The sequence below is a fragment of the Noviherbaspirillum sp. FW303-A3 genome (assembly GCF_058788695.1).
Genome location: NZ_JBYTAZ010000001.1, coordinates 225502 through 283172, shown reverse-complemented (window position 1 = coordinate 283172; position 57671 = coordinate 225502). Strand labels below are relative to the sequence as shown.

General features: G+C 60.6%; 46 protein-coding genes and 3 tRNA genes (2 of these 49 only partly in view). 33 read left to right on the top strand and 16 right to left on the bottom strand.

The annotated features are described in order from the left end of the window. Together alr and radA are read left to right on the top strand one after the other, a co-directional pair. A protein-coding gene (gene alr, locus AC3WOY_RS01325) for an alanine racemase (protein WP_492420544.1) crosses the window boundary here: on the top strand, window positions 1-368 show its end. 709 nt of this gene lie to the left of the window's left edge; the window shows 368 of its 1077 coding nt (coding positions 710-1077); its start codon lies off the left edge, out of view; it ends in the stop codon at window positions 366-368. Window positions 369-394: 26 nt separating this feature from the next. Next, complete coding sequence (gene radA / locus AC3WOY_RS01320) at window positions 395-1768, top strand: DNA repair protein RadA (protein ID WP_492420543.1); 1374 nt, start codon at window positions 395-397, stop codon at window positions 1766-1768. Here the strand turns inward: radA and hpnE are convergent. The 3 genes from hpnE to hpnC are packed head-to-tail and all read right to left on the bottom strand — an operon-like array spanning window position 1743 to window position 4793. After that, window positions 1743-3113 carry a hydroxysqualene dehydroxylase HpnE gene (gene hpnE / locus AC3WOY_RS01315; protein ID WP_492429129.1) on the bottom strand — a complete coding sequence of 457 codons (1371 nt, stop codon included), beginning with the start codon at window positions 3111-3113 and terminating at the stop codon, window positions 1743-1745. The two genes, radA and hpnE, sit on opposite strands and share 26 nt — an antisense overlap. Next, window positions 3080-3913 (bottom strand): presqualene diphosphate synthase HpnD, encoded by an 834-nt coding sequence (hpnD, locus tag AC3WOY_RS01310; protein WP_492420541.1) that lies wholly within the window; start codon window positions 3911-3913, stop codon window positions 3080-3082. Before hpnD ends, hpnE begins: the two co-directional genes overlap by 34 nt. A gap of 37 nt (window positions 3914-3950) precedes the next feature. Next, window positions 3951-4793, bottom strand: coding sequence for a squalene synthase HpnC (gene hpnC / locus AC3WOY_RS01305; protein ID WP_492420539.1), 843 nt, complete (start codon window positions 4791-4793; stop codon window positions 3951-3953). A 143-nt stretch (window positions 4794-4936) separates the two neighbouring features. Here hpnC and AC3WOY_RS01300 point away from each other — a divergent pair, with 143 nt between their 5' ends. The 11 genes from AC3WOY_RS01300 (at window position 4937) to AC3WOY_RS01250 (ending at window position 18615) form a co-directional block, all read left to right on the top strand. Beyond that, a complete protein-coding gene (locus AC3WOY_RS01300) occupies window positions 4937-6124 on the top strand; it encodes an efflux RND transporter periplasmic adaptor subunit (RefSeq protein ID WP_492420537.1) in 1188 nt (395 codons plus the stop codon). Then, window positions 6121-9225, top strand: coding sequence for an efflux RND transporter permease subunit (locus AC3WOY_RS01295; RefSeq protein WP_492420535.1), 3105 nt, complete (start codon window positions 6121-6123; stop codon window positions 9223-9225). The genes AC3WOY_RS01300 and AC3WOY_RS01295 overlap by 4 nt, the downstream gene beginning before the upstream one ends. A gap of 234 nt (window positions 9226-9459) precedes the next feature. Then, window positions 9460-9546, top strand: a tRNA-Leu gene (locus AC3WOY_RS01290). 29 nt (window positions 9547-9575) lie between these two features. After that, window positions 9576-10919: a trigger factor gene (gene tig, locus AC3WOY_RS01285; protein ID WP_492420533.1), complete on the top strand. Its 1344-nt coding sequence runs from the start codon at window positions 9576-9578 to the stop codon at window positions 10917-10919. A gap of 32 nt (window positions 10920-10951) precedes the next feature. Continuing rightward, window positions 10952-11578, top strand: a complete 627-nt coding sequence (gene clpP, locus AC3WOY_RS01280) for an ATP-dependent Clp endopeptidase proteolytic subunit ClpP (RefSeq protein ID WP_492420531.1) — start codon at window positions 10952-10954, stop codon at window positions 11576-11578. 161 nt (window positions 11579-11739) lie between these two features. After that, the gene (gene clpX / locus AC3WOY_RS01275; RefSeq protein WP_420473344.1) at window positions 11740-13008 is read left to right on the top strand and encodes an ATP-dependent Clp protease ATP-binding subunit ClpX; all 1269 of its coding nucleotides are present in this window, start codon (window positions 11740-11742) and stop codon (window positions 13006-13008) included. Window positions 13009-13256: 248 nt separating this feature from the next. Next, window positions 13257-15671 (top strand): endopeptidase La, encoded by a 2415-nt coding sequence (lon, locus tag AC3WOY_RS01270; RefSeq protein ID WP_492420529.1) that lies wholly within the window; start codon window positions 13257-13259, stop codon window positions 15669-15671. A 126-nt stretch (window positions 15672-15797) separates the two neighbouring features. Beyond that, a complete protein-coding gene (locus AC3WOY_RS01265; RefSeq protein WP_492420527.1) occupies window positions 15798-16202 on the top strand; it encodes an HU family DNA-binding protein in 405 nt (134 codons plus the stop codon). 99 nt (window positions 16203-16301) lie between these two features. Next, a tRNA-Val gene (locus tag AC3WOY_RS01260) sits at window positions 16302-16377 on the top strand. A 30-nt stretch (window positions 16378-16407) separates the two neighbouring features. Continuing rightward, window positions 16408-16484 (top strand) — tRNA-Asp (locus tag AC3WOY_RS01255). Window positions 16485-16683: 199 nt separating this feature from the next. Further along, window positions 16684-18615, top strand: coding sequence for a SurA N-terminal domain-containing protein (locus AC3WOY_RS01250; protein WP_492420525.1), 1932 nt, complete (start codon window positions 16684-16686; stop codon window positions 18613-18615). 61 nt (window positions 18616-18676) lie between these two features. Here the strand turns inward: AC3WOY_RS01250 and AC3WOY_RS01245 are convergent, their stop codons facing one another. Further along, window positions 18677-19327 (bottom strand): arylesterase, encoded by a 651-nt coding sequence (locus AC3WOY_RS01245; protein ID WP_492420523.1) that lies wholly within the window; start codon window positions 19325-19327, stop codon window positions 18677-18679. On the opposite strand from AC3WOY_RS01245, the gene AC3WOY_RS01240 reads away from it, so the two are divergent. Then, window positions 19326-20009 carry an ABC transporter ATP-binding protein gene (locus AC3WOY_RS01240; protein WP_492420521.1) on the top strand — a complete coding sequence of 228 codons (684 nt, stop codon included), beginning with the start codon at window positions 19326-19328 and terminating at the stop codon, window positions 20007-20009. The two genes, AC3WOY_RS01245 and AC3WOY_RS01240, sit on opposite strands and share 2 nt — an antisense overlap. A 2-nt stretch (window positions 20010-20011) precedes the next feature. Here AC3WOY_RS01240 and AC3WOY_RS01235 read toward each other — a convergent pair whose 3' ends face one another. Further along, entirely contained in the window at window positions 20012-20929 is a 918-nt protein-coding gene (locus AC3WOY_RS01235) for a DMT family transporter (protein ID WP_492420519.1), read from the bottom strand. Beyond that, window positions 20904-22436: an NAD(P)H-hydrate dehydratase gene (locus AC3WOY_RS01230; protein WP_492420517.1), complete on the bottom strand. Its 1533-nt coding sequence runs from the start codon at window positions 22434-22436 to the stop codon at window positions 20904-20906. The genes AC3WOY_RS01235 and AC3WOY_RS01230 overlap by 26 nt, the downstream gene beginning before the upstream one ends. A 168-nt stretch (window positions 22437-22604) precedes the next feature. On the opposite strand from AC3WOY_RS01230, the gene AC3WOY_RS01225 reads away from it, so the two are divergent. Continuing rightward, the gene (locus tag AC3WOY_RS01225; protein ID WP_492420516.1) at window positions 22605-22868 is read left to right on the top strand and encodes a DUF2249 domain-containing protein; all 264 of its coding nucleotides are present in this window, start codon (window positions 22605-22607) and stop codon (window positions 22866-22868) included. Window positions 22869-22870: 2 nt separating this feature from the next. Here AC3WOY_RS01225 and AC3WOY_RS01220 read toward each other — a convergent pair whose 3' ends face one another. The 4 genes from AC3WOY_RS01220 to AC3WOY_RS01205 all read right to left on the bottom strand — a co-directional run bounded on the left by AC3WOY_RS01220 (window position 22871) and on the right by AC3WOY_RS01205 (window position 27437). Further along, entirely contained in the window at window positions 22871-23983 is a 1113-nt protein-coding gene (locus AC3WOY_RS01220) for an NAD(P)/FAD-dependent oxidoreductase (RefSeq protein ID WP_492420514.1), read from the bottom strand. Continuing rightward, the gene (locus tag AC3WOY_RS01215) at window positions 23976-25229 is read right to left on the bottom strand and encodes a D-amino acid dehydrogenase (RefSeq protein WP_492420513.1); all 1254 of its coding nucleotides are present in this window, start codon (window positions 25227-25229) and stop codon (window positions 23976-23978) included. The genes AC3WOY_RS01220 and AC3WOY_RS01215 overlap by 8 nt, the downstream gene beginning before the upstream one ends. 180 nt (window positions 25230-25409) lie before the next feature. Next, complete coding sequence (locus AC3WOY_RS01210) at window positions 25410-26114, bottom strand: ParB-like protein (RefSeq protein ID WP_492420511.1); 705 nt, start codon at window positions 26112-26114, stop codon at window positions 25410-25412. A 3-nt stretch (window positions 26115-26117) separates the two neighbouring features. Continuing rightward, window positions 26118-27437, bottom strand: coding sequence for an amidase (locus AC3WOY_RS01205; protein WP_492420510.1), 1320 nt, complete (start codon window positions 27435-27437; stop codon window positions 26118-26120). A gap of 191 nt (window positions 27438-27628) precedes the next feature. On the opposite strand from AC3WOY_RS01205, the gene purL reads away from it, so the two are divergent. The 6 genes from purL to AC3WOY_RS01175 all read left to right on the top strand — a co-directional run bounded on the left by purL (window position 27629) and on the right by AC3WOY_RS01175 (window position 36133). Continuing rightward, on the top strand, window positions 27629-31648 hold the full coding sequence (gene purL, locus AC3WOY_RS01200) for a phosphoribosylformylglycinamidine synthase (protein ID WP_492420508.1): 4020 nt from the start codon (window positions 27629-27631) through the stop codon (window positions 31646-31648). Window positions 31649-31871: 223 nt separating this feature from the next. Continuing rightward, window positions 31872-32084: a hypothetical protein gene (locus tag AC3WOY_RS01195; protein WP_492420507.1), complete on the top strand. Its 213-nt coding sequence runs from the start codon at window positions 31872-31874 to the stop codon at window positions 32082-32084. A gap of 8 nt (window positions 32085-32092) precedes the next feature. Continuing rightward, on the top strand, window positions 32093-32215 hold the full coding sequence (locus AC3WOY_RS01190; RefSeq protein WP_492420505.1) for a hypothetical protein: 123 nt from the start codon (window positions 32093-32095) through the stop codon (window positions 32213-32215). A 21-nt stretch (window positions 32216-32236) separates the two neighbouring features. Beyond that, window positions 32237-33469 carry a polysaccharide pyruvyl transferase family protein gene (locus tag AC3WOY_RS01185; protein ID WP_492420503.1) on the top strand — a complete coding sequence of 411 codons (1233 nt, stop codon included), beginning with the start codon at window positions 32237-32239 and terminating at the stop codon, window positions 33467-33469. Between the two features lie 283 nt (window positions 33470-33752). Continuing rightward, complete coding sequence (locus AC3WOY_RS01180; protein WP_492420501.1) at window positions 33753-35105, top strand: cytochrome ubiquinol oxidase subunit I; 1353 nt, start codon at window positions 33753-33755, stop codon at window positions 35103-35105. 11 nt (window positions 35106-35116) lie between these two features. Further along, entirely contained in the window at window positions 35117-36133 is a 1017-nt protein-coding gene (locus AC3WOY_RS01175) for a cytochrome d ubiquinol oxidase subunit II (RefSeq protein ID WP_492420499.1), read from the top strand. A gap of 60 nt (window positions 36134-36193) precedes the next feature. Here AC3WOY_RS01175 and AC3WOY_RS01170 read toward each other — a convergent pair whose 3' ends face one another. Then, window positions 36194-36415, bottom strand: coding sequence for a hypothetical protein (locus tag AC3WOY_RS01170; protein ID WP_492420497.1), 222 nt, complete (start codon window positions 36413-36415; stop codon window positions 36194-36196). Between the two features lie 142 nt (window positions 36416-36557). Here AC3WOY_RS01170 and AC3WOY_RS01165 point away from each other — a divergent pair, with 142 nt between their 5' ends. After that, window positions 36558-37238 carry a hypothetical protein gene (locus tag AC3WOY_RS01165; protein WP_492420495.1) on the top strand — a complete coding sequence of 227 codons (681 nt, stop codon included), beginning with the start codon at window positions 36558-36560 and terminating at the stop codon, window positions 37236-37238. On the opposite strand, the gene AC3WOY_RS01160 is transcribed toward AC3WOY_RS01165, so the two are convergent. The 3 genes from AC3WOY_RS01160 to AC3WOY_RS01150 all read right to left on the bottom strand — a co-directional run bounded on the left by AC3WOY_RS01160 (window position 37228) and on the right by AC3WOY_RS01150 (window position 40475). Then, window positions 37228-38112, bottom strand: a complete 885-nt coding sequence (locus AC3WOY_RS01160) for an alpha/beta fold hydrolase (protein ID WP_492420494.1) — start codon at window positions 38110-38112, stop codon at window positions 37228-37230. The two genes, AC3WOY_RS01165 and AC3WOY_RS01160, sit on opposite strands and share 11 nt — an antisense overlap. Window positions 38113-38245: 133 nt before the next feature. Beyond that, window positions 38246-39283, bottom strand: coding sequence for a DUF3616 domain-containing protein (locus tag AC3WOY_RS01155; protein ID WP_492420492.1), 1038 nt, complete (start codon window positions 39281-39283; stop codon window positions 38246-38248). 283 nt (window positions 39284-39566) lie between these two features. Further along, window positions 39567-40475 carry a PRC-barrel domain-containing protein gene (locus AC3WOY_RS01150; RefSeq protein ID WP_492420490.1) on the bottom strand — a complete coding sequence of 303 codons (909 nt, stop codon included), beginning with the start codon at window positions 40473-40475 and terminating at the stop codon, window positions 39567-39569. 575 nt (window positions 40476-41050) lie between these two features. Here AC3WOY_RS01150 and moaA point away from each other — a divergent pair. The 4 genes from moaA (at window position 41051) to AC3WOY_RS01130 (ending at window position 45449) form a co-directional block, all read left to right on the top strand. Next, entirely contained in the window at window positions 41051-42025 is a 975-nt protein-coding gene (gene moaA, locus AC3WOY_RS01145) for a GTP 3',8-cyclase MoaA (RefSeq protein WP_492420489.1), read from the top strand. A 10-nt stretch (window positions 42026-42035) separates the two neighbouring features. Next, window positions 42036-42701: a carbonic anhydrase gene (locus tag AC3WOY_RS01140; protein ID WP_492420487.1), complete on the top strand. Its 666-nt coding sequence runs from the start codon at window positions 42036-42038 to the stop codon at window positions 42699-42701. 113 nt (window positions 42702-42814) lie between these two features. After that, window positions 42815-44758: a type IV pili methyl-accepting chemotaxis transducer N-terminal domain-containing protein gene (locus AC3WOY_RS01135; RefSeq protein ID WP_492420485.1), complete on the top strand. Its 1944-nt coding sequence runs from the start codon at window positions 42815-42817 to the stop codon at window positions 44756-44758. Window positions 44759-44768: 10 nt separating this feature from the next. Next, the gene (locus tag AC3WOY_RS01130) at window positions 44769-45449 is read left to right on the top strand and encodes a response regulator (protein ID WP_492420484.1); all 681 of its coding nucleotides are present in this window, start codon (window positions 44769-44771) and stop codon (window positions 45447-45449) included. A gap of 61 nt (window positions 45450-45510) precedes the next feature. Here the strand turns inward: AC3WOY_RS01130 and AC3WOY_RS01125 are convergent, their stop codons facing one another. Together AC3WOY_RS01125 and AC3WOY_RS01120 are read right to left on the bottom strand one after the other, a co-directional pair. Next, entirely contained in the window at window positions 45511-45777 is a 267-nt protein-coding gene (locus AC3WOY_RS01125; RefSeq protein WP_492420482.1) for a heavy-metal-associated domain-containing protein, read from the bottom strand. 198 nt (window positions 45778-45975) lie between these two features. Further along, the gene (locus tag AC3WOY_RS01120) at window positions 45976-46824 is read right to left on the bottom strand and encodes a universal stress protein (RefSeq protein ID WP_492420480.1); all 849 of its coding nucleotides are present in this window, start codon (window positions 46822-46824) and stop codon (window positions 45976-45978) included. 391 nt (window positions 46825-47215) lie between these two features. On the opposite strand from AC3WOY_RS01120, the gene AC3WOY_RS01115 reads away from it, so the two are divergent. The 7 genes from AC3WOY_RS01115 to ccoN form a co-directional block, all read left to right on the top strand. Further along, window positions 47216-49897 (top strand): bifunctional acetate--CoA ligase family protein/GNAT family N-acetyltransferase, encoded by a 2682-nt coding sequence (locus tag AC3WOY_RS01115; RefSeq protein WP_492420478.1) that lies wholly within the window; start codon window positions 47216-47218, stop codon window positions 49895-49897. Between the two features lie 85 nt (window positions 49898-49982). Continuing rightward, window positions 49983-51179, top strand: coding sequence for an NnrS family protein (locus tag AC3WOY_RS01110; protein ID WP_492420476.1), 1197 nt, complete (start codon window positions 49983-49985; stop codon window positions 51177-51179). 148 nt (window positions 51180-51327) lie between these two features. Further along, window positions 51328-52758, top strand: a complete 1431-nt coding sequence (hemN, locus tag AC3WOY_RS01105; RefSeq protein WP_492420474.1) for an oxygen-independent coproporphyrinogen III oxidase — start codon at window positions 51328-51330, stop codon at window positions 52756-52758. A gap of 133 nt (window positions 52759-52891) precedes the next feature. Further along, window positions 52892-53653 (top strand): sulfite exporter TauE/SafE family protein, encoded by a 762-nt coding sequence (locus AC3WOY_RS01100; RefSeq protein WP_492420472.1) that lies wholly within the window; start codon window positions 52892-52894, stop codon window positions 53651-53653. Continuing rightward, entirely contained in the window at window positions 53653-56139 is a 2487-nt protein-coding gene (locus tag AC3WOY_RS01095) for a heavy metal translocating P-type ATPase (RefSeq protein WP_492420470.1), read from the top strand. Before AC3WOY_RS01100 ends, AC3WOY_RS01095 begins: the two co-directional genes overlap by 1 nt. Before the next feature lie 9 nt (window positions 56140-56148). Continuing rightward, the gene (gene ccoS / locus AC3WOY_RS01090) at window positions 56149-56346 is read left to right on the top strand and encodes a cbb3-type cytochrome oxidase assembly protein CcoS (RefSeq protein ID WP_492420468.1); all 198 of its coding nucleotides are present in this window, start codon (window positions 56149-56151) and stop codon (window positions 56344-56346) included. A 158-nt stretch (window positions 56347-56504) separates the two neighbouring features. After that, on the top strand, window positions 56505-57671 hold the 5' portion of the coding sequence (gene ccoN, locus AC3WOY_RS01085) for a cytochrome-c oxidase, cbb3-type subunit I (RefSeq protein ID WP_492420466.1). The gene runs 258 nt beyond the window's last position; only the first 1167 of its 1425 coding nucleotides appear in the window; its start codon is at window positions 56505-56507; its stop codon lies beyond the right edge, outside the window.

Genomic DNA, 57671 nt, shown 5'->3' with positions numbered 1-57671 from the left:
TCACAAGCGAGATCATCGGCATTCAACATATTAATAAAGATGAGGCGGTCGGCTACGGCAGCCGCTTCGTTGCCCAAAAGCCAACGACCATCGGCGTCGTAGCCTGCGGCTACGCGGACGGTTATCCGCGTCACGCGCCGAGCGGCACACCGATCATTGTGGATGGACACAGGACGGTTCTCGCCGGACGCGTATCCATGGACATGATCACCGTCGACCTGACCGGCATTCCTGGTGCGCATGTCGGCAGCAAGGTTGAGTTGTGGGGTAACGCGCTTCCCATCGATGAAGTCGCCGTTGCCGCTGGCACCATTGGATACGAGCTCATGTGCGCGTTGGCGCCGCGCGTACGCGTGATTGAAGAATAACCTGCACGCACCATTTCATCTTTCCCATGGCAAAAAAAGAGAAAACCAATTACACCTGCACCGAGTGCGGCGGCGTGGTCAATAAATGGGCCGGGCAATGCCCGTCCTGCGGACAGTGGAACACCCTGGTGGAAACCGTCGTCGAGTCCGGCGGCAACCGCTTTTCCGGTCAATACCAGGGATTGGCGCAGACAGCGCCCGTCCTCAGCCTTGCCGACATCGAGGCCATCGATGTGCCGCGCTTCGGCACCGGCATCGACGAATTCGACCGCGTATTGGGGGGCGGCCTGGTGGCTGGCGGCGTCGTACTGATCGGCGGCGATCCCGGCATCGGCAAGTCAACCCTGCTGCTGCAGGCGCTCGCCAACATGTCGAAACTGAAAAAGGCCCTGTACGTCAGCGGCGAAGAGTCCGGCGCACAGATCGCGCTGCGTGCGAAGCGCCTGGCGATCGATGCCAGGGAGTTGCAGCTGCAGGCCGAGATCCAGCTTGAAAAGATCCTCAACACCCTGGCCGAGCACAAGCCGCAGATCGCCGTCATCGACTCCATCCAGACCATCTATTCCGACGCCCTGACGTCCGCGCCGGGCTCCGTCGCGCAGGTACGGGAATGCGCGGCGCAACTGACGCGGGTCGCCAAGCAATCCGGCATTACCATCATCATGGTCGGGCACGTCACGAAAGAGGGCGCGCTGGCCGGTCCGCGCGTGCTGGAGCACATCGTCGACACCGTGCTGTATTTCGAAGGCGACACGCACTCCAGCTTCCGCCTCGTGCGCGCCTTCAAGAACCGCTTCGGCGCAGTCAACGAGCTGGGCGTGTTCGCGATGACGGAGAAGGGCCTCAAGGGCGTGTCCAATCCGTCGGCGCTGTTCCTGTCGCAGCACGACAGCCAGGTGCCCGGCTCCTGCGTGATGGTGACGCAGGAAGGCACGCGTCCCCTGCTGGTCGAGATCCAGGCCTTGGTCGATACTTCGCATGTGCCCAATGCCCGCCGGCTCTCGGTCGGCCTGGAGCAGAACCGTCTTGCCATGCTGCTGGCTGTCCTGCATCGCCATGCATCCATTGCCGTGTTCGATCAGGATGTCTTCATCAATGCGGTCGGCGGCGTGAAGATCACCGAGCCTGCGGCCGACCTTGCCGTGCTGCTGGCCATTCATTCATCGATGCGCAACAAGCCCTTGCCACGCGGACTGGTGGTGTTTGGCGAGGTCGGCCTGGCAGGCGAAATCCGTCCCGCGCCGCGCGGACAGGAACGCTTGCGTGAAGCCGCAAAGCTGGGCTTCTCGATTGCATTGATCCCGAAGTCCAATGCCCCCAAGCAAAAGGTTGAGGGATTGAACGTGATCGGCGTCGAGCGCATCGACGAAGCGCTTACCCGGCTTCGCGAACTCGACTGAGGGTATCTGTAATGAGGCGTGCTGCCAGCACGCCGCTTCTTGTCGCCGATTCCAGTGTGGCGGGGTAATCGCACGCCGTGTAATCTCCGGCGAGCGCCAGCCTGGCGATGCCGATGTCGTTCGCAGGACGCACAAGGGCCGGCTGGCAGGAAAAGGTCGCGCGTTTTTCGGTGATTACCTTGCTCCACAGCGGATTTTTCATTTCCGGCCGCCGGAAGGCGTTGGCGAGTTGCGTTGCCACTGAAGCGGCAAGGGCATCGTGGCCGGATGCGATCGCTTCGCGCGAGGCGCTGACGACCACTGCCAGCAATCCGGCGCGTTCGGGATCGAGCAGGCCGCGGTCGAAGACGAACTGGCCGCATTCGCCCTGGTCCGTTTGCTCCACCAGCGCGAAGAGCGCGTTGTCAAGCCGAAGCTCGCGGGAATATTGCAGATAGCAGGTCGTGATCGGTTCATATTCGAACGCGGACAGGGCAGGGATGTCTGCCAGTCCTTCAAGCAATGTCGCTGCAGTGGCAGGTGGTGTCGCCACGACGACCGCATCAAAGGCATCACCGGTATCGACAGCTCCTTGTCCTTCCACAAGCCAGCGTTCCCCTGTACGCGCGATCCGCTTCACAAACGCACCGCATCGCACCGCGCCACCATGCTGTTCGATAAAGGCGCCGGCACGTTGCGGGAAGAGGGCGGTGAGGTCAACCTTCGGAATGAGCATGTCGGAGGCGGAACGGCGGGCACCCAGGCTGTCGCGCAGCACGTTAAGGAACACCTGCGCAGAGGCACGTTCGGGAGGTGTGTTCAGTGCTGCGATGCAGAGTGGCCGCCACATCAGCTGTGTCAGCCGGTCGGTCTGGTCGAAGCGGTCCAGAAGTTCGGTGACGCTGCAATCATGGTCCAGCTTCCAGTCCATCCACCGCGCTGTTGTCGAAAAGCGGGCGAGCGCCATCTTGTCCGCGCCATCGAGCCCCTTTGCGCGCAGCAGTCCGGCTAGCATGTGCAAGGGCGCCGGCAGGCGCGGCGCGACGAACTGCATGCCGCTTCCGTCCGGGTAGCGCATCTGCAGCGGCAGGCGCATCAAGACGTCATCCAGCGCAATGCCGGCGGATCGCATGAGGCGCATCGATTCGGTATAGGCACCGAGCAGGATATGCTGCCCGTTATCGAGCAGCCGGCCGTCCATGTCCACGGCGCGTGCGCGGCCGCCCAGCGTGCGTGCTGCCTCGAAGAGCGTGACTTGCGCGCCGGTCCGGGCGAGTTCGACGCCGGCGGCACAACCGGCCCAGCCACCGCCGATGACCGCGATCCGGCGCATCATCCCCGTACGTAAGTCTTCCACGCCAGCCAGAGTTTGCGGATCGGCGTGAGGGAGATTTTCTGGTTGAGTACCTGGAATCGGTCGCGCTCGATCTCTTCCAGCAGGGCGCTATAGATCGACGCCATGATCAGGCCGGGACGTTGCGCTCGGCGGTCTTCCTTCGGCAACAGCGCGAAGGCTTCTGCATAGGCGGTCCGGGCACGGTCCGCCTGGAAGCGCATGAGCTTCTCGAAATTCTCGGTGTGCCGGGTATTCAGGATATCTGCCGCCGTCACATTGAACTGCTGTAATTCATTGACGGGAAGGTAGATGCGGCCCTTGCGCGCATCTTCGCCGACGTCGCGAATGATATTGGTGAGCTGGAACGCAAGCCCGAGCTTTTCTGCGTACTGCAGCGTTTCCGGCCGGGTCGCGCCGAAGATGCTTGCGGACAGGATGCCGACCACGCTCGCCACATGCCAGCAGTAACGCTGCAAACCCTTGTAGTCCAGGTAGCGCGTCTGGTCCAGGTCCATTTCCATGCCATCGATGATCGCTTGCAGGTGCTTGCCCTCGAGGGAATAGGCTGGGACGTGCGGATGCAAGGCCTGGGTCACCGGATGCGACGGCGAGCCGTCGAGCATCGCCTTGATCTCCTTGCGCCACCACATCAGCTTGTTGCGGGCGATCGCAGGATCGGTGCACTCGTCCACCGTATCGTCGACTTCCCGGCAGAAGGCATACAGGGCGGTAATGGCACGCCGCCTTTCCACAGGAAGAAAGAGGAAGCTGTAGTAAAAGCTGGAGCCGCTCTGGACGGCTTTTTGTTGGCAGTATTCGTCCGGAGACATGAAATCTTGGGCGTTGGATCGATGAGAAGCCGTAATGCTAGCCGACATGCGGCATGCGCGACAAACGGATTTTCATGACAACGGCACGCCATGCCATGCAAAGCCAGTCGAGCGGCCCCAGCGTCGGCCTGTGCCTGAATACATCGTAGTCGGCTGCCTCGATACGATCGAGGATGCGTAATCCGCCCTGGACAACGAGACGCAGTTCCCAGCCGATGCGTCCGGGCAGGCGCGTCGCCAGCGATGCGCCGGACAGCATCATGGCCCGGGCGCGGTTCACTTCAAAACGCATCAGGCTGCGCCAGGCATCATCGACGCGGCCTTCCGCAATGTGCGCCTCCGTCACCCCGAATCGCCCCATGTCGGACAGTGGGAGGTAGATGCGCGCCTTCTTCCAGTCGACGGCAACGTCCTGCCAGAAGTTGATAAGTTGGAGTGCGGAACAGATCGCATCCGAATCTTCGAGGTTGCGGGGTGAGGCTGTTCCGTATAAAAAGAGCATTAAGTGCCCTACAGGATTCGCCGACCGGCGGCAGTAATCGAGCAAGTCCTCTAATTTTGCGTAGCGCGTGGTGACGACGTCCTGCTTGAATGCGGAAATCAGGTCGCGCAGCGGATGCAGCGGCAGCCCGTACTGTTTTGTGATCGATGCGATGTTCTCAAATATTTCGCCGTCGACGTCGTCGCCTGCATCGATCCGGTCGAGTGCTTCCTCATAGCGGGAAAGGGCAGTCAGTCGCGCTTCGGGCGCAGCATCGCCCTCGTCGGCAAGGTCATCGGCGCTGCGGGCGAATGCATAAATTGCTTCGACGGCAGGGCGCAATCTGGCCGGCAGCAGGAGGGATGCAACTGGAAAGTTCTCGTAATGTTCGACCGGCATGGTTCTGTTGTTAATAAAAAGAAAGCCGTAGGCAAACGGCGCGCAGCGTGCGTATAATTACTAACCGGTCAGTCATTAAATTGTTGGCATTTCAGAAATGCCCATGGTGTGCATTTTTCAGCCCGAATAGTAAAGGAAAAAACGTGGCTCCGATCATTCGCCGTCCCCGCAAACCCTTGTCCCACCTTCGTGCCACTGCCGCACTATCGGCCGCCGTTGTCCTGGCACTGGCTGGATGTTCGAAACCTGTTGAAAAGCAAGCGGACATCCGCCCCGTTCGCGCTGTTGTCCTCGCGGCTGACAATGTTGACGTCATGGCAGAGTTTCCCGGTGAAGTACGGGCTCGCGTGGAGTCCCGGCTGGGATTCCGGATTCCTGGAAAGATCGTTACGCGCAAGGTGGATGTCGGTGCCGAGGTCAAGCGCGGCCAACTCCTGATGCAACTCGACCCGCAGGACTTGAAGCTCGCACAGGCGCAGGCCAATGCAGGCCTGAAGGCTGCCGAAAGCAACCGCGATCTGGCGAAAGCCGAGTTGAAACGCTACCAGGACCTGCGCGAAAAGAACTTCGTCAGCCAGGCAATCCTCGACAGCAAGGAAACCGCCTTCAAGGCAGCGCAGGCGAGCTATGACCAGGCGCTGGCCGGCTACAGGAACCAGTCCAACCAGGCCGGTTACGCAAGCCTCGTATCGGACGTCGACGGTGTCGTCACCGGCATCGATGCGGAGGTCGGCCAGGTCGTGGGCGCAGGCACCCCGGTACTGCGGATCGCGCAAGCAGGCGAAAAGGAAATCGTGATTGCCATCCCGGAAGACAAGGTCGATATCCTGCGCAAAGTGACCGACGTGAAAGTGCGTACCTGGGCAAATCCGAATAACGTCATTCCCGGCACGCTGCGCGAACTGTCGCCGGTTGCCGATCCTGCAACCCGCACCTATGCCGCTAAAATATCCATCCCCGACGCGTCGGCGCACATCAAGCTTGGCATGACGGGATACGTGACCTTCTCGGCAAAGTCGCCGAATGCCATGCTCAAGCTGCCGCTGACCGCGCTGTTCAACGACAAGGGGGCGACCTCGGTCTGGGTGGTGGAAAATGGCAGCGTGAAACTGGTCCCGGTGCAGGTTGGAGGCTCCTCCGGCAACGAGATACTGGTGGCAGGCGGTCTTGCGCCCGGTCAGACCATCGTCACCGCCGGCGTCAACCAGCTCAAGCCTGGGCAGAAGGTAAAGATACTCGCGGCGGAGTCGGCGGCAAAGCCGGATAACCCGGTTGCTGCCGACACATCGAAGGCGAGCGCAGTCGCCGCCACCGCGGGAGACGCGAAATGAGATCGGGATTCAACCTATCCCGCTGGGCACTCGAACACATTCCCCTCACGCGTTACTTGATCGTTGCACTGCTGATCGGCGGCGTCCTCAGCTACGGACGGCTCGGCCAGGACGAAGATCCGCCGTTCACCTTCCGCGGCATGGTCGTCCGCGCATTCTGGCCCGGCGCCACGTCGCTGCAGATGGCGGAGCAGGTGACCGACAAGCTGGAAAAGAAACTGCAGGAAACCCCGTACATCGACAAGATCCGCAGCTATTCGAAGCCGGGCGAAACCCTCATCATTCTGCAACTTCGCGAATCGACGCCGCCCAAGGAAACGCCGGGCGCCTGGTACCAGGTGCGCAAGAAAATCGGCGACATGCGCGGCACCTTGCCAGCTGGCGTTGTCGGTCCGTTCTTCAATGACGAGTTCGGCGATACCTATGGCTCGATCATTGCGCTGTCGGGCGATGGCTTCAACTATGCCGAAGTGAAGGATTATGCGGATTTCGTGCGCCAGCAATTGCTGAAGGTGCCCTCGGTCTCCAAGGTTGAACTCTTCGGCGTGCAGGACGAAAAGATCAACATCGAGTTCTCGCACAAGAAGTTCGCGCAGCTTAGCATCCCTTTCGAATCCGTGGTGCAGCAGCTGAACACGCAGAACGCCCTGGAGGCAACGGGCGTCCTGGTGACGCCGACGGATAACCTGCAGGTCCGTGTGACCGGAGCAATGTATACCGTCAAGGACCTGGAAGACCTCGAGCTGCGCGCCGGGAATGCCTTGTTCCGCCTCGGCGACTTCGCCACCATCAAGCGCGAGTACAAGGATCCCCCCCAGGACAAGATGCGTTTCAACGGCAAGGAGGTGATCGGCCTTGGCATCTCGATGGAGAAGGGTGGCGACATCATCCAGATGGGACGCGACCTGGATGCTACGGTAAGCGGAATCAAGGACAAGCTCCCGGTCGGCATCGAGCTGGAACGGGTGGCCGATCAGCCCAAGGCCGTGTCTTCGTCGGTCAATGAATTCCTGCGCACGCTGGCCGAAGCCGTGCTGATCGTCCTTGCCGTCAGTTTTGTTGCGCTCGGCCTGCACACCAAACCCTTCCGGCTGGACGTCCGGCCAGGACTCGTTGTCGCATTCACCATTCCGCTGGTGCTCGCAGTAACCTTCCTGTTCATGCGTGTCTTCAGCATCGACCTGCATAAGATTTCGCTGGGGGCGCTGATCATTGCGCTCGGGCTGCTTGTCGACGACGCGATCATCGCCGTCGAAATGATGGTGCGCAAGATGGAAGAGGGCTTCTCGCGCTTCGATGCGGCGACGTTCGCCTATACTTCGACCGCGATGCCGATGCTGACCGGCACGCTGATCACCGCGGCGGGCTTCCTGCCGATCGGCCTGGCAAAATCCGCTGCCGGCGAATACACGTTCTCGATGTTTTCGGTCAATGCGCTCGCGCTCGTGATCTCCTGGTTCGTCGCGGTGCTCTTCACGCCTTACATCGGCTATGTGCTGCTCAAGGTAAAACCGGCGGCGAATGCGGACGGTCACCACGAGCTGTTTGACGGTCCGTTCTACAAGCGATTCCGCGCCGTCGTGAACTGGTGCGTGGAATGGCGCAAGACCACGATTCTGCTGACGCTGGCCTCATTTGCGCTCGGCGTGTTCGGCTTCCGTTTCATCGAACAGCAATTCTTCCCTGATTCCAGCAGGCCGGAATTGATGGTTGAGTTGTGGATGCCGGAAGGAAGTTCCTTTACGGCGACCGAGGCGCAGGCCAAGAAATTCGAAGCCTTCATCAGTAAGCAGGAAGGCGTGGAAAGTGTGACAACCTATGTCGGCACCGGCAGCCCGCGCTTCTACCTTCCGCTTGACCAGATTTTCCCGCAGACCAATGTCTCCCAGGTGGTCGTATTGCCCAAGGACCTGAAGTCGCGCGAAATCCTGCGCCTCAAGATCATCGACGCCTTCAAGAATGATTTCCCGGAAGTGCGCGGCCGCGTGAAGCTGCTGCCGAATGGCCCTCCGGTGCCGTACCCGGTCCAGTTCCGCGTCTCCGGTTTCGAGGTGCCGAAAGTGCGCGAGATCGCCGACCAGGTGAAGGAGATCATGCGTGCCAACCCGAACACGATGGGCGTCAACGACAACTGGAATGAATCGGTCAAGGTCCTGCGCCTCGATCTCGACCAGGACAGGCTGCGTGCACTGGGCGTCAGTTCGCAAACGGTCATGCGTGCGGCGAATACGATCCTGTCGGGCAGCACCGTCGGCCAGTTCCGGGAAGGCAACAGGCTGATCGATATCGTGATGCGCCAGCCCGTCGAGGAGCGCTCGACGATCGCCGCCCTGAACGAAGCCAATATCCAGACTGCCAGCGGCCGCACTGTACCGATGGCGCAGGTGGCACGTGCGCAGTTCGTCTGGGAGCCGGGTGTCGTCTGGCGCGAGGGTCGTGAATGGGCGATCACGGTGCAGTCCGACGTCGTCGACGGCATCCAGGGCCCCACCGTATCCAGCCAGATCGATCCGCAGCTCCAGCAACTGCGTGCATCGCTGCCGGCCGGCTACCGGATCGAGCTGGCCGGTGCCGCTGCCGACAGCGGAAAGGCGCAGGAATCCATTGCGGTGAATGTTCCGCTGGTGATCTTCATCATCTTCACCTTGCTGATGCTCCAGTTGCACAGCTTCTCGCGCTCGGTGATGGTGTTCCTGACAGGACCGCTCGGTGTTGCAGGCGCTGCAATGGCCTTGCTGATCCTGCAACGGCCCTTCGGCTTCGTCGCCCAGCTCGGCGTGATCGCGCTGTTTGGCATGATCATCCGGAACTCCGTGATCCTGGTGGACCAGATCGAACACGACATCGCCGAGGGCGTCGCCCCGTGGGATGCGATCGTCGAGGCAGCCGTCCGCCGCTTCCGTCCGATCATCCTGACCGCGGCGGCCGCGGTGCTGGCGATGATCCCGCTCTCGCGTTCCGTATTCTGGGGGCCGATGGCGGTAGCGATCATGGGCGGCCTGATCATCGCTACGGCGCTGACGCTGCTCTTCCTGCCTGCACTGTATGCAGCCTGGTTCCGCGTCAGGAAGCCTGCGCCTGATGTCGCCGTCATTCCGTAACGCAGCGGGGCGGAGTGGCTTTCCCGGTAAAGCCACTTCGTTTCCGATGGATGAAAAATCGGGACAGGGGATATAAAAATCCAGTAAAATGCCGGGTTGAAGTTGAAGAGCTAATAACAAAGGCGGGCAGCCCGGGCATGGTCAATGACCGACGGTCTGGGAAGTCTGGTAGGGCGACCGGGTATTCACTTCAGGGTCGCCCTTTGCTTTTGTGCATGATCAAGACACATTCCCGCGAGGATGGCGAAATTGGTAGACGCACCAGGTTTAGGTCCTGACGCCAGCAATGGTGTGGGGGTTCGAGTCCCCCTCCTCGCACCACAGCACAAACAATTTTTTGGATGATTCACATGGCAACTGCAGTCGAAACTTTGGAAAAACTCGAGCGTCGGATGACCATCACCGTGCCGCTGTCGGACGTCAAGGCGGAAGTTGAAAAACGCCTGAAGATCCGCGCCCGCACCGCAAAGGCTCCCGGCTTCCGTCCGGGCAAGGTCCCGATGAAGATGGTCGCCCAGCAGTATGGTTACCAGGTTGAGACCGAAGTGTTGAACGACAAGGTGGGGCGCGCATTCAGCGAAGCTGCCAGCGAGAATAACCTGCGCGTTGCCGGCTACCCCAAGCTCGAGCCGAAGACCGGTGCAGGTGACGACATCGTCGCATTCGACGCCACCTTTGAAGTCTATCCGGAAGTGAAGATGGGCGACCTGGCTGCAGCCGAAGTCGAGAAGATCAAGAGCGAAGTCACCGACGCCGAGATCGACAAGACCGTGGATATCCTGCGCAAGCAGCGCGTGCACTATCACACCAAGGGCGAGCACAGCGCCCATGGCGACGGCGGTGCAGACGCATCCGCACAGAACGGCGACCGCGTCACCATCGACTTCGTCGGCAAGATCGACGGTGTCGAGTTCCAGGGCGGCAAGGCAGAAGACTTTGTCTTCGTCCTCGGCGAAGGCCGCATGCTCAAGGAATTCGAAGACGCAGCCCTCGGCCTGAAGGTTGGCGAAGCCAAGACCTTCCCGCTGACCTTCCCTGAGGATTACCACGGCAAGGACGTGGCCGGCAAGACCGCGGAATTCACCATCACCATGAAGAAGGTCGAATGGGCGCACCTGCCCGAAGTCGACGCCGAATTCGCCAAATCGCTCGGCATCGCCGACGGCGACCTCGCCAAGATGCGCGAAGACATCAAGGTCAACCTCGAACGTGAAGTCAACGGCCGTGTCAAAGCCAAGACCAAGGACAGCGTGATGAATGCGCTGATCGCTGTCGCCGAGCTGGACGTGCCGAAGGCACTGGTCGACCAGGACGTCGAGCGCCTGATCGAAATGGCGCGCCAGGACATGGCCCAGCGCGGCATGAACGTGAAAGACATGCCGTTCCCGCCCGAACTGTTCACCGCACAGGCAGAGCGCCGCGTCCGTCTCGGCCTGATTCTGGCCGAAGTCGTCAAGGCCAACAAGCTTGAGGCAACTCAGGAGCAGGTCAAGGCCCAGGTGGAAGAGTTCGCACAGAGCTACGAAGATCCGCAGCAAGTGATCAAGTTCTATTTCAGCGACCGTCGCCGTCTCGCCGAAGTGGAAGCCCTTGTATTGGAGGATAATGTCGTTAACTATGTGCTTGGCAAGGCCAAGGTGACCGAGAAGCCGGTCGCATTCGACGAATTGATGGGCAACACCGCACAAGGCTGATCCGGCCGGTGCGAACTCCATAAGGAAAGCACATGTCAGGCATGATGAGAAATTCCGCACTCGATACCGAAATGCTCGGTATGGTGCCGATGGTGATTGAACAGAGCGGCCGAGGCGAGCGCGCATACGATATTTATTCGCGCCTGCTCAAGGAGCGCGTGATCTTCCTGGTTGGTCCGGTCAATGACCATAGCGCCAACCTGATCGTCGCGCAGCTACTGTTCCTGGAAAGCGAAAATCCTGACAAGGATATTTCGCTGTACATCAACTCGCCCGGCGGCTCGGTTTCGGCCGGCATGGCGATCTATGACACCATGCAGTTCATCAAGCCGGATGTATCCACGCTGTGTACCGGTCTGGCGGCGTCCATGGGCGCCTTCCTGCTGGCTGCCGGCGCCAAGGGCAAGCGTTTCTCGTTGCCCAACTCGCGCATCATGATTCACCAGCCCTTGGGCGGTGCGCAGGGACAGGCGGCGGACATCGAGATCCAGGCGCGCGAGATCTTGTACCTCCGTGACCGTCTCAACCATATCCTGGCCGAAAAAACCGGCCGGAGCGTGGAACAAATCAGCAAGGATACTGACAGAGATAACTTCATGTCTGCGTCCGAAGCGGCTGAGTATGGCATGATTGACAAGGTGCTGACGTCCCGCGTCTGACGCATATGTCCAAGCGAAAAACGCCCGGGCGGAAGCACCGTCCGGGCGTTTTTGTTTTGCAGCGACGTGCAGTGCCGATTTGCTCAATTTATTGCGCGCCGTCGTGACGAATTCGGATTTCACAGGTAATATCAGCTCAATCTCCACCCAAAATTTGCTTTATGTCTGACAAAAAATCCTCCAGCGGCGAAAAATTGCTTTACTGCTCCTTCTGCGGTAAGAGCCAACACGAGGTAAAGAAACTCATTGCAGGCCCATCGGTATTCATCTGCGACGAATGCATCGATCTCTGCAATGACATCATCCGCGACGAGGCCTCCAGCATCGAGTCGGTCGCTGGACCCAAGTCCGACCTCCCGACGCCGCAGGAAATCTACGAGTTGCTGGGCCAGTACGTGATCGGCCAGGAGACGGCAAAGCGCATCCTGTCAGTCGCTGTATATAACCACTACAAGCGGCTGAAGCACCTCGGCAAGAAGGACGATGTCGAGTTGGCGAAGAGCAATATCCTGCTCATCGGCCCGACCGGTTCCGGCAAGACCTTGCTGGCGCAGACGCTTGCACGCATGCTGAATGTCCCGTTTGTCATCGCCGATGCGACGACACTGACCGAAGCCGGTTATGTCGGCGAGGACGTCGAAAACATTATTCAGAAGCTGTTGCAGAACTGCAATTACGAGGTCGACAAGGCGCAAAAGGGCATTGTCTATATCGACGAAATCGACAAGATCTCCCGCAAGTCCGACAACCCGTCGATCACACGTGACGTGTCGGGTGAGGGGGTGCAGCAGGCACTGCTGAAACTGATCGAAGGGACGATGGCTTCAGTGCCGCCCCAGGGCGGACGCAAGCATCCGAACCAGGACTTCGTGCAGATCGACACGACGAACATCATGTTCATTTGCGGCGGTGCGTTCGACGGCCTCGCCAAGATCATCTCCAACCGTTCCGAAAAGAGCGGCATCGGCTTCTCCGCATCCGTGAAGAGCCAGCAGGAGCGCAATGCAAGCGACGTGCTTCTTGGGGTGGAACCGGAGGATCTGATCAAGTTCGGCCTGATTCCCGAGCTCGTCGGCCGTCTGCCGGTCGTTGCGACGCTGAGTGAACTAAACGAGGAAGCCCTAATCCAAATATTGCTTGAACCCAAGAATGCCCTGATCAAGCAGTATGCGAAGCTGCTGCAGATGGAAGGCGCGGAACTGGAAGTTCGGCCAGCAGCATTGCACGCAATTGCTAGAAAAGCGCTTGAACGCAAGACTGGTGCACGCGGGTTGCGCTCCATCCTGGAGCATGCATTGCTGGAGGTGATGTTTGAATTGCCGAGCCAGCAGAACGTCGCCAAGGTGGTGATCGATGAAAACTGCATCATCAACGGAGCGAAACCCTTGTTGATTTACCACGAGCAGCCCAAGGTATCCGGGGCAAAGTAGCCGCAGGCCAAACCCGTTAAAACACCATGGACTCAAGCCCGTTTTTTTCCAGAAGCAGTAAAATTTGAGCTACAGGAATCACCACAGGCTTCCATCGCAAAGCCACCCGAGGGCGACTTCGTGTGTGGCTTTTTTTATTGCAAGCATTGAAAGAAAGGGTTGAAACAGAGTGTTTTTTATTGCTGCTTGGACTTGAGTTTTGGCTGCTAGTGCCTACATCATTAACAAGCTATTAAATAAGGTTCGCCATGACGACTTCTACAACACTAACTGAACACACCCAACTGCCGCTTTTGCCGCTGCGGGACGTTGTTGTCTTCCCGCATATGGTGATCCCGCTCTTCGTTGGCCGGCCCAAGTCGATCAAGGCTCTTGAAGCTGCGATGGAGCAAGGCAAGAGCATCATGCTTGCCGCGCAGAAAGCTGCAGCCAAGGACGAACCTTCCGCATCCGATATTTACGAAATCGGCTGCGTCGCCAATATCCTGCAAATGCTGAAATTGCCTGATGGTACTGTCAAGGTACTCGTCGAAGGCGCACAGCGTGCACGTATTCATCACATCAGCGAGCTCGATACCCACTTCGTTGCTGAACTCACCCCGGTCGAATCCGAGCCGGGCGACGAGTCCGAAGTGGAAGCGATGCGCCGCGCGATCGTCCAGCAGTTCGATCAGTACGTCAAACTGAACAAGAAGATTCCGCCCGAGATTCTTACTTCGTTGGCAGGAATAGACGATGCAGGCCGTCTAGCTGACACCATAGCAGCGCACCTGCCGCTTAAGCTTGAGCAAAAACAGATCATTCTCGAGATCTTCAATGTCGCCAAGCGTCACGAGCATCTGCTCGGCCAGCTCGAGGCAGAACTCGACATCCTGCAAGTCGAGAAGCGCATTCGCGGCCGCGTGAAGCGCCAGATGGAAAAATCGCAACGCGAGTACTACCTGAACGAGCAGGTCAAGGCGATCCAGAAGGAGCTCGGCGAAGGCGAGGAGGGTGCAGATCTCGAGGAACTCGAGAAGAAGATCATTGCCGCACGCATGCCGAAAGAGGCGCGCGAGAAGGCACAATCCGAACTGAAGAAGCTCAAGCTGATGTCGCCGATGTCGGCTGAAGCGACCGTTGTGCGCAACTACATCGATACGTTGATCGGCCTGCCGTGGCGGAAGAAGTCCAAGGTCAACAACGAACTTTCCAACGCCGAAAAGGTATTGGAAAGCGAGCACTATGGCCTCGAGAAGGTCAAGGAACGCATCCTCGAGTATCTCGCCGTGCAACAGCGCGTGGACAAGCTGAAGGCGCCGATCCTGTGCCTGGTCGGCCCTCCTGGTGTCGGCAAGACCTCGCTCGGCCAGTCGATCGCCCGCGCGACCAACCGCAAGTTCGTGCGCATGGCGCTCGGCGGCGTACGTGATGAGGCTGAAATCCGTGGCCATCGTCGTACCTATATCGGCTCCATGCCAGGCAAGATCCTGCAGAGCTTGTCCAAGGTCGGCGTGCGCAATCCGCTGTTCCTGCTGGATGAGGTGGACAAGCTCGGCCAGGACTTCCGCGGCGACCCGTCGTCTGCGTTGCTTGAAGTGCTTGATCCCGAGCAGAACCACACCTTCTCGGATCACTATGTCGAGGTGGACTTCGACCTGTCCGACGTCATGTTTGTCGCGACGTCGAACTCGTTCAACATTCCGCCTGCGCTGCTGGACCGCATGGAAGTCATTCGCCTCTCCGGTTACACCGAAGACGAGAAGACAAACATCGCCCTGCGTTATCTGCTGCCGAAGCAGATCACCAACAACGGCCTGAAGGAAGACGAGATCACTGTGTCCGAATCGGCGATTCGCGACATCATTCGCTACTACACGCGTGAAGCAGGTGTACGTTCGCTTGAGCGCGAGGTGTCGAAGATCTGCCGCAAGGTGGTGAAGATGCTGCTGCTGAAGAAGCAGGATCGCAAGGTTGTTGTCTCCTCAAAGAACCTCGATAAGTTCCTCGGTGTGCGCCGCTATGATTTCGGTATTGCGGAGAAAGAGAACCAGATCGGCCAGGTGGTCGGACTCGCGTGGACGGAAGTGGGTGGCGACCTGCTGACGATCGAAGCGATGACGATGCCGGGCAAGGGCGACATCATCCGCACCGGTACGTTGGGCGACGTGATGAAGGAGTCCATCGAGGCAGCACGTACCGTGGTGCGCAGCCGCGCGAAGCGACTCGGCATCAAGAACGAACTGTTCGGCAAGAGCGACATCCACATCCACGTTCCGGAAGGTGCGACGCCTAAGGATGGCCCATCCGCGGGTATTGCGATGACGACGGCCCTCGTGTCCGTGCTGACTGGTATTCCGGTTCGTGCAGACGTGGCGATGACGGGTGAGATCACGTTGCGCGGCGAAGTCCTGCCGATCGGTGGTCTGAAGGAAAAGCTGCTGGCGGCACACCGTGGCGGCATCAAGACCGTGCTGATTCCTGAACAGAACGTGAAGGATCTCGCGGAGATTCCGGACAACGTCAAAAACAAGCTCGAAATCGTTCCGGTTCGCTGGATCGAAAAAGTGCTTGAAGTTGCACTGGAGCGGCAACCGGTTCCATTGACCGATGTGGAGGCGCCGGTTGACACCGCGGTTACTGCGGCCACCGGAACCACAGATCCGAATGTGGTCAAGCACTGATGTAAAAGTGCACCAGAAAGGCGCTCTTCGGAGCGCCTTTTTTATGTCATTCCGTTGCCTAAAAAATCAGCGTCGGATTTTGTCCGTAAGTCTTGACCGCTGTTAGGCAATCGTCCGGGAAACCGCTTGACACAAGGCTTTGCGACTTGTTTAATACGGGCTGCAGAAAATTTCTTATCTGCATTTTGTGCCGCTTGTGCTACGAAAAAGAGCCATAAGCAGGCGTCGCAAAATCCAACTTTTTTGAGGGGGGCGTCAGTGAACAAAACCGAACTAATCGATCACATTGCCGGGACCGCGGACATTTCGAAAGCAGCTGCAACGCGCGCACTCGATGCACTGATCGGTGCAGTCAAAACCACATTGAAAAAGAATGGCTCCGTGACCCTGGTCGGTTTCGGCACTTTCTCCGTTGGCAAACGCGCCGCACGTACCGGCCGCAATCCGCGCACTGGCGACGCGATCAAGATCAAGGCTGCCAAGGTGCCCAAGTTCCGTCCGGGCAAAGCACTCAAGGATGCACTGAACTAACAATTAGGTAGTGCATCTCGATAAAAGATACTATATAATCTTGTTTTTTACGACGTGGTGACAAACGTCGTGAAGTTTGGCTGACTAAGTGTGGTTTCAGGGTGCTTAGCTCAGTTGGTAGAGCGGCGCCCTTACAAGGCGTAGGTCGGGAGTTCGAGCCTCTCAGCACCCACCAAGAGCAGCCAGGCTATGCAGTAGAGTTTCAGGAGTGGTAGTTCAGTCGGTTAGAATACCGGCCTGTCACGCCGGGGGTCGCGGGTTCGAGTCCCGTCCACTCCGCCAAAAACGAAAAAGGCGAACGCAAGTTCGCCTTTTTTCTTATGCGCGAAGGATTTTTGAAGTATTTCCCAGAATGCCGCCGACACCATGGTGTCGAATGGCAGCAAGGGATGGTTTGATCCGATGCGTGTGAAACAGCGCTCCGGCAAAACCGCGTTATCGAAATTTCGTTCTCACAATCTGTACGCCTGTAGGACCGCCCATGTTTGATTTTATTCGTACGCATCAACGCCTGATGCAGTTCGTGCTCCTGCTGTTCATCTTCCCGTCTTTCGTGTTTTTCGGGCTCGAAGGCTATACACGTTTTAACGAAGGTGGAAACGCCGTAGCGAAGGTGGGCGGCAACTCGATCACTCAACAGGAGCTCGATGCTGCCCAGCGTGAACAGATGGAGCGATTCCGCCAGATGTTCGGTGCTCAGTTCGATCCGAAGATGCTCGACACGCCAGAGGCCAAGCAGGAAATCCTCGAAGGACTGATTGCGCAGCGTGTCGTGGCGGCAGAAGCAGCGAAGAGCCGCCTGTCCGTGAGCGACCAGACCTTGCAGCAGAATATCCTCGCGATGCAGGGCCTGACGGGACCCGATGGCAAGTTCGATGTTGAACGCTACAAATCCGCGCTGGCGGCCCAAGGCATGACGCCCGCCATGTTCGAAGCGCAGTTGCGCCGTGACCTTACCTTGCAGCAGGTAGGCGGCGCCATCCAGGGGACCGCATTTGCGCCCAAGTCGGTGGCAAACCGGTTGTCCGACCTCAGCGACCAGGAGCGCGAAGTGCAGGAAATGCTGTTCAAGGCATCCGACTTTGCGTCGCAGGTGAAAGTCACCGACGAGATGCTGAAGGCGTATTACGAGAAGAATGGCGCGCAGTTCGAGATCCCCGAGCAGGTCAAGGCGGAGTATGTTGTGCTCAACAGCGATACCGTCGCCGCACAGATTTCCGTCAGCGATGCGGACATCAAGTCCTACTACGATCAGAATGCAAAACGCTTTGTCGACGAGGAGCAGCGCCGTGCAAGCCATATCCTGATCAAGGCTGACAAGGGGGCATCGGCTGCCGAGCAGGCAGCCGCAAAAGAAAAGGCGGAAAAGCTGCTCGCACAGTTGCGCAAGAACCCGGCTGATTTCGCCAAGCTGGCCAAGGAAAATTCGCAGGATCCCGGTTCCGCCGAGCGAGGCGGCGACCTTGATTTCTTCAGCAAGGGCATGATGGTGCCGCCCTTCGAAGAAGCTGCATTCAAGCTGAAGCAGGGTGAGATCAGCGATGTGGTGCAGTCCGATTTCGGCTTCCACATCATTCAGGTCACTGGCATCAAGCCGGGATCGGCGAAGAGCCTCGACGCAGTGAAGGGCCAGATTGCCGCCGAGATCAAGAAGCAGCTCGCGACCAAGAAGTTTTCCGAGATGGCCGAGCAGTTCACCAACATGGTGTACGAGCAATCCGACAGCCTGAAACCTGTCGCTGACAAGCTGGGCCTGAAGATCGAGACGGCTGCCGGCATGACGCGCAAACCGAATGCGTCAGTCGCGCCGAATGCGCCGTTCAACCATCCGAAGTTCCTCGGTGCACTGTTCTCTGACGATGCGATCAAGAACAAGCGCAATACCGAAGCGGTCGAAGTGGCGCCGAGTACGCTGGTCGCCGGCCGTGTCGTTGAGTACAAGCCGGTGACGAAGCGTCCGTTCGAGGAAGTGCAGTCCATTGTGCGCGAGCGTGTTACCCAGATCGAGGCAGCGAATCTTGCCCGCAAGGCGGGCGAAGAAAAGCTGGCGGCGCTCAAGAGTGGCGGCGGCGCAGCAGGATTCTCGGATGCGAAGACTGTTTCCCGCGTGAAGAATCAGGGCGTACGACCCGAGGCGCTGGGTGCGATCATGAGGGCGGATGCGACCAGGCTGCCGTCTTACGTCAGCGTCGATTTGCCAGGCCAGGGCTATGCACTCTATCGTGTCAACAAAGTGAGCCAGCCGGCCAACGTCGATACCGCACGTCGCCAGGCCGAGCAGCAACAGATTGCTGGCGCGCTCGCACAACTCGAGTCGCATGCGTATCTGGAGGCATTGAAGAAGAAGGCGAAGGTGGAAATCCTGAGCAAGCCGGCCAAGCCGGCAGACGGAGAATCTGCCGACAAGAAATAACCGGCTCAGGAAATAAAAAACCGCTCGTCATATCGAGCGGTTTTTTTTCGACTGCTGCTTTTTACTTCTGCAACAGGGACTTCAGATGCGGCCAGATGTTGTTCAGCATGATCGGCTGGGCTTCGGCGAGCGGGTGAATCCGGTCGGCCTGGAACAGTTGCGGCCGGCTGGCAACTCCTTCAAGTAGAAACGGCACGAGCGGAACCTTGGCCTCCTTCGACAGCTTCTGATAAAGGCCGGAAAACCGGTCGGCGTATTCGCGCCCGTAGTTGGGAGGGATCTGCATGCCAACCAGCAGAACCTTTGCCTTCGCCTTCTGGGACTCATGGATCATCGCGCGCAGGTTGGCTTCCGCCGCAGCCAGCGGCAGGCCGCGCAAGCCGTCATTTCCTCCCAGTTCGATCACCACGATGGAGGGGCGATGTTGCCCAAGTAATTCAGCGAGTCGTGCCTTTCCGCCGCTGGTTGTTTCACCGCTGATGCTGGCGTTGACGATACTGGCATCGATTTGTTCGGCCTTTACGCGTTGCTCGAGCAGTGTGACCCATCCGGCACCACGCGCAATGCCATATTCGGCGGAGAGGCTGTCACCGAGCACAAGCACGGTTTTTGATGCAGAATAGGCGCACGTTGCGAAGAAGACCAATGTCAACGTTGCCGCCATCTGTAGCCATCCAATTCCTTTTCCCAATTTCCTGACCTTATCCTGCATGCCTGGACCTTCCTCGAAAACTGCTGCGATTGAAACCATTCATTTGAGCAAGCGTGTCGCTGACGCGACGGGTGAGCTGACGATTCTGCGTGATATCGATTTTACCGTGCAGTCCGGGGAGACGCTGGCGATCGTTGGTGCATCAGGATCGGGGAAGTCCACCTTGCTCGGCCTGCTTGCCGGCCTCGATACGCCGTCGGATGGGACGGTCAAGCTCGATGGCGTGGATATCTTTGAATTGAATGAGGACGGCCGTGCCGGGCTGCGTCAGGCGAAGCTGGGGTTTGTCTTCCAGTCGTTCCAGTTGCTGGCGCACCTGACGGCATTGGAGAACGTGATGCTGCCGCTTGAACTGCGTCGCGACGATGATGCGCGTGAGAAAGCAGAGGCGATGCTGGGACGGGTTGGCCTGTCGAGCCGATTGCGGCACTACCCGAAGTATCTTTCCGGCGGCGAGCAGCAGCGCGTCGCTTTGGCGCGTGCATTCGTGACGGAGCCGCCCTTGCTGTTCGCCGATGAACCGACCGGCAGCCTCGATGCCGTGACCGGCGAGGCGGTCATCAAATTGATGTTCGAGCTGAACGAGGAGCGCGGGTCGACCCTTGTGCTCGTGACGCATGACCCTTCGATTGCTGCGCGCTGCAGGCGTACGATCACCATCGCAGCGGGACAATTGACCTAGCGTCAATGTGAAGGCGGGGCGTCGGCGTGAACGCGTCGATGCTCGACATAGGCGATTCCCACGCCGCCGGCGCAGATGATTCCAATCCCTACAGCAGTCAGACTGTCCGGCAACTGACCGAAGACCAGCCATCCCATTGTCGTTGCCGAAATGATCTGGAGGTAGGCGTACGGTGCGAGGAGCGAGGCTTCGGCGTGTTTATAGGCGCTGTTCACCAGCAGATGGCCGATCGTGCTGGTGATGCCTGTCGACGCAAGGATCAGCCATTCGGTCGTGGACGGAACATGTGGCGTCCAGAAGATGGGAACGATGGCAGTGCTGATGACCATTCCCACCAGTCCGCCGTAGAACAGCGTCACCATCGGATGGTCGAACTGGTTGGTCTTGCGCGTGAGGACGACCACGGCGGCAAAGATCAGCGCTGAGAGGAGGCCGAGCATCACGCCGACGGGGACAATGCTTCCGCCCGGCCGCATGACGATCAGCATGCCGGTAAACCCGACTGCAACCGCGACCCAGCGCGAAGCATACGACTTTTCCTTGAGCAGCCAGGGCGAGATGGCGAGCACGAACAGCGGGGCGCAGAAGTTCATCGCCGTGCCTTCGGAGAGCGGAACGATCTTCAGCACCGAAAAGAAGACGACGGTGGACAGGAGCAGGAGTGTTGCCCGGAAGAGTTGCAGTCCCGGCCTTCGCGTCCGGAGGATGCTGTGGCCGTACCTGCGGTAAAAGTGCGGCGCGAGGACGGCGGCCATCAGTAGCGTATTCAGCGAATACCGCATCCACGCGATCATGACGACGTGGTAGCCGGATTGGGCCAGCAGCTTTCCCGCCGTATCGAGCAGGGAAAGCGTCCATTGTCCGAGTACAAGGCAGGCGATGCCGAGCCAGAGCTTAGCGCGGGGTGTGGCTGTCGGCATGCGCTTCCGTAAGCTGGTTCAAGATTGTGCGCACCGCGGGGATCAGTTCGCTTGCCGTGAGTCCGATGGGACCGGCACCTTGCCGTACCAGTGTATCGGCCGCTTGTCCGTGCAGCCATGTGGCGGCCAGTGCGGTATTCCATGCCGGGATACCTTGCGCCAGCAGGGCGCCGCAGATCCCTGCAAGCACGTCACCGGTGCCTGCCGTCGCCAGTGCCGGATTGCCGGTCGTGTTAACGGCGATTTCGCCATCCTGCCGCGCGATGATGGTGCCGGAACCCTTGAGGACGACAACAGCGTGGAAGCGGCGGGCAAGCTCGCGCGCCGACTGCAGGCGGTCCGATTGCACTTCGTGCGTCGTCGAGCCGAGGAGCCGTGCGGCTTCAAGCGGATGCGGTGTGATGATCGTCGGCCCCATTCGTTCGGCCATCCGGGATTGCAGGCCGGGTTCAGCAGCGATCAGGTTCAGTGCGTCTGCATCGGCCACCAGCGGTCCCGAGCCAAGCAGGGCTCTTGCCAATACATCATTCGCTTCACGCGATGTGCCCATGCCAGGTCCGGCAACCAGTGCGCCGGAGCCGAATTCCATCGTTGCGGCCGCGCGGCACATCAATTCCGGCTGCACGCTGTCGTAAGAGGGGGGATCGCCGATAAAGGCGGCATATACCCGCCCGGCGCCGCATTTGGCGGCAGCCCTGGCAGCGAGGATGGGCGCGCCAGCCATTCCCGGGGCGCCACCGACAATGATGACGTCGCCGAAGCTCCCTTTGTGGGAATGATGCGGTCGCTTTTTCAAAAAACTGGAAAAGGCCTCTACCGAATTCAGGTGCATGCGGGCCGGATTGAAGCGGCCGGCGTCGATGTCCAGTCCCGCTACGTGGACGTGGCCTGCGCAGTCGCGTCCGTACAGCGTGTGGAGGCCTGGCTTGTCTGCGATAAAGGTGATGGTATGGGTAGCACGCACCGCTATGCCGTCATCGCCGATGATTGCTCCTGTGTCGGCGTCGAGTCCGCTCGGGACATCCAGGGCGAGCACGGGGCAGGGCAGGGCGTTGATGCGTTCGACGAGATGGCGGTGAATGCCGGCAATCGGCCGCGCAAGGCCAATGCCGAACAGACCGTCGATCGCAAGGTCGCATGGGCCCATCGCTTCGGGCAATGCGGTTGCCGCGTCGACGATGTGCAGGGGACTGTTGCGCGCGCGCTCCAGCACTTGGCGCGCATCGACGGGCAGGCGTGCAGGATCGGCACACAGCAGCACGGTCACATCCAGTCCGTGTTCCGCGAGAAGACGCGCTGCTTCCACTGCATCGCCGCCATTATTGCCCGGACCGGCAAATGCGAGGATGCGTGTTCCGGCAGAGGCGTTGGCCAGAAGACCAAGCGCGAATTGCGCGGCTGCCTTGCCGGCGCGCTGCATCAGTGTTCCTTCTGGCAGGACGGGAATGCAGGCCTGTTCGATCTCGCGGATCTCGGAAACGGTGTAGAGCGCGGTCTGAGCGGACATGGGGAGCGGGTGTTCGGTGAGCGTCAATGGATTTTATGCCAAGTCGCCGGATGTCGCGGAAATGTCTCGGTTTTCGTTGCTCGGGATTAAAGATTCATTTATTATGAATGTTAAATCCGCTTGTCCTAAAGCGTGCATTTTCAAATTATTCAACCCAAGGAGTCTGGCATGTCACACGATTGTTCCCGTCCGCTTGTTTCTGAAGGCATTTACCCGTTCGACGCGCGTGGTATCGCGAAGCGTTTCCGCCATGCGGCGATTTTCGGTGCGCTCGATGCCCTCGAACCGGGGGAAACGATGCGCTTCTGCAATGACCACGATCCCTTGCCCTTGCTCGCACAGATCGACAATTATTTCGGACCTCGCATCAAGATGGCCTACGTCAAGCGCGAGCCGGGCGAAATCGTGATCGATTTCCTGGTCGCTTCCTGATGCTATTTGCCGAGCAGGGCAGCCGCATGCGCCGCAATCGCGAGCGATGCGGTCAAGCCCGGCGATTCGATGCCGTATAGACCGAGGTAGTGCGGGCTGCCGTGCGAGGCAAACAGGAAGTCGGCGGCTGGCGCGCCGGGTGGTGTGATTTTCGGACGCACGCCGGAATAGGCCGGCTGCAATGCGCCATCGCCGAGGTCCGGCCAATAGGCGCGGATCTCGCGGTAGAAGGATGCGGCGCGGGCCGGATCGACGCTGTAGTCGATATCTTCCTGCGACGGTGAAAGCCATTCGACATCCGGGCCGAATCGCGCCTGGCCGCCCATGTCGAGGGTGAGGTGCACACCGAGGCCTCCCGGTTCGGGCACGGGATAGATCAGGCGCGAAAACGGCGCCTTGCCTGCGAGCGAATAGTAATTGCCTTTTGCAAAATGGGCCCCGGGGATGGATGCCGGGTCCAGTCCTTCGATTGTGCTGGCAAGGCGCGGTGCCCACAGCCCCCCGCAGTTGACGAGCGTGGCAGCCTCCAGCTCGGTTTCTTCGCCTTCTCCGGTCTGGACCTGCATGACGACGCCTGCATCCGTCAGTCGTCCCGACACCACTTTGCTGTCCATTGCAAAAACGGCACCCGCATTTTCGGCGTCGCCCTGCAACGCGAGCATGTAGGCATGGGTATCGATGATGCCGGTATTGGGAGAGTGCAGGGCGGCAACGCAGGAAAGCGAGGGTTCCATTGCCCTGGTGCTTTCGCCATCGAGCCAGCTGACCTCGGTGCAGCCGTTGGCCTGTGCCTGCGCGAGGATGGCAGTGAGCTTCGTGATCTGCTGGTCCGAGGTGGCAACCACGAGTTTTCCGCAGCGCCGATATGCGATGCCATTCGCATCGCAGTAGGCATAGAGAGCGTCACGTCCTTGCACGCACAGGCGAGCCTTGAGGCTGCCGGTCGGGTAGTACAGGCCGGCGTGGATGACTTCGCTGTTGCGCGAACTTGTTTCCATGCCGATCGACGGATGCCGTTCGATCACGATGACATCCCGGCCCTTGCGTGCAAGCTCCCTTGCGATCGCAAGGCCGACGACGCCGGCGCCGACGACGGCGCAGTCGACCCTATCCATAACGCGACAGTGTCAGCCCGTCCATGTCGATGTCGGGCGCATAGCCGGACACGATATCCGCGAGCACCTTGCCCGAGCCTGCAGCCATGGTCCAGCCGTTGGAACCATGCCCGATGTTGACGAATACATTGCGGACAGGCGTCGCGCCGATGAGGGGTGGTCCGTCCGGCAGCATCGGCCGTACGCCGGTCCAGAAATTGGCCTGCGAATAATTGGCGGCGTCGGGAAACCAGTCGCTGCCGACCTTGAGCAGCGTGCGCAGCGCACGGTCGCGCAGCTCGTTGGAGCGAGCACCGAGCTCAGCGGTACCCGCAATCCGGACGCGTCCTCCCAGGCGCGTAATGGCGACCCGGTATGCCTCGTCCACCACTGCAGCCTGCGGCGCCTGGTCGAAGTTCTTGATTTGTGCGGTAGCTGAATAGCCTTTCACCGGATACATCGGCACATGGATGCCCAGCGGCTTGAGCAGGTCGGCGCTGTCGATGCCGGCGGCGACGACCACGGCATCGGCAGGGTAGCGGCCTTCGTCGATCTGCAGGGCGACGCCTCGCGACTCGGTTTCGATGGCGTGCACGGTACTCGTGAAGTGGAACTGCACACCGATGGAACTGGCGATCTGTTTGAGGCGCTTGGTGAACAGCGGGCAGTTGCCTGCCTCATCCTGGGGAAGATAGATGCCGCCGGCCAGCGGCGTGCCGGATGCAAGTGCCGGTTCGATCGTGCGCACGCCGTCCGCATCGAGGAGCTGGTGCGGCAATCCGTTCTCCGCCAGGAGTTCAATGCCCGGCTCTGCGAGCTGGCGATCCTTTTCTGTCCGGAATAGCTGCAACAACCCCTGGGTTTGCTCATAATCGATCTGGTAATAGTCGCGCATCTGGCGGAGGATGTCGCGGCTGTAGAGCGCGAGGCGCTGCATGCGCGAGCGGTTGATGCGGTAACGCTCCAGTTCGCACTCCGCCATCCAGCGGCGCACCCAGTTCCACATCGTGCGGTCCAGGGTCGGCTTCAGCGTGACCGGCGCCTCGGAGCGAAAGAGGTGGGAGAGGATTTTTTTCGGCATGCCCGGAGCGGCCCAGGGAGCAGCATAGCCCGGGGCGACCATGCCGCCATGGGCAAAGCTCGCCTCCTGGGCGACATTCTGGTGCCGTTCGATGACAACGACGTCATGCCCCGCTTCCGCAAGGAAGTACGCGGTACAGACGCCGACAACGCCGCCACCGACCACTGCTATTTGTTTTTGTGTCACTGAATAACCTGATTGCTGTTGACTGCAGTTGCAGTACAAGGATGCATGAACGAGAGGATAAGCCGGAATGCGGGCAGGCGATGTTCGCCCGGGTCAAGGAATCGTAGACCGCCGGACATATTTCTAGTTCAACGGCGTAATTTTATTCGACGGCGGCCGATGCGGCATCCGTCATGCGGATCAATGCTTGCAGGGACCGGGATAGCCAGGGAGCTCCCGTGCTTCCGGCTGGCATGCAAGCGCCTCGGCGGCCTGCAAGGCTTCCAGGAGATTGAGCCGGTCGATGGGTCGCCAGCCCATGCTGCTGCCGAAATAACGTGCCCAGTGGAATTCCATGAAGTAGGCGTCGGTCTTGCGGTAATAGCCGGCATCCTGGGCGTATCCGGCAAGCGCACGATACGGGTCATCGGCGAGATCCGTGAGCCGCCTGGGCAGTGCGGACGGCTGGATGGGATTGCCCTTCGGATCGAACAGGTAGACCCAGCGCCTGGCCTGCATCTCTTGCCAGAAGGTCGCAGGATTGTCGAAACGGCCAATCACCTGGGCCGTGGCGCGTTGGGCACCGGCCCGTACGAGGACGCTTGCGAGATGGTGACTGTCGGTGAGATAAAAGCTTCCGTCGGGGCCTTCCACGACTGGAATGGGGCGTCTGGCCGTATAGCGAACGAAATCGGTTTCGCCCGCCATGCGCGCCGCGCGTTCCTCTACCTGGATCATGCCGACTGCGGGCTGGGTAGGCCGGAGGGCGGAGAGTGCAATTTCGCACGTCGCGTTGACGGGTATGTCGCGGCTGCACTGAGGGGCGGCAAAGCTTGCGGAAAGCGGCGCGAGCGCGAGGGCCAAGGCAGCGAGAAAGCGCACAGAGGCGCGGGGCAGGCGGTGCATTTTTTATCTCGGCTGCAGCGTGTGCTCGATGGCGCGTGCAACGGCGAGGATCTTGCGGTCGGACATGGCCGGTCCTGCCACCATCAGGCCGACGGGCAGCGTTCCCTCTGCATGGCAGGGCAGGGAAACGGCGCAGCCATCGAGGAGATTGATGGTGGATGGATTGCGCAACAACAGGCCGTTCGCCTTGAAGAAGGCATCCTCCGATTCCTCGAGTTCGGCGATTGGCGGCGCCACCATCGGCACGGTCGGCATGATCAGCGAATCGAACGGGCCGAGGGCTTCTTCCATGCGCGCAATCCAGTCGCGGCGATTGCGGTGCATGTCGATGTAGTCGGCAGCACTCATCGATTCGCCCATCTTGATGCGCTTGGCCACGCGGAAGTCGTATTCCGCCTCGCGGGTGGACAGCAGGCCCCGGTGCCACGAGAAAGATTCCGGGCCGGAAAAGCGATTGAGGCTGGACGCTTCCGCAAGCAGCCCGAAAGGCGCGTCGACGATCTTCGCACCTGCGGCGGACAGCCGGGACAACGCGGAGGAGAATGATTCGGCGACATGCGGGTCTAGGCCGTCGAGCATGGCCGTTTGCGGAACCGCGAGGCGCAGCCCGGCCAGCGGCAGGTCGGGAATCGACAGGGCGGTATTGGCAATGATGCCGTCGACCAGGATGCAGTCATCCACGGAGCGCGTCATGGCGCAGATCGTGTCGAGCGTCGTGGACAACGGCACGGTGCCGGCAGTCGGGACTCGGCGAGCCGTCGGTTTGAATCCGACGATGCCGCAAAGCGCCGCGGGAATGCGGATCGAACCGCCGGTATCGGAGCCGATGGCTGCCACGCACAGGCCGGTCGCGACGGATACGGCGGCCCCCGAGGACGACCCGCCCGGGATGCGGGCGACGGAGGTGTCGGCCGGATTGGCCGGTGTGCCGTAGTGCGGATTGAGGCCGACGCCGGAGTAGGCGAACTCCGTCATGTTCGTCTTGCCGATGATGGCGGCCCCGGCAATGCGCAGGCGCTTGACGACCGGTGCATCGGATTTTGCCGGAGGCGAATCGCTTAGCACTGTCGACCCGGCAAGCGTCGTTTCGCCTGCGATATCGACCAGGTCCTTGATCGACACGGGGAGGCCGGCAAGCGGCGAGATTTCGACGCCAGCAGCCCGCATGCTGTCGGCATGCTCCCCGGCGGCGCGTGCGGCTTCGGGATAGAGGCGGGTGAACACCGCAGGATATTTTTGCGCCTCGTCCAGGCTGACTTCCACCAGCGAATAACGGGAGTAGCGGTCGAGGGCCGGGATCGATTTTGCGGTCAGCGGATTCATGCGGAATACGGTTGATCTTGAGGTGGAGGTGGCTCGTCAACAATAGCATACAGGGCGAAATGTCACGAAGCGCCGTGGGTACATTGACAAGCTGCCATGATGCGGCATCGCGGTATAATCACGGTTTCCGATTTAACCTGCAACCACGCCGTGCCATTCCACGGCCGCGCTGCATCAATTCTCTTGCCGCCATGTTGATTCTGCCGGGCTCCAATGCCCTGTCTGCCTTCCGTACCCAGCGTCTTTTGTCACAATTGCAAGCAGTCGAGCCCGCTATCATCGGGGTTACCGGACGCTTCCTCCATTTCGTCGATGCGGCAAACGCACCGAGCCAGGACGACATCGGACGCCTGAACGCGCTGCTCACCTATGGCGAGCCCTTCACGGCATCGGCGGACGGCGACGAATTCGTGGTCATTCCTCGCTTCGGCACGATTTCTCCGTGGGCGAGCAAGGCGACCGATATCGTCCACAACTGCGGCATGACGCACATCAAGCGCGTCGAGCGCGGCGTGTCCTACCACGTGCAGCTCAAGACCGGCCTGCTTGGCGGTGCGAAGAAGCTGTCGGAGGCGGCGGTGCAGGAAGTCGCTGCCTTGCTGCATGACCGGATGACAGAGACGGTCCTGCGCAATGCGAATGATGCGGCAGGCTTGTTCCGCGAACTCGATGCCAAGCCGCTGGAATTCGTCGATGTCCTCGCCGGTGGCAGGAGCGCGCTGGTCACAGCCAACACCGAGCTCGGCCTCGCGTTGTCGGAAGACGAAATCGACTACCTGCTCAATGCCTTCACCCAGGCAAGGCGGAACCCGACCGACGTCGAGCTGATGATGTTCGCACAGGCCAACAGCGAACATTGCCGCCACAAGATTTTCAACGCGGACTGGACCATTGACGGCGTCGCGCAGGACAAGTCGCTGTTCGCGATGATCAAGAATACCCACCAGCTCAATCCCAAGGGCACGGTGGTGGCTTACAGCGACAACTCCTCCATCATCGAAGGCGCGTCGGTGATGCGCTTCTTCCCGAACGGTGCGAAGAACGGCAACGTGTACGAGGAGAAGGAAGAGCTCACCCATATCCTGATGAAGGTCGAGACGCACAACCACCCGACGGCGATTTCGCCGTTCCCCGGTGCGTCGACCGGCGCCGGTGGCGAAATCCGCGACGAAGGCGCGACCGGCCGCGGCGCGAAGCCCAAGGCGGGTCTGACGGGCTTCACCGTCTCCAACCTGATGCTGACGCATTCCGTGCAGCCGTGGGAAAACGCGCGCGATGCGACCGAACCGGTCGCACAGCGCGAAAATCACGGGCAATCCGGCATCTATGGCAAGCCCGACCGCATTGCATCGCCCCTGCAGATCATGATCGACGGGCCCATCGGTGGCGCGGCATTCAACAATGAGTTCGGGCGCCCGAACCTCGGCGGCTATTTCCGCACCTACGAACAGAAGGTTGCCGGAAAGGTCTACGGTTATCACAAGCCGATCATGATCGCCGGCGGCATGGGCAACATCTCGGCCAAGCATACGAAGAAGCATGACCTGCCCGTCGGCAGCCTGCTGATCCAGCTTGGCGGTCCGGGCATGCGCATCGGCATGGGCGGCAGTGCCGCATCCTCGATGGCAACCGGCACCAATACGGCCGACCTCGACTTCGATTCCGTGCAGCGCGGCAATCCGGAGATGGAGCGCCGTGCGCAGGAAGTCATCAATGCCTGCTGGGCAATGGGTGACGACAATCCGATTCTCTCCATCCATGATGTCGGCGCGGGGGGCCTGTCCAACGCCTTCCCCGAAATCACGAATGACGCCAAGCGTGGTGCAATTTTCGACCTGCGCAAAGTGCCGCTGGAAGAAAGCGGCATGGCGCCGAAGGAAATCTGGAGCAACGAATCGCAGGAACGCTATGTGCTGGCCATCGCGCCGGAAAGCCTGCCGCTGTTCCAGTTCCTGTGCGAACGCGAGCGCTCGCCGTTCGCGGTTATCGGTACGGCGACCGAAGAGCGCCAGCTGAAGGTGATCGACCCCGAACACGACAACAATCCGGTCGACATGCCGATGGATGTCCTGCTGGGCAAGCCGCCGAAGATGCACCGCGACGTGGAGCATGTCGCCAACGATTTCCCCGCTGTCGACCTCACCGGCATCGAGCTGGAGGACGCTGCCCAGCGCGTCCTGCGCCTGCCGACCGTGGCCGACAAATCCTTCCTGATCACCATCGGCGACCGCACGGTCGGCGCGACTTCCGTGCGCGACCAGATGGTCGGTCCGTGGCAGGTGCCGGTGGCCGATTGCGCGGTCACGGCAATGAGCTTTGAAGGTTATCGCGGCGAAGCGATGGCCATGGGCGAGCGCACGCCGCTGGCCGTGGTCAATGCCGCCGCCTCCGGGCGCATGGCAGTCGGCGAAGCGATCACGAATATTGCCGCCGCGCCGATCGCCGATATCTCCGACATCAAGCTGTCCGCCAACTGGATGGCGGCGTGCGGCCAGCCCGGCCAGGATGCAGCCCTGTTCGACACAGTGAAAGCGGTCGGCATGGAGCTGTGCCCGGCACTGGGCGTCAGCATCCCGGTGGGCAAGGATTCCCTGTCGATGCGTACGACGTGGAAGGACGCCGAAGGCAGCAAGGAAGTCGTCTCGCCGGTGTCGCTGATCGTGTCCGCATTTGCGCCGGTGCCGGACGTGCGCCTGTCGCTCACGCCGCAACTGCGCAAGGACCTGGGCGAAACCGCGCTCATCCTGATCGACCTCGGACGCGGCAAGAACCGCATGGGCGCATCCGCGCTGACGCAGGTGATGCAGCAGATCGGCAATGACGTGCCCGACGTGGACAGCCCGGAAGACCTCAAGGCCTTCTTCAAGGCCATCCAGCAGCTCAACTCCGAGCGCAAGCTGCTCGCCTATCACGACCGTTCGGATGGCGGCCTGTTTGCGACGCTGTGCGAGATGTCATTCGCCGGCCGCACCGGCGTCTCGGTCAACCTCGACATCCTGACCATGGAAGGCGAGCACTCCTCCGATTCGGGCGAGGCAAAGAACTGGGCCGGCCAGATCGCCGAGCGGCGCAATGACATGACGCTGCGCGCTCTGTTCAGCGAAGAGCTTGGTGCTGTAATCCAGGTGCGTGCCGACCAGAAGTCGGAGGTGATGAACGTGCTGCGTTCGTTCAACCTTGGCGCGTGCAGCCACATCATCGGCAAGCTCAATGACCGCGATGCGGTCGAGTTCACGCGCGATGCGAAGGTTGTTTTCAGCCAGCAGCGTGTCGAGCTGCAGCGTTTGTGGAGCGAGACAAGCTGGCGCATCGCGCGCCTGCGCGACAACCCGGCCTGTGCCGACGCGGAATACGACCGCATCCTCGACACGTCCGATCCCGGCATGACGCCGAAGCTGACCTTCGATCCGCAGCAGGATATCGCCGCACCGTACATTTCTACCGGGGCGAAGCCGAAGGTGGCGATCCTGCGCGAGCAGGGCGTCAATTCGCATGTCGAGACAGCGTACGTAATGCACAAGTCCGGCTTCGCCGCCGTCGACGTTCACATGAGCGACCTGATCGCCGGCCGTGCGCGGCTGGATGATTTCAAGGGATTCATCGCCGTCGGCGGTTTCTCCTATGGCGACGTGCTGGGCGCCGGCGAGGGCTGGGCCAAGACCGTCCTGTTCAATGCCAAGCTGGCCGAGCAGTTCTCCGGATTCTTCAACCGCGGCGACACGTTCGCGCTGGGCATCTGCAACGGCTGCCAGATGATGAGCAACCTCAAGTCCATCATCCCCGGCGCCCATGCATGGCCGAAGTTTACGCGCAACAAGTCGGAGCAGTTCGAGGGGCGTTTCGCCATGGTCGAGGTGGGGGAGTCGCCGTCGATCTTCTTCGCGGGCATGGCGGGTACGCAGACCCCGATCGCTGTGGCGCATGGCGAAGGTTTTGCCGACTTCTCGCAGACGGGCGACATCAGCCAGGCACTTGTCGCGATGCGCTGGATCGATAACAAGGGCCAGGCGACCGAAGCCTATCCGTTCAATCCGAATGGTTCGCCGCAGGGGATCACCTCCGTGACGACGCCGGACGGCCGGTTCACGGTCATGATGCCGCATGCGGAACGCGTGTTCCGCTCCGTGCAGCATTCGTGGCATCCGGACGGATGGGGCGAATATTCACCGTGGATGCGCATGTTCCGCAATGCGCGCAAGTGGGTTGGCTGACGAAGGCAATCCAATTCCGGGTAATGCCAGGAAGAAATCCCCGTCCAAGGAAACTGGACGGGGATTTTCTTTTGGAAGGCAGGCATGGAATGAGCAGTGCAAGTTTTGCCACGGCAAGGAAGGCGGCATTGTCCCGATCGCCGCTCTGCCATTCTTGCGCCCGCTCAAAGGTTGTCAATTGCGCAACGGTAGACTCATCTTGAGCCAATCGCAGGAGACAGCCATGGTCATATCGCAAAGCATGAAGGCATGCGGAATCGCGCTGCCGCTGTCGGTCGCCATTGCTGCCTGTGGCGGTGGCGGCGGCGAGCCCGGCGTGTCTCCGCATACGAACAATGGCGCTGACGTCCGGCTGCATCCGGAAGCGTATGTCGAACGCTGGTGGCCCGGATGCGGTGAAGGCAATAATTCCTGCACGCCCCCGGCCGTGCGCTGATTGCCGCCATGCCTTACCGCCATCGCTTCCAGCGTCTTCATCAGCGGCGTCTGCAGCGGCAGCAGCGCCGCCTGCGCGCTTTTCTTCCGGCATTCCTGCGGCGCTACCTGCGCGAGCGGACGTTCTCCTGAGCGACGGCACGCGGGTATATCATGACCCTCGTGACTCCCGCTTCGCCCGACGCCGTTCCCACCATCCTGTTTGGCGCTTTCGACCGCCACAATTTCGGGGATCTGCTGCTCCCTCACATCGCCAAGGCCTTGCTTGCACCGGAACATCCTGTCTTCGCCGGGCTTGTCGCACGGGATATGCGCGCCTTCGGCGGACATCGGGTGGAGGCACTTGCCGATCTCGCGGTACGCCTGCGTGATTGTCCGGTGAATATCGTCCATACCGGCGGCGAATTGCTGACTTGCGATGCATGGCAGGCGGCTGCAATGACCTTGCCTTTGGAGGAGGCACCGGAGATCATCGCCCGTCTCGACAGGCGTCCGCGCGAGGCACTGGAATGGGCAAACCGCAGAACCGGCATCGCTGCACTCGCTCCCTACACTGTTCAGCGTGACCTGTTTCCGCAGGCGCGCACGGTACTCTACAACGCGGTGGGCGGTGTCGATCTTGATACAAGGGATCGGGCGTTCAGGGAAAAAGTGTTCGCCAACCTGAGAGCCGCTGACGGTGTTGGCGTGCGCGATGCTTCGACCCTGGCACATCTGCAGGTTGCGGGAATTCCTGCGCACCTCATGCCCGATCCTGCGGTCATGGTGGGCGACCTGTTCGGCGACGAGATCGGCCGGCGCAGCGGCGAGGGCGAAATTGTCCGCATCCGTCATGCATTCCCCAAGGGTTATCTCGCTGTGCAATTCAGTGCCGATTTCTGCGACGATGCAATGCTGTCGACGCTTGCAGCACGGCTCGATGAACTCGCGCGCACTACCGGACTAGGGATCGTTTTCTTCCGCGCGGGCGCGGCCCCCTGGCATGACGACATCGACTGTTTCAGACGCGTTGCCTCGCGCATGCCATCTGGCATGGCAGATATCTTTACATCGCTCGGCTTGTGGGACATTTGCGCCCTGATTGCGTCCAGCCGGGGCTATCTGGGAAGCAGCCTGCATGGCAGGATCGTTGCAATGGCATTCGCGTTGCCTCGCCTGAATCTTGTGCGCTTCCCGGGGCGCAGCAAACAGGCGGCCTTTGCCGCGGCATGGGAATCGGAGAGGGCGCCCTGCACCGTACAAATCGACGGCATCGTCCAAGGCATGCAGGCGGCGCTCGCCGCCGATGTGCATTCGCTCCGGCTGCAGGCAAGACAACTTGCGGATTGCTATCGCCAGGCATTCCAGCACTTGTGTAGCCATCATTTTTTTGGTGGAGATGCATAAGCATCAGCTTATTTATTAGCCAAAAAAATTAATTTTTCTTTTGAGTTTTTTGCGGCTATAGTCGTTTCTGTCTGGCTGCGGATACGGTGTTTTGCTGTCACGATCAATTCATGGCAATACTCTCCGGGTGTTGCCGGTGGTTGCGTATGGAGACACGCATCGCGCATGACGCGATGCGGAAACAAGTGCGGCCAAGCCGCCTAATGCGAGGACGATTGGCGTAATGTGCGCATCTGCGCTCCCGCTCTCGTCCAGGAAGAATTCCAACCATACGTGAGCACATATGACCGATCCACTCATGCTGGCGCGCATCCAGTTCGCAAGCAACATCACCTTCCACATCCTGTTCCCGACGATTTCGATCGCGCTGGGATGGGTGCTGCTGTTCTTCAAGCTGCGCCATGGCAAGACAGGCGATGCGAAATGGGCTGAAGCCTACCAGTTCTGGGTAAAGATATTCGCGCTGACCTTCGCGCTGGGCGTTGTGTCGGGCATCACCATGAGTTTTCAGTTCGGCACCAACTGGCCGGGTTTCATGGAAACCGTCGGCAACATCGCGGGGCCGCTGCTCGCCTATGAAGTACTCACCGCATTCTTCCTCGAGGCAACCTTTCTCGGCATCATGCTGTTCGGTGCGCAGCGCGTCTCCAACCGCGTGCATACGCTCGCGACCTTTCTTGTCGCTGCAGGAACGACCTTGTCGGCGTTCTGGATCATCGCGCTCAACTCCTGGATGCATACGCCGGTCGGCTTCGCGATGATCGATGGCAAGGCACATGCGGTGGACTGGCTGGCGATCATCTTCAATCCCTCCATGCCCTATCGCCTGACCCACATGCTGCTCGCGTCGGGCCTGACGGTCGCGTTCCTCGTGGCCGGCATTTCCGCCTACCGCTGGCTGCGCGGCGACCGCACCGGATCGGTCATGGCCGCGCTCAGGACGGGTGTTGCCATCGCCGCCTTGCTGATTCCGGTGCAGATTTTCGTCGGCGACATGCACGGCCTCAACACGTTGGAGCACCAGCCGGCAAAGATCGCGGCGATGGAAGGAATCTGGGAAACCGAACGCGGTGCGCCGCTGCTGCTGTTTGCCGTACCCGATGCGAAGGAGCGTACGAATCACTTTGAAATCGGCATCCCGCGCATGGCGGCGTTGATTCTCAAGCATGACGCCGAGGGCGAGCTGAAAGGCATCGCCGCATTCGGCGACAAGCATCCGCCTGTCGCGCCGCTGTTCTTCGGCTTCCGTGTGATGGTCGGAACCGGTGTGCTGATGCTGCTCGTCTCATGGTTCGGCGCCTGGCAACTGAAGCGCCGGGGTGAGCCGGCCCCGTGGCTCGCGCGGGCGCTGGTGGCGATGACGTTCTCCGGCTGGCTGGCGACGGTCGCCGGCTGGTATGTGACGGAGATCGGCCGGCAACCTTACCTGGTGCAGGGCGTACTGACAACCGCTCAGGCGACATCGACCGTACCCGCGCCGATGATCGCCACCACGCTCGCGATGTACCTGTCCCTGTATGCGGTGCTGACACTGGCCTACATCACCGTGCTGTTCTACCTCGCACGCAAGGCAGGATACGGCAAGCATGATGGAGCCTCCGCGCCTTCGATGCACACGCAACTCGCCAACGCCTGAAGAGAACCGACATGACTGAACTCACCCAACCCGGCGGCTGGCTGCCGCTCGTTTTCCTCGGCCTGATGGGCATTGCCATGATGGCCTACGTGATCCTCGACGGCTTCGACCTTGGCGTCGGCATCCTGCTGCGCCGTGCGGACGAGCAGGAGAAGGACATGATGATCGCCTCCATCGGCCCGTTCTGGGACGCCAACGAAACCTGGCTGGTGCTGGGCGTGGGCATCCTGCTGGTCGCGTTTCCGATGGCGCATGGCGTCATCCTCGGCGAGCTGTATTTCCCTGTCGCGTTGATGCTGGCCGGCCTGATCCTGCGCGGCGTGGCCTTCGATTTCCGCGTGAAGGCGAGGGCGGCGCACAAGCAGGCATGGAACATGGCCTTCTATGCCGGTTCCATCCTCGCCACCGGTGCGCAGGGGATGATGATCGGCCTGTACATCGTCGGCTTCAGCCACGGCACACCGCAGATCTTGTTCGCACTGTTCACCGGCCTGTCGCTGCTGGCCGGCTACGCGCTGCTCGGCGCGACCTGGCTGATCATGAAGACGGAAGGACGCCTGCAGCGCAAGGCGATTGCCTGGGCACGCGGCAGCCTGCTGCTATGTGCATTGGGCGTGGCGGCAGTGTCCATCGTCACGCCAATGGTGAGCCAGCAGATCTTCGACAAGTGGTTCTCTTTCCCGAACCTGCTGTTGCTGGCGCCGATCCCGCTGATGACGGCGGTGTTGTTCTTCCTTGCGGATTATGTGCTGCGCCGGTTGCAGGCATCGTCGGATAACCAGGCCCTGTGCTGGTTGCCGTTTGCGGCGACGGTGGGGATTTTCCTGCTGGCGTTCAACGGGCTTGCTTACAGTGTGTTCCCCTATCTCGTGGTCGACAAGCTCACGATCTGGCAGGCGGCCAGTGCGCCGGAATCGCTGAAGATCATCCTGTACGGGGTGGCGGTCGTGCTGCCGACGATCATCGGGTATACGGTGTTTTCGTACCGGGTGTTCTGGGGGAAGGCGCGGGAGTTGAGTTATCAGTAAGCACTTTGCATGCGGGGAGTGTAGCCAAGGCTCTCACGACGGCGTGCCTGCCCGCGGGTCTTACTCAAGCGGCTTCTCCGTATGCCTCCACTGCGCCTCAGGTTCACTCCTTGCGCGTATCCGTTCCCATTTTGTCTTGCAGGCGTTGCACACGTAATACTCCACATGCCCGCTTGCCGTGGCACCGAAGTTGATGCCGGCGTCGGAGTGCAGCAGCAGGTTGGCGTGCGGGGAGACGGAGACATTCGCTCCATCGAGGGCAAGGCAGTCAGGGCAGGGCATGCTGTATTGTCGGCTGAGGAAGATATGCCCTCTGACCGCGAAAGCTCGCGTTGGTTTTCTTTGCGTCCGGCAAGTCTCATTGACGCTGCTGTGAAGCGCCGTTATCGTGAGGTGCTTCAGCAATCACGCAAAGGAAAAAATCTTGAACTTGCCTGCACGCAGTTTGGGCGTGGTACTTGCCGTGTTGATTTGCGGCACCGCGGCAGCGGTCGAGCCATCGAAGGATCTCCTTGCGAAAATTGCCGCGGCCTATGGAACAACGGCACCTGCGGCAATCATTGAGGAAGGCAGGACAACGTCCTTCCGGCGCGGAGACGGCAAGTTGCTGCGGCAGTACCAGTCGCCGGACCGCTTCAGCATCCGCATCCATTACACCACCGGCAGTGAGGCAAGGGTGATGGTGGGAGATAAAGCGTGGCAGCAGGGCGCGCCGGCCAATCCCATGCTGCGCGGAGCCATTGCACTCCAGGTCGCCCGCATCGCCTTGCCATGGAACATGCTCGCCAATCGTTCGTCACTCGTCGATCTCGGCCCGGTTACCGCAGGCAGAGGCCATGCCATCGAATTCCCCCTGGAAGAACAGCTCAAGCTCGTTGTTGAAGTTGAACCGGCCAGCGGCCGAATTCTGCGCTCGCGCGGCATTTACCGCATGGGAGAGGGGACGATGGAATTCGCCACCGCCTATTCAGACTTCCGCATGGCCGATGGCCGGCTGCACGCCGCCCGCGAGGAGCATTACGCGATGGGACAGCACACGGGTTATTCGGTGATCGAAAAGGTATCCTATCCCCCGGGCCTGCCCGACAGCGCATTCACGCCCTGAGCGCCCGGCCGGCATCCTGTCCGGCCAACCGTCCCTCCAGCCACTGCAGGATGTCGGCAAAGATCTTTTCGCGGTTCAGTTCGTTGAAGTTCTCGTGGTAATTGTCGGGATAGAAGTGGTACTTCAGCAGTGCCGGGTCGATGCTCTTCAGCATCGATTCCGAAGCACGCGCATCGGCCAGCTTGTCATCCCCCGCGACGACGGCAAAGGTGGGATAACGCCATGCCGGCATCTTTTTCGCAAGTCCCTCCTGCGCGGTCTGCAGTGCCTTCGCAAACCGGAAGCTCGCCTCGGTAGCGCGGATGTTGTCGCGCTCGTCCTCGTAGTGCCGTTTCGTGATCGCGGTATCGTGCGTCAGCACGTGGGTCATCGATTCCAGCGGCACCTTCGCCGTCGGAAACAGCGCGGCCAGCACTTTCGACAGCTTGAGCAACACGGCAGGAACCTTGATCGCATTCACGTAGTAAGGGGACGACAGGATGAAACCCTTGATAGCCGGATCGCGCGGGAAGCGGTCCAGGCCGAGATGGGTCGCGATGAGCGCGCCCATGGAATGCGCCATCACGAAGACAGGCAGCCCGGGGTATTGGCGCTTCACCCACTGCAGGAACAGTTCGCCGTCATCGAGGAAGCTGTGGAAGCCGGGAATGTCCACGCGCTTCTTGCCGTCGTGCCCGACCATGTCGTAGCTGACGGTGGCAAAGTCCTTGTCGCGGAACCAGAGGCCCGGTGTGACGTAGTCGCCGGCGTGTGCCAGACCGCCATGGATGGCGAGGATGACGGCGCGCGGCTGCGGCGGTTCCCAGATGTGGATGGCGCGGCCGACCTTGTCGCTGCAGGTGAGCGTGGCAAGCCTGTCCTCGGAAAAACGCATGATTGTCCCCAGTGAGTATTGTAGTCTTGTGCCGGAATACGGCGATCTTACTCTACGGGGCGAGAGGGCTGCTTGTTTGCGTTAGATTAAATCCTCGAGTGCGTGGCTCGCCGGGTCAAGTCCTTGCCGGACTTCAGGCTCCAGGCAATGCGAACATGTCAGCTGCCAGGGTGCTTTCTCCCAACTGTCGACTCACCGACGCGGCGTCGTACACCACCAGCAGCGTGTTCGCCTTGCCGCCATCCGTCGAAAACAGGCACATGCCTTCGGCATGATCCACGCCTTCGCCAAAAGGAACGTCCAGCACGCGCGATAGTGCATCGGCCGGCACCATGCTTTCCTCTTCCGGCGCGGCGCCGTCCTTCCAGCGGAATACGATCACCGGGCCATCCAGGTCCATGGTCGGCCCTGCGAGAATCAGGAGATCGTCGCCGTGCACACACATATCCCGTATGCCGAGACCGCCAAGTTGAAGAAAGTGTTTCCGGTACGGTCGCCCGTCTCGTCCGATATCCTGCAATTTCAATAGGGACGCATCATTCTCGTCTTCCGTTATTTCCAGTTCGAGAATTGCTGCCCAGCCTCGCAATACAGGTCCGCGCAGGCCGAGGAACAGGCGTTTGCCGGCGACGGCCAGGCCCTCGATATCAAATCCGTTGTCCTTTCCGGGAATGGCCAGAAAGGGAGCAAGATGCTCATCCTCTTTCAGCGCATCCAGTAATTCATTGCTTTCATCCCGGATGGGCAACATCGCGGCGGTGCATGTTTTCCCACGCCGTGTCGTTTCTTTTTCCAGTTCGAATGTCTTGTCTCTTTCGACAACGGGAATCCGGGCCAGCAGGTAGCGGTTCGCTTCCGAGTTGCACTTGGCGAGCTGCTTTTGCGCTTTCTTGACGCCGTCCTTCAGCTTCGGCTTCTTGCGCTTCAGGCTGTGCGATCCGACCAGCCACAGATAACCGCCCTCATGTGCCAACCCTTCGACGTCCACTTCCTGTACATCCTCGGCGTCTCCTGTCGGCGGTATGGGCAACGGCAGGTAATCGTTGAGGGAGAATTGCTTGTGCTGCCGGGCATACTTGTATTCCTCCGCGTTCGCTCCCTTTTCAAGGGTCAAACGCTCCAGGCTGACCGTTTCATCGTTGGCCAGCCATAGCGTGTCACCTATCTGCAAGACAACTGATAATCCGTCGCGGAGTTCTTTTCCCTTGCCCAAGTCATCCCGTTCTGGATGAAACTCCAACAAGACGATACCAGTGGGGGTCATGGCCGGTGCCTTTGCAGAAATAAGGAATACCGATCAGTGTAATCGGCTGGATGTGATGGCGATGCCGGACATGTCAAAAGTCGTTCCTGCCAAGTCAACGCACCGTCGGCAGGCCGGACATGCAAAAACCGGCTTTGCCGACCGGTTCCCCGGCCGGCAAAGCCGGCGTCAATCGTCCTGAAGGCGGTTCTTACCGGCCGGACGAAGTCGTTGCGTCGTCTACGCCGCGCGCGGCCCTTTGCGTACCTTTCTCCATTCCTGCAAGGTGCGCCCTCATATCCCGGCGGAATTCGGCGGAATTAAGATCAGGCCAATCGCCCTCGTCAAATCCCTTCTTCATGTCGAGCTGGTTTCGGGCGACGTTGAGCACGATGTCCTTCTTCTTGTCGGTCGGGAAGGTGAAGGCTGTGAGCGGCATCGGCAGGAGTTTGTCATCCGGGCTCCATGCCTTGTCGAAGTCGAGGACAGCGTACGATACCCGGCCGCTATTCATGTTGACGACGACATCCTCGATCTCGCCGGCGTCCTTTCCGCTGCGGTCATCGACATTCTTGCCGATCAACTCGGTGGCACGGACCATTCTCACGCTGCGTGGCGCTGCCTTTGCCGTATCGGCCTTGAAATAGCGGTCAACTTCGCCGCGATAGCGATTGTCAGTCCAGTCAGGCCATTTGTCCTTGTCGAACCCTGGCGCATTCTTGAGCCTGTCCTTGTCGATGTTCAGTACGAGTTTGTCACCGTCTGCTTGAGTCTTGAATGCGCTGACCGGATAGGCGAACAGCTTGTCGCCGAGCCCCAGTGTCCCTCCGGCCGCCAGCACGGCGTAGTGCACGCGCTGGTTGCCGATGTCGACGATCAGGTCCTTGATTTCACCCAGGTTTTCACCCAGGGCATTCTCTACGTTCTTGCCGATGAGATTGCTTGCGCGAACATCACGGCCGCTCTGCGTTGCCGCTGCCGAGGCTTTGCCTGCCGTCTGATTTGCTTTTGCATCGGCCGCAGTCGATCGGTCTTGGGCAAACGAGGGCATGGAAGCTGCCAGTCCAAAAGCCGAGGCCAGTGCAACGCAGGTAAGTTTTTGTTTGAGTCCGGATTCCATAGCGTTTCTCCTTCATCATGCATCGATGTACGCAACAGGAGCAGAAGCTGAAGAACTCGGAGGATTGATGGTCGGAGAGTGAGAAGCTTTGGTGGGCCGAGTCCAGATCAAACTTGCCTGCTTCAACGCGTACAAATATTCACTCTGAAAGGGTTGTTCTCACACATCCTGTGCGTTAGGCCCGAAAAAACTCGCGGGGTTCGGTGCTGATATTGCAACAAGCTGTAACGATGCAGGCATGCGTAAGTCTCCGCTGCATTTCCACGCAACGTTGCAAGGGCAGGAAGGTCAATTTCGGTTAACCGCCGGGCTGCATCTGGACGCCGCGTCAAAACCGTTTTTCCCAACGTCAAAAAAGCGGCAACGGGATGTCCATCGATAAGGCCATCATCTACATGGAGGCCCTTCTTCACCAGACTTCCGGGCAATTCGATAGCCGGAGGACAACGAATACGGTGTGAAGCTGCCCCGTCCGATAGTTCCAAAGAACTATATCCATTAGCTCCTCATGCCAACTTTCAAGCCGAATCCCTCCCGATACAATGGTTTTCAAGTAAAACCATCGGAGAGCAAGGATGTTAAGCGACCGTTTCGGCCGATCCATCGATTACCTGCGTCTTTCGGTGACTGATCGCTGCGACCTGCGTTGCACCTATTGCATCCCGAAAGGCTTCAAGGGCTTTGAGGAACCGAAGCACTGGCTGACTTTTGACGAGATCGAGCGGCTGCTGTCGGTTTTTGCCCGCCTCGGGACCTCGCGCATCAGGATGACCGGCGGAGAGCCGCTGTTGCGGCGCAACCTGCCCGAACTGGCTGGCAGGATTGCCCGGCTGCCCGGAATTCGGGACCTGTCCCTGTCGACCAATGCCACCCGCCTGGATCGCCATGCCGAGGACTTGAAGGCCGCCGGCGTTTCACGCATCAATGTCAGCCTCGACTCGCTTGACCGCGGTTGCATGGAAAAGATCACTGGCCGGGACAGCCTTGGCCAGATCCTCGACGGGATCATGGCAGGCAAGGCAGCCGGATTCGATCCGATCAAGATCAACATGGTCGCGATGCGGGGCATCAATGACGGTGAGATCGACTCCATGGTCGAGTTCTGCATCGAACACGGTTTCATCCTGCGCCTGATCGAGACCATGCCAATGGGCGCGACCGGGCGCGACACGGGATTCCTCGATCTTGGCCCCATCCAGTCACGCCTTTCACAGAAGTTCGGCCTGCGGCCGCAGGCGGCGGAGTTGGGCGGAGGCCCCGCACGCTATCTGGCGACGGACGACGGCAGGGCCAGTGTCGGCTTCATCACACCCATGTCGCAGCATTTCTGCGCGACCTGCAACCGGGTTCGGTTATCTGTGGATGGCACGCTTTACCTCTGTCTCGGCCAGGAGGAAAAATTCGAATTCCGCGCCCTGCTGCGCGATGGCGCCAGCGATACGGAACTGGAGGCGGCCATCCGGACGGCGATCGAACTGAAGCCGCAGAAACACGAATTCCGGGAACAGCCGGCCAAGATCGTCCGTTTCATGTCCCAAACTGGGGGATAAGGTGACCGCCATGCAGGACATCGAAAAATTCATCCGCGGCTTCAGCCGCTTCCAGCAGCAATATCTCGCAGAGCCTGAACGTTTTGCCAGCCTGCGTGATGGCCAGAAACCGGGCACGCTGGTGATCGGCTGCAGCGATTCTCGCGTCGATCCGGCGCTGCTGACCGGCAGCGATCCCGGTGAATTGTTCGTGGTAAGGAATATCGCCAACCTCGTTCCGCCATGCACACCGGACGCGCCGCCGGGAGTGACTTCGGCGATCGAGTTCGCCGTATGCGGGCTCGAAGTCGACCGTGTCATCGTGCTGGGCCATGCCCGCTGCGGGGGCATCCGCGCCCTGATGTCCCCACGCCGCATTGCCGAGGAAACCGATTTCGTCGGCCGCTGGATGCGCATCGCCGAGCCGGTGCGCGAGCGTGTGCTGCGGGAGCTGCCCCATAAGGACGACCCCGGACAGCACAAGGCCTGCGAGCTGGCCAGCATCCTGCACTCTCTGGATAACCTGATGACCTATCCCTGGATCAAGCGCCGCGTGGAAGAGGGCAGCCTGATCCTGCATGGCTGGTATTTCGACATCGAAACCGGTGCCCTGATGGGCTATTCCCCCCGCAAACAGGAGTTCCTTCCGCTGGTATGTCCGCTGGAGCGGGCCGGTAAAAATGTTGCCGCAGCATAAACCTCCATTTTCTTGACTTGTCTTATGGTTTTTGCACGAAAGTCCCATCAATAATGGGGCTGGCGGAAGCCAATGCGTCAGGAATTCACCGATTGGCAGCAACGGACCAGCCCATGCCCCTCGATGTCATTTTGCCCACCTGGCAGCGCCTCTCGACGAAGATCGTCGGGGTGCTGCTCGGCTTTCTGTGCCTCGCGCTGCTGGCGATCGGCACCACGCTGATGCTGTCATGGCAACTGGAGGGAAGTTCGGCGGCGATCAATGAAACCGGCAGCCTGCGCATGCACAGCTACCACCTGACCGTCCTGCTCGGGCGCACGGTTTCCGAGCCGGCCGGCCTTGAGACCCGGGCCGCGGTCACCGGCAAGCTGCAAGCGATCAATGACGCATTCAAGCGCCTGCAACGAGGCGACCCGCAGCGGCCCTTGTTCCTTCCGCCGACCAGCGGCATCCGGAATGCTTTCAAGCAGGTCTCGGCGCGATGGCACAAGACCATACAAGTGCTGGCTGTGGACGTGATCGGGGACAACCCGCAAGTCCGGGCCGCTGCATGGGAACAGTTCCAGATCGAAGTGGACGGGTTCGTACGGGAGGTGGACGACCTGGTCAAGGCCATCGAACGCGACAGCGAAATGCGCACGTTCTGGCTGCGGGCTTCGCAGATGGGACTGATCGCGCTGGCGCTGAGCGGGACGGTGGCCATCATCTACCTGATGTTCCTGCTCATCATCGAACCGGTCGAGCGCTTGCGCGGCGGTATCGAGAAGATGACGGACAAGGATTTCAGCACGCGCCTTCCCGTCGACAGCAGCGACGAATTCGGCCAGCTTACCGAGGGCTTCAACCACATGGCGGATCGTCTGGAAGCCCTGTACAACAGCCTGGAAGCGCGGGTGAAGGTCAAGACGGCGGAACTGGCCGACCAGAACCGGGAACTGGCCTTGCTGTATGACAGCGCAGCCTTCCTGCAGCGCCTCCAGCCGGTCGAAGCCATGTGCGAAGGATTCCTGCTGCGCATCCGCGGCTATTTCGGGGCGGACGGCGGCACGGTCAGGGTGCTGGACGAGCGGAACGGAAATGCCCACATGGTCGTGCATCACGGGATCTCGGAAGAGCACGTGAAGGCGGAAAGCTGCATGAAGCCCGGTGAGTGCCTGTGCGGAGATGCGGTGGCGCAGAAGATTTCGGTCATTCACGACATGCGCCGGATGGGGGCGTCCCCGAGCCGCCGTTGCCGCGAGGAGGGATTTTCGACGGTGTCGATGTTCCATATCTTTGCGCATCAGCAGCATATCGGATTCTTTACGCTGCACTTCCGCCAGGCGCGTGGCTTCAGCGAGCGCGAACAGGCGCTCCTGGAAACCCTCGGCCAGATGCTCGGTACGGCGATCGAAAACATGCGCCTCGGCAGCCGCGAAAGGGAAATGGCGATCTCGGAAGAGCGCAACCTCGTAGCGCAGGGGCTGCACGACAGCATTGCACAGGGACTGACGTTTATGAACATCCAGCTGCAGATGCTCGACGATTCCTTGCGGGGCGGGCGCCTGGATGAAGTGGACGAGATCGTCGGCGCACTGCGCGCAGGCGTAAAGGAAAGCTACGAAGATGTGCGAGAGCTGCTGCTCAACTTCCGCAGCCGGCTCGCCGAAGATGATCTCATCGGCGCGCTGCAGACAGCGTTCGACAAGTTCAGGAAGCAGACCGGCATCGAGGTCGACTTCGTCTGTGAAGGCAACGGAACGCCGTTCTCCCGCGAACAGCAGCTGCAGGTGCTGTTCATCGTGCAGGAGGCGCTGTCGAACATCCGCAAGCACGCCACCGCAAGGCATGTCGACATCCGCCTGCAGGACGGGCAGGACTTCATGCTCACCATCAGGGATGATGGCATCGGGTTCAACGCGGAGACACTTTTGCAGAAAGGAGATGGCCACGTCGGCATCAACATCATGCGGGAACGCGCGCAGCGCATCCACGCCTGGCTCGAGATCGATTCCGAGGCGGGCAAGGGGACGATGGTGTCGTTGCGGCTTCCGCATGAACAACGCCGGGCGGCCTAGAGGAGTGACCATGGACACGAACACAAAACCTATTAGCGTGCTGCTGGTTGACGACCACACCCTGTTCCGAAGCGGGATACGATCCCTCCTGCAACGCACTGCCGATTTCACGGTTGTCGGGGAGGCCGCCGATGGCGTGGAAGGCATCAAGCGCGCCAAGCAACTGCGTCCGGATGTCGTGCTGCTGGACCTGAACATGCCGGGCATGTCAGGACTGGAAACCCTGCAGCTCATCCTGCAGGATTGTCCCGATACCGCAGTGATCCTGCTCACCGTCTCGGAAGAGGCGCAGGACCTGACCGCGGCGCTGCAGGCCGGCGCACGCGGATATCTGATCAAGAACATCGATGCCGACTACCTGGTGCGCGCGATCCGCCGCGCGGCGGCGGGCGAGCCGGTCCTGGCGGAAGCGATGACCACCAAGCTGGTCGCGCACATGCAGGGCGGCGCGCCCAAGCCTGCGCCGGCATCCGACATCGACCGGCTCACGCCGCGCGAAAGGGAAATCCTCGCCTGCCTGGCGCGCGGGGAAAGCAACAAGGTGATTGCCCGGACGCTGGATGTGGCGGAAAGCACGGTCAAGATCCATGTGCAGAACATCCTCAAGAAGCTCAACCTCGCCAGCCGGGTGCAGGCGGCGGTGTATGCGGTGGAGCATGGGATGGCGAGCGTGGGGGAGAAGGTGGGGTGATAAAAGCAAACGGGCCGGAAATCCGGCCCGTTTGCTTTGAAACGCAGTGCGAAATGCTGAATCAGCCGCCGCACTTTCCGCAGCAACCGCCGCAGGAAGACTCCTGTTCGCCGAGGTTGATCTTCCTGACGCCAAAGCCGGCCTTGGCAAGTGCGGTCGCCATTTCCTGCGGCGCGGTCTGATCTTCGTCGAATTGCACGATCGCCCGGTTTTGCGGGTACGACACGCTGACGTTGCTGACGCCGTCGATCGACTTGATCGTGCGCATCACTGTCTCGGTGCAGTCTTCGGAGGTCATTCCGGTGACGTTCAGGACTTCGGTTTGCATGGTGTTTCCTTCTTTATAGCTAATTGACAATACGGCCAACTGCGCGGAGCAGCCGCACAGGTCTTCCGGATGATGCTAACGGACGGCTGGCATCGGGTTGAATGATCGAGATCAAGTTTTCGGAAGCAGTCCTGCGCTGGTGAATCTGGAACGGAAGCTTCACGGCGGCGCGGGACAGGGGCCCGCGCCGCGGCGTGATCAATGTGCCATCAGGACCGGAACGGTCATCGACTCCAGCACGGTGCGGGTGACGCCGCCGAGCAGGATTTCGCGGAAGCGCGAATGGCCGTAGCCGCCCATCACGATCATGTCGGAACCGAGGTCGGTTGCGATCGACAGCAGGGCGTTGCCCACGTCGATATCGGTCTTCTGGCGTACCACATTGACCTTGATGTTGTGGCGGGCGAGGTAGAGGCCGATGTCGGCGCCCGGCACTTCACCATGGGCATCGCCACGGGAATCCGGATTGAACACGACCACGTCGACGTTCTGCGCACGCTTGAGCAGCGGAATCGCGGCAGTCACGGAACGCGTTGCGCTGGTGCTCGCATCCCATGCGATCAGGACGCGCTTGGGCATGGCGTCGTAACGGCCGACGTAGGGAACGATCAGGACCGGGCGGCCAGAGTTCATCACCACGAATTCCGGGAAGTCGGGCAGGGTGGTCGACGACGGTTCGTCGAGGTTGGTCTGGCCGATGACCACGAGGTCGCTGTAGCGGGCCTGCAGGCTGACGCCGGCGCCGGCTTCGTCGTCTACCTGGCGTGCTTCATAGGACTGCACGCCAATGCTCTTGACCGTGCTTTCGAACTGCGCGAGCGAATTTTTTGCCGCGTTGCGGAGCTCTTCGAGATGGCTGTCGAGATGAGAAGCCATGCCGCCGCCTTCGTAAATGAAGCGGGACTGGTAAATGAAGCGGGATACGCCGCTCGGCGCGGCACCGATCAGGTGCGCTTCGTCGTTCATCGCGATTTGCGCTGCGAGCTTGATGCGCTCAACTGCATGCTTGTCTTTGTCCACATGGACGAGTACCGTTTTGTACGACATGTAATCTTCCTTTTATTGATTGGCTAGGCTTCCGCCACGGCTTGTTCTCCAAAGGTGGCGATGCACTCATTCAAGTTGCGTTATTAGCGTAGGGCCTGACTTCGATGCAGTCCAGAAAAATGCGAGCGGCCCAAACATTAGTTCTGGCATTTTTGACTCAGATCAAAATTTCCCCGGGCACCGATTCGTAACATCGTCGGCACATGAAAATGCGGTACGTATTGCCGATTTTCGCCGCCGAAGAAGGCACGCCGGAAGGCGTAGCATCACTGCACTGCAATCGCCTGTCACAGGTCGATAGCCAATCCCGAATCACTGCCGTCGCTTTGCCGCGTTCATGCATTGGCAGTGCGACAATTGCAGGAATTGAACCGGCCAGCCAGGAATTGCCATGACCGTCAGGAACCTCAAGCATCTGTTTGAACCGAAATCGATCGCGCTTGTCGGTGCGTCCCCGAAACCGGCTTCGGTTGGTGTGACTGTGCTGAAAAATCTCCTCGCCGGCGGATTCTCCGGCGAGATCATGCTGGTGAACCCGAAGTACGACAGCCTTGCGGACCGCCCTGTGCATGCCTCGGTTTCGAAGCTGCCGAGTGCCCCGGACCTGGCCGTCATTTGCACGCCGCCGTCCACCGTTCCCGGGATCATTTCCGACCTGGGAAAGCTGGGTACGAAGGCGGCAATCGTCCTGACGCCCGGCCTTGCCGCCGCGCGCGACCTGGTCGGGCGGAACATGCGGGACATGATGCTCAAGGCGGCGCGGCCGCATCTGCTGCGCATCCTCGGGCCGAACAGTGTCGGCCTGCTCGTGCCGCGGCTCGGCCTCAATGCAAGTTTCGCGCACATCGATGCGCTTCCTGGAAAAGTCGCTTTTGTCTCCCAGTCCGGGGCAATGTCCACCGGCGTCCTCGACTGGGCCAAGGCGCGCAATATCGGATTTTCCAAGTTCATTTCGCTCGGGGAAAAATGCGATGTCGACTTCGGCGACGTGCTCGACTATCTCTCCGGTGACAACGATACGCAGGCGATCCTGCTGTACCTCGAAGCCATCCGCGATGCGCGCAAGTTCATGTCCGCCGCGCGTGCTGCAGCGCGCAGCAAGCCGATCATCGTGATCAAGGCCGGCCGCGCGCCGGAAGGCGCCAGGGCCGCAGCGTCGCACACCGGTGCGCTTGCCGGTGCGGACGATGTGTATGACGCTGCAATCCGGCGGGCGGGCATGCTGCGGGTCTATACCACGCTCGACCTGTTCGACGCAGTGGAGACGCTTGCACATTCCCGGCCCTTGCGCGGAGATCGCCTTGCCATCATCAGCAATGGCGGCGGGCCAGGCGTGCTGGCGACGGATGCGCTCATCGGCAAGCAGGGCAGCCTGGCGGAACTCTCGACTCAGGCGGTCGACAGCATGGACAAGGTGCTTCCGCACGGCTGGTCGCGCGACAATCCGGTGGATGTCCTCGGCGACGCTTCGGCGCAACGCTATATCGACGCCATGGACATTGTGATGCGCGAGAAGGATGTCGATGCTGCCTTGCTGATCCATGCACCGTCGGCGATGGTGCGCAGTGCCGATCTGGCCGCAGCCCTGGTGCCAGCCGTCAGGAATGCCTCGCGCAACATCCTGTCCTGCTGGCTCGGCGGCGAAGAGGTTGCTCAGGCAAGGAGCGTGTTTTCCGAAGCGGGGATCCCGACCTACGACACGCCGGAGGAAGCGGCACGCGGCTTCATGCAGATCGTGCAGTACAACCGCAACCAGAAGCTGTTGATGGAAGTGCCTGCGTCCTCTGTCGCATCGGTCGAGGAAGACCGGGCGGCGGTGCGTGCGCTGGTCCGGAAGGCGCTCGATCGCGGGCGCGATACCCTGACTGAACCGGAGGCGAAGCAGGTGCTGGCGGCGTACGGCATTCCGGTGGTGCAGACGCGATCCGTCGGCACCATCGAGGAAGCGGTGGAATGCGCACAGCGCATCGGATTTCCCGTCGCGCTCAAGATTCTTTCTCCCGACATCATGCACAAGTCGGACGTGGGCGGCGTGGTCCTCGACCTGGAGGATGCCGATTCGGTGCGGGCGGCTGCCACCGCGATGAACCGGCGGTTGGCCGGGATGCGGCCGCGCGCGGCACTGGCAGGTTTCTCCGTGCAATCGATGGTGCGCCGTCCGGAGGCACGGGAGCTGATTGTCGGCGTGGCTACCGACCCGGTTTTCGGACCTGTCATCCTGTTCGGGCAGGGCGGCATTGCAGTGGAAGTCACCGCCGACCATGCGATCGGCCTGCCGCCGCTGAACACCGTGCTGGCGCGCGACATGATTTCGCGCACGCGGGTATCGCGGCTCCTTGCCGGATTCCGCAATTGCGCGCCGGCCGACCTCGATGCGATCTGCCATACGCTGATCCAGATCTCGCACCTTGTCATCGACATTCCCGAGATCATGGAGCTGGACATCAATCCATTGCTCGCGGATGCGAACGGCGTGATCGCACTGGACGCCCGCATCAGCATCCGGCCGACCGAAAAGGGCGGCATGGACCGTCTCGCGATCCGTCCCTACCCGGAGGAGCTGGAGGAGTGGGTGGATTGGCAAGGCGAAAAGATCCTCCTGCGCCCGATCAAGCCGGAAGACGGGGCGCAGCACGTGGAATTCTTCGGTTCGCTTACGCCGGAGGATGTGCGCATGCGGATGTTCGTCCATATGCGCGAGCTGTCGCCGGGGCAGCTTGCCCGGATGACGCAGATCGATTACGACCGCGAAATGGCCTTCATTGCCACCCGTATGCGTGCCGATGGGACGCCGGAAACGCTGGGCGTGGCCCGCATCGTTTTCGATCCCGACAACATCCAGGGCGAGTTCGCGGTCACCGTCCGCTCGGAGCTGAAGGGCAAAGGCCTGGGCAAGCTGCTGATGCAGAAGCTGATCCGCCATTCGCGCGACCGGGGTGCGCAGGAAATCGTCGGCGAAACCCTGAGCCAGAACCAAGCGCTCCTTGGGCTGGTCAAGCCGCTTGGATTCTCGGCGCACCGGTCGCGCGAGAACGATACCTACCTGCTGAAACTTCCATTGAAAAAAGACTAATTCACAATCGCCAGTCTTCGCCGCGATTGCATTCAGGGGGCTGGCAATATAAGATTCTTCTTAAATGAATCTTTTAGGAGCTGTCATGACCCTCGTGAGGATAGAAGAACCGCGTGTAAAGGAGCCGGTGCAGACCGGGTTCTCCCATCACCCCGTGTTCCGGCTCGGTTTCCGTCCGTTCTATCTGCTTGCCGCACTGTTTGCCGCGCTCAGTGTCCCGCTATGGATTGCCCGCTATTTTGGCAGCCTTGGTGCGCTGGTCCACGTGGACCTGAACTGGCACATGCACGAGATGGTGTTCGGTTTTGCCATCGCGGTCATCATCGGCTTCCTGTTCACTGCCGGCCGGAACTGGACGGGGTTGTGGACGCCGAGGCGAGGGCATCTCGCCGCGCTGGCGGGACTGTGGATCGCCGGCCGTCTTGCGATGCTGTTCACGCCTCCCGTTGTCGCTGCCGTCGTCGACCTTCTTTTCCTGCCATTGGCTGCGTATCCGATCTTCCGTGTACTGCAGCGCACCGGTAACAAACGCAACATGTTCCTGGTCGTCCTGCTCGCATTGCTGACGCTGGTCAATGCGCTCTTCCATGCGTCCATGACCGGTCTGCTGCAGATATCGTCCGTCGGGCCGATCCAGGCTGCCATTCTCATCATTGTCATGATCGAATCGGTCATCGGCGGACGGGTGATCCCGGGATTCACCGCCAATGCGATACAGGGCGTCAAACCGGTCATGAATGAAAAACGCGACAAGATCGGCATCGCGCTGACCGCACTTGCTGCACTGGCCTGGATCGCGCAGCTGCCCGGACCGCTCACCGGATCGCTTGCAGTAGCGGCTGCCGTCGCGCAGGCCACGCGGGTATTGGGCTGGATGCCCCATGTCACGCTGCGCAAACCGATCCTCTGGATCCTGCACCTGTCGTATGCATGGATTCCCGTCGGACTCCTCATGCTGGGATTGACCGCATGGGGAATGACGACGAGCAGTGCCGCATTCCACGTCCTTGCCATCGGTTCGATGGCCGGTTTGATCATTGGCATGATCACACGTACTGCACTGGGTCATACCGGACGTCCGCTCCACGCGGGAAATAGCGAACTTGCCATGTATGTCCTCATCCAGGTTGGGGTGATTGCGCGCATGCTCGCCGCGGCGAATCTCATGCGTCCGGAAATGCTGGTGGCGGCTGCGGCGTGCTGGAGCGCAGCCTTTGTCCTGTATGTGGTCGTCTATGCGCCGTATCTCCTGTCGCCGCGTGTTGACGGCAGGGAGGGATGACGCACTTTCTGCTTGACTTTTTTTCGCGCGGTAACGCAATCCGGGCCTTTTTGACATAGATCAAGGCCCCTTTTTTGTCCGGAAACGTACACTGCAAGCCAGTCTGATAGCGCCCTATCTTGGGGCGAACGACAGGAGCAAAAACACTATGGCAGTTCCGGCAACCGCAGTTCCGATTTCATCCAACGTACAGTTCGATGCAGCGCTCATCCGCAAGATGAGCCAGCAGGGGCCGCGTTACACGTCGTACCCGACGGCAGACCGTTTTACGGAAAGCTTCGGCATGGGCGACTATCTGCAGGCGGTGAATAGCGTACGTGCCATGGGTGCGCGCAATCCGCTGTCGCTGTACCTGCATATCCCGTTCTGCGACAAGCTCTGCTACTACTGCGCATGCAACAAGATCATCACCAAGGTCCGCAGCAAGGCCGACGAATACCTCACCTACCTGAAGCGCGAGATCGAGATCCAGGGCAAGCTGTTTGCCGACATGAACACGGTCGAGCAGCTTCACTTCGGCGGCGGTACGCCGACCTACATTTCCGATGCGCAAATGGGCGACCTGCTGGCCCACCTGCGCAAGTGGTTCCGTTTTGCCACGGATGACGTGGGCGAGTATTCGATCGAAATCGATCCGCGCACCGTGTCGCCGGAGCGTGTGCATTCGCTGCGTGCGCAGGGATTCAACCGCATCAGCTTCGGTGTCCAGGATTTCGATCCGGACGTGCAGAAGGCGGTCAACCGCATCCAGCCGGAAGAGTGCACGCTGGGCGTGATGCAGGCTGCCCGTGACGCCGGTTTCCGTTCGATCAGCATCGACCTGATCTACGGCCTGCCGAAGCAGAACCTGATCACGATGGACAAGACGCTCAGCAAGGTCATCGCGGCCAACCCTGATCGCCTTTCGATCTACAACTATGCGCACATGCCGGCATTGTTCAAGCCGCAGCGCCGCATCAACGAAGACGAACTGCCGAGCGGCGAAACCAAGCTCGACATGCTGTCGCTGTGCATCCGCCGCCTGACGGAAGCCGGCTACGTGTACATCGGCATGGACCATTTCGCCAAGCCGAACGATGAACTCGCCGTTGCCCAGCGCCAGGGCCGTCTGCACCGCAATTTCCAGGGTTACTCGACCCATGCGGAAGCGGAAATGGTCGCGATGGGCGTTTCGGCGATCAGTTCGGTCGGCTCGACTTACAGCCAGAACGAAAAGACGCTGGAAGGCTATTACGAGCGCCTCGAACAGGGTGAACTGCCGATCTGCCGCGGCATCAAGATGAACGTCGACGACCTGCTGCGCCGGATCATCATCCAGATGCTGATGTGCAATTTCGAACTGTCCATCAAATCGGTGGAGCTGGCTTATCCGATCGCCTTCGCAAACTACTTCGCCACGGAACTCGAGAAGCTGCGCGCACTCGAAGCCGATGGCCTGCTCACCATCGATCCGGAATGGATCACGGTGACGCCGAAGGGCCGCCTGCTGATCCGCAACATTTGCATGGTGTTCGACCGCTATCTGGGCATGCCGCGCGAAGTGAAGCTGGAACGCATGCACTATTCCAAGACGATCTGACGATCCCCGAACCCGCCATCTGCGCGCCGCCGGCTTACCCGCCTTGCCGGCCGGCGCGGGCGGGTACCCGGCAGGATAGTCATCTACCTGCTATCCTCGCCAAGTGACAGAATTACACCTCATTTCCGTTTTCATGATTGGCCTCCTCGGCGGCGTGCATTGCGTCGGCATGTGCGGGGGAATCGTCAGCGCTTTTTCGGTCGCGACTCCGCGCCGCCCGTTTCCAATCCCGGTCACCAATGGCGCCGGTACGGTTGCCGCTCCCGCCATCTTTGACGGCGCCGGCCGTGTCGTCGCCTATAACGCCGGCCGTCTTGCCAGTTATGCCATTGCCGGCGGCATTGCCGGTGGCGTTGCGCAGAGTGTCCGAACCTTGTCATTCATGTCCTCCCTGCAGATTAGCGGTTACTGGCTGGCCAACCTCATGCTTGTCGCCCTCGGCCTGTACCTGATGGATGCGTGGCGCGGCCTTGCCAAGCTGGAAGCGGCCGGACAGCTTGTCTGGCGCCGGGTGCAGCCGATGGTGAAGCACCTGCTGCCCGTCGACAGCATGGCAAAGGCATTTGCCTTGGGCGGGCTGTGGGGCTGGGTTCCTTGCGGCATGGTGTACAGCGTCCTGATGACCGCGATGCTGAGCGGCTCGGCGGTGTCCGGCGCGGTTGTCATGCTGGCGTTCGGCGCCGGCACGCTCCCGGTCCTGCTCACCATGGGCATGCTCGGCACGCGCTTGCAGGCATGGACGCGCCGGCGCGCCGTGCGTGTCGCTGCCGGCCTTGTCGTTCTTGCATTCGGCCTTCTCGGCCTTGCGCGTGCCACCAGCGGCGTCTCGCTCGGCTGGCTTGACGGCCTCTGCCTGACGCCGCCTGCAGCGAGCTCGCACGGCGGAGGGCATTGATGGAATCCTTGTCATGCTTTCATTGCGGGCTGCCTGTCCCCGCGGGATCGACGTGGTCCGTGAAGATTTCGGGCGAAGAGCGCCCGATGTGCTGCCCCGGTTGCGAGGCGGTCGCGAAAACCATCGTCGACAATGGATTGTCCGATTACTACGTTACCCGCGAAAGCTATTCGCCGACCGGCGACCAGGAATCGCTGGTGCCGGCGGAGCTGCGCCTGTACGACGCGCCCGAAATCCTTGAACAGTTCGCTGAAAAGGATAGCCAGGACGCCGGTGTCTGCGAAGCGACCTTTTCCGTCGACGGCATCCGCTGCGCCGCCTGCGTCTGGCTGATCGAACGCCGGCTCGCGGCGGTGCAGGGCGTCCAGGCCATGAACCTGAACGTGGCAACCGAGCGCCTGCACGTACGCTGGCGCGAGGGCGACTGCAAGCCGAGCGACATCCTGAAGGCAGTACGCGAAGTCGGCTATACCGCTTATCCCTACGATGCGGTCCGCCATGGCGAGCAGTTGCAGCGCGCGAGCAAGAAGCTGTTCCGCCAGGTGTTCATTGCCGGCCTGTCCATGATGCAGGTGATGATGTATGCCGTCCCTGTCTACCTGGCAACCGACGGTACCATGGATGCCGACATGGAAGGCTTGATGCGCTGGGCCAGCCTGCTGCTGACGCTGCCTGCCGTGCTGTACTCCGGCCTGCCGTTCTTCCAGGGCGCATGGGCCAACCTGAAGAGCCGCGCGCTCGGCATGGACGTGCCGGTCGCCCTCGGCATTGCCGCAGCCTTCATCGGCAGTACCGTGGCGACATTCACCGGAGAAGGGGATGTCTATTTCGATACGGTGACGATGTTCATTTTCCTGCTGCTGTGCAGCCGCTACCTGGAACTGATCGCGCGGCGCAAGGCGGCTTCGGCGCTGGAGAAATTGCAGCATGCCTTGCCTGCATCGGCGGCGCGCATGCCGGGCTTTCCCCATGACCGGACGACGGAGACCGTGCCGGCCGCGCAACTGCGCGAGGGCGATATGGTGCTCGTGAAACCGGGCGAGGCCGTCGCAGCCGACTGCGTGGTGGTGGAAGGCAGCACCGCTGTCGACCTGTCATTGCTGACCGGCGAGAGCCGGCCCCAGCGCAAGGACATCGGAGACGAGCTTCCTGGCGGCGCGGTTAATGCGACGCAGGCAATCGTGGTCAAGGTGACCAAGATTGCAAGGGATAGCACGCTTTCGACACTCGTGAAACTGATCGAGCGAGCCGGCCAGGCCAAGCCGCAACTGTCGCTGTGGGCGGACAAGGTTGCCGCCTGGTTCGTCGCGGCATTGCTGGTGTTCGCCGTTGTCATCTTCGGCGTATGGCAGTGGATCGATCCGTCGCGCGCGTGGCAGATTGCCATCGCCGTACTTGTTGTCTCCTGTCCTTGCGCACTGTCGCTGGCGACACCGAGTGCGCTGGCTGCAGCGACAGACAGGCTGGTCAGGCAGGGCGTGCTTGCTGTCCAGCCACATGTCCTCGAAACGCTGTACCGGACGACGCATGTCATTTTCGATAAGACCGGTACGCTGACGCTCGGCAGGCCGGCATTGCGCGACGTCGCTGTGTTCGGCGGCAAAAATGCTGGCCACTGTGTGCAGGTGGCTGCGGCACTCGAAGCATCGAGCGCCCATCCGCTTGCCCATGCGATTGTCGAAGCGGCAAGAAAGTCGCGCGGCGAGGGCATGGAATCGGTGGCATCTGAGATCGTGCATACCGCAGGGCAGGGGATGGAAGGCGTGGTCGCGGGCGTGCGCTATCGCCTCGGTTCCGCCGCATTCGTTGCGGAAGTGGCCGGATCGGCAGCGCCGCATCCGGTCGGCGGGTTCACGCCGGTGTATCTCGGCATGGAAGGCCAATGGCTGGCCCGCTTCGATCTCGCCGATGAGGTGCGGCCGGATGCGAGGGATGTGGTCGCGCATTTCCGGTCGAATGGCAAGAAAGTCATCCTGTTGAGCGGCGACGAGGACAGCGTGACACGACGGGTGGCGTCGGAACTGGGCATCGAGACCGCGCATGGCGAATACCTGCCGGACCAGAAGCTCGCCTTCGTGCAAGACCTGCAGCGCGAGGGCGCGGTGGTGGCGATGGTCGGTGACGGCATCAACGACGCGGCCGTGCTGAAGGCCGCCGATGTGTCTTTTGCAATGGGCAGCGGGGCGGCGCTGGCGCAGACCCATGCGGATACCGTGCTGCTGAGCGGGCAAATTTCGTCCGTCGTGGATGCGCATCGCGCCGCCGCGCAGACCATGGCGGTGATCCGGCAGAACCTGACCTGGGCCACGATCTATAACATCGTGGCGATTCCGGCAGCGGCAGTCGGGGTGCTCAATCCCTGGATGGCGGGCATCGGCATGTCGCTCAGTTCGGCGATCGTTGTCGTCAATGCACTGCGCCTGCGGCGCATTCCTCGTGTACCATCGGCGTCCCCGGCAGGGCAGCAGGTGCTCAAGGCCGCTTGAAGGAATTGCATGGAAGCTCTCTATCTCCTCATCCCGCTCAGCATCGTGATCGTGTTCATCGCGATCTGGGTATTCTTCCGCGCATCGGACAGCGGACAGTTCGACGACCTCGTCGGGCCCGCCATGCGCATCCTGCAGGACGACGACCGTCCGCAGACTTCCGATTCCGCTGACAAAACTGCTTCCGAAATAGGCAAGAAGGACTAGATAAAAAGTACTGGTCCATAGCCATTCTCCCTATGAAAATGGCCTTGCGGGCAGAAGGGTTACCTTGATTCGGGTCAATTTGACTTGGGTCAAAGTTTTTCAAAACACGGAATCGTACTCTCCCTCCCATTCGTGTTACTAACCCTGGGAGATCGTACGTGGATACATCACTGAACTACAACTACAAGGTCGTGAAGCAATTCGCGATCGCTACTGTAGTGTGGGGCGTGGTGGGCATGTTGGTCGGCGTTTTCATCGCTGCACAACTAGCCTGGCCCGCACTCAATTTCGACATCGCCTGGTTAAGCTACGGCCGCTTGCGTCCGTTGCATACCAACGCTGTCATCTTTGCATTCGGCGGTTGCGCGCTGTTTGCCACTTCGTACTACGTCGTCCAGCGTACCAGCCAGGTACGACTGTTTTCCGACACGCTGGCCGCCTTCACCTTCTGGGGTTGGCAACTCGTCATCGTCGCCGCGGCTGTCTCCCTGCCGCTGGGTTTCACCTCGGGCAAGGAATACGCCGAACTCGAGTGGCCGATCGACATCCTGATCACATTGGTCTGGGTTTCTTATGCCGTGGTGTTCTTCGGCACGCTGGTCAAGCGCAAAGTACCCCATATCTATGTGGCTAACTGGTTCTTCGGTGCCTTCATCCTGGCTGTCGCACTGCTGCACGTCGTCAACAGCGCTGCGATCCCGGTCACCGCAACCAAGTCCTACTCCGCCTACGCCGGCGTGCAGGACGCGATGATCCAGTGGTGGTACGGCCACAATGCGGTGGGCTTCTTCCTGACCGCAGGCTTCCTGGGCATGATGTACTACTTCATCCCGAAGCAGGCCGACAAGCCGGTCTACTCCTACCGTCTGTCGATCGTGCACTTCTGGGCGCTGATTTTCACCTACATGTGGGCGGGCCCGCACCACCTGCACTACACCGCGCTGCCCGACTGGACCCAGTCGATCGGTATGGTGTTCTCGCTGATCCTCCTGGCTCCGTCCTGGGGCGGCATGATCAACGGCATCATGACCCTGTCCGGCGCATGGAACAAGCTGCGCAACGACCCGGTCCTGAAGTTCCTGATCGTTTCCCTGTCCTTCTACGGCATGTCGACCTTCGAAGGCCCGATGATGTCCATCAAGACCGTGAACGCACTGTCGCACTACACCGACTGGACTGTCGGCCACGTGCACGCAGGCGCCCTCGGCTGGGTCGGCTTCATCTCCATGGGCGCAATCTACTACCTGCTGCCGCGTCTGTTCGGCAAGAAGGAAATGCACAGCGTCCGCCTGATCGAAGTCCACTTCTGGGTGGCGACCATCGGT

Bases quoted from the DNA above. Each gene is read 5' to 3' on its own strand.
- AC3WOY_RS01125 (WP_492420482.1), bottom strand. From the start codon at position 45,777: ATGCAAACCGAAGTCCTGAACGTCACCGGAATGACCTCCGAAGACTGC.
- AC3WOY_RS01170 (WP_492420497.1), bottom strand. From the start codon at position 36,415: ATGCCCTGCCCTGACTGCCTTGCCCTCGATGGAGCGAATGTCTCCGTC.
- AC3WOY_RS01225 (WP_492420516.1), top strand. From the start codon at position 22,605: ATGTCACACGATTGTTCCCGTCCGCTTGTTTCTGAAGGCATTTACCCG.
- AC3WOY_RS01150 (WP_492420490.1), bottom strand. From the start codon at position 40,475: ATGGAATCCGGACTCAAACAAAAACTTACCTGCGTTGCACTGGCCTCG.
- AC3WOY_RS01095 (WP_492420470.1), top strand. From the start codon at position 53,653: ATGGAATCCTTGTCATGCTTTCATTGCGGGCTGCCTGTCCCCGCGGGA.
- hpnD (WP_492420541.1), bottom strand. From the start codon at position 3,913: ATGTCTCCGGACGAATACTGCCAACAAAAAGCCGTCCAGAGCGGCTCC.
- AC3WOY_RS01195 (WP_492420507.1), top strand. From the start codon at position 31,872: ATGGTCATATCGCAAAGCATGAAGGCATGCGGAATCGCGCTGCCGCTG.
- AC3WOY_RS01130 (WP_492420484.1), top strand. From the start codon at position 44,769: ATGGACACGAACACAAAACCTATTAGCGTGCTGCTGGTTGACGACCAC.
- clpX (WP_420473344.1), top strand. From the start codon at position 11,740: ATGTCTGACAAAAAATCCTCCAGCGGCGAAAAATTGCTTTACTGCTCC.
- AC3WOY_RS01250 (WP_492420525.1), top strand. From the start codon at position 16,684: ATGTTTGATTTTATTCGTACGCATCAACGCCTGATGCAGTTCGTGCTC.
- tig (WP_492420533.1), top strand. From the start codon at position 9,576: ATGGCAACTGCAGTCGAAACTTTGGAAAAACTCGAGCGTCGGATGACC.
- AC3WOY_RS01115 (WP_492420478.1), top strand. From the start codon at position 47,216: ATGACCGTCAGGAACCTCAAGCATCTGTTTGAACCGAAATCGATCGCG.
- clpP (WP_492420531.1), top strand. From the start codon at position 10,952: ATGTCAGGCATGATGAGAAATTCCGCACTCGATACCGAAATGCTCGGT.
- AC3WOY_RS01190 (WP_492420505.1), top strand. From the start codon at position 32,093: ATGCCTTACCGCCATCGCTTCCAGCGTCTTCATCAGCGGCGTCTGCAG.
- AC3WOY_RS01110 (WP_492420476.1), top strand. From the start codon at position 49,983: ATGACCCTCGTGAGGATAGAAGAACCGCGTGTAAAGGAGCCGGTGCAG.
- AC3WOY_RS01230 (WP_492420517.1), bottom strand. From the start codon at position 22,436: ATGTCCGCTCAGACCGCGCTCTACACCGTTTCCGAGATCCGCGAGATC.
- radA (WP_492420543.1), top strand. From the start codon at position 395: ATGGCAAAAAAAGAGAAAACCAATTACACCTGCACCGAGTGCGGCGGC.
- moaA (WP_492420489.1), top strand. From the start codon at position 41,051: ATGTTAAGCGACCGTTTCGGCCGATCCATCGATTACCTGCGTCTTTCG.
- hpnC (WP_492420539.1), bottom strand. From the start codon at position 4,793: ATGCCGGTCGAACATTACGAGAACTTTCCAGTTGCATCCCTCCTGCTG.
- AC3WOY_RS01160 (WP_492420494.1), bottom strand. From the start codon at position 38,112: ATGCGTTTTTCCGAGGACAGGCTTGCCACGCTCACCTGCAGCGACAAG.
- AC3WOY_RS01185 (WP_492420503.1), top strand. From the start codon at position 32,237: ATGACCCTCGTGACTCCCGCTTCGCCCGACGCCGTTCCCACCATCCTG.
- hemN (WP_492420474.1), top strand. From the start codon at position 51,328: ATGGCAGTTCCGGCAACCGCAGTTCCGATTTCATCCAACGTACAGTTC.
- AC3WOY_RS01235 (WP_492420519.1), bottom strand. From the start codon at position 20,929: ATGCCGACAGCCACACCCCGCGCTAAGCTCTGGCTCGGCATCGCCTGC.
- AC3WOY_RS01140 (WP_492420487.1), top strand. From the start codon at position 42,036: ATGCAGGACATCGAAAAATTCATCCGCGGCTTCAGCCGCTTCCAGCAG.
- ccoS (WP_492420468.1), top strand. From the start codon at position 56,149: ATGGAAGCTCTCTATCTCCTCATCCCGCTCAGCATCGTGATCGTGTTC.
- AC3WOY_RS01295 (WP_492420535.1), top strand. From the start codon at position 6,121: ATGAGATCGGGATTCAACCTATCCCGCTGGGCACTCGAACACATTCCC.
- AC3WOY_RS01245 (WP_492420523.1), bottom strand. From the start codon at position 19,327: ATGCAGGATAAGGTCAGGAAATTGGGAAAAGGAATTGGATGGCTACAG.
- AC3WOY_RS01210 (WP_492420511.1), bottom strand. From the start codon at position 26,114: ATGCACCGCCTGCCCCGCGCCTCTGTGCGCTTTCTCGCTGCCTTGGCC.
- AC3WOY_RS01240 (WP_492420521.1), top strand. From the start codon at position 19,326: ATGCCTGGACCTTCCTCGAAAACTGCTGCGATTGAAACCATTCATTTG.
- AC3WOY_RS01180 (WP_492420501.1), top strand. From the start codon at position 33,753: ATGACCGATCCACTCATGCTGGCGCGCATCCAGTTCGCAAGCAACATC.
- AC3WOY_RS01220 (WP_492420514.1), bottom strand. From the start codon at position 23,983: ATGGATAGGGTCGACTGCGCCGTCGTCGGCGCCGGCGTCGTCGGCCTT.
- AC3WOY_RS01100 (WP_492420472.1), top strand. From the start codon at position 52,892: ATGATTGGCCTCCTCGGCGGCGTGCATTGCGTCGGCATGTGCGGGGGA.
- AC3WOY_RS01135 (WP_492420485.1), top strand. From the start codon at position 42,815: ATGCCCCTCGATGTCATTTTGCCCACCTGGCAGCGCCTCTCGACGAAG.
- AC3WOY_RS01205 (WP_492420510.1), bottom strand. From the start codon at position 27,437: ATGAATCCGCTGACCGCAAAATCGATCCCGGCCCTCGACCGCTACTCC.
- purL (WP_492420508.1), top strand. From the start codon at position 27,629: ATGTTGATTCTGCCGGGCTCCAATGCCCTGTCTGCCTTCCGTACCCAG.
- AC3WOY_RS01120 (WP_492420480.1), bottom strand. From the start codon at position 46,824: ATGTCGTACAAAACGGTACTCGTCCATGTGGACAAAGACAAGCATGCA.
- lon (WP_492420529.1), top strand. From the start codon at position 13,257: ATGACGACTTCTACAACACTAACTGAACACACCCAACTGCCGCTTTTG.
- AC3WOY_RS01175 (WP_492420499.1), top strand. From the start codon at position 35,117: ATGACTGAACTCACCCAACCCGGCGGCTGGCTGCCGCTCGTTTTCCTC.